General features: G+C 52.4%; 42 protein-coding genes, 2 tRNA genes, 1 pseudogene and 1 riboswitch (2 of these 46 running past the window's edge). Of the genes and pseudogenes, 16 read left to right on the top strand and 29 right to left on the bottom strand.

Going from position 1 to position 57,671, the window contains the following annotated elements; translation table 11 throughout:
• From rpmH to CIK94_RS11925, 3 genes are all read left to right on the top strand, one after another.
• Positions 1-83, top strand: the 3' portion of a protein-coding gene (gene rpmH, locus CIK94_RS11935; protein WP_004351099.1) for a 50S ribosomal protein L34. It extends 73 nt beyond the left edge of the window; only the last 83 of its 156 coding nucleotides appear in the window; its start codon lies off the left edge, out of view; the stop codon is at positions 81-83.
• Positions 84-434: 351 nt separating this feature from the next.
• Positions 435-1,169 carry a hypothetical protein gene (locus CIK94_RS14680; RefSeq protein WP_216821944.1) on the top strand — a complete coding sequence of 245 codons (735 nt, stop codon included), beginning with the start codon at positions 435-437 and terminating at the stop codon, positions 1,167-1,169.
• A gap of 22 nt (positions 1,170-1,191) precedes the next feature.
• Entirely contained in the window at positions 1,192-1,872 is a 681-nt protein-coding gene (locus tag CIK94_RS11925) for a hypothetical protein (protein ID WP_022310353.1), read from the top strand.
• A 300-nt stretch (positions 1,873-2,172) separates the two neighbouring features.
• Here CIK94_RS11925 and CIK94_RS11920 read toward each other — a convergent pair.
• Positions 2,173-2,978 (bottom strand): annotated as a pseudogene (locus CIK94_RS11920) (IS256 family transposase); the annotation flags it as partial.
• Positions 2,979-3,146: 168 nt separating this feature from the next.
• Positions 3,147-3,222 (bottom strand) — tRNA-Pro (locus tag CIK94_RS11915).
• Between the two features lie 135 nt (positions 3,223-3,357).
• Here CIK94_RS11915 and CIK94_RS11910 point away from each other — a divergent pair.
• From CIK94_RS11910 to CIK94_RS11895, 4 genes are all read left to right on the top strand, one after another.
• Positions 3,358-5,553, top strand: a complete 2,196-nt coding sequence (locus CIK94_RS11910; RefSeq protein ID WP_094423147.1) for a DUF4838 domain-containing protein — start codon at positions 3,358-3,360, stop codon at positions 5,551-5,553.
• 101 nt (positions 5,554-5,654) lie between these two features.
• Positions 5,655-6,245 (top strand): RNA polymerase sigma-70 factor, encoded by a 591-nt coding sequence (locus CIK94_RS11905; RefSeq protein ID WP_094423146.1) that lies wholly within the window; start codon positions 5,655-5,657, stop codon positions 6,243-6,245.
• A gap of 28 nt (positions 6,246-6,273) precedes the next feature.
• Entirely contained in the window at positions 6,274-7,365 is a 1,092-nt protein-coding gene (locus tag CIK94_RS11900; RefSeq protein WP_022310358.1) for an SGNH/GDSL hydrolase family protein, read from the top strand.
• Between the two features lie 15 nt (positions 7,366-7,380).
• Positions 7,381-9,027: a beta-N-acetylhexosaminidase gene (locus CIK94_RS11895; protein ID WP_094423145.1), complete on the top strand. Its 1,647-nt coding sequence runs from the start codon at positions 7,381-7,383 to the stop codon at positions 9,025-9,027.
• Between the two features lie 77 nt (positions 9,028-9,104).
• Here CIK94_RS11895 and CIK94_RS11890 read toward each other — a convergent pair.
• Positions 9,105-9,176, bottom strand: a tRNA-Arg gene (locus CIK94_RS11890).
• Between the two features lie 106 nt (positions 9,177-9,282).
• Between CIK94_RS11890 and CIK94_RS11885 the strand changes: the two genes are divergently transcribed.
• Both CIK94_RS11885 and CIK94_RS11880 read left to right on the top strand, forming a co-directional pair.
• Positions 9,283-11,769, top strand: coding sequence for a TonB-dependent receptor domain-containing protein (locus tag CIK94_RS11885; RefSeq protein ID WP_094423144.1), 2,487 nt, complete (start codon positions 9,283-9,285; stop codon positions 11,767-11,769).
• Positions 11,770-11,943: 174 nt separating this feature from the next.
• Positions 11,944-12,717 carry a glycoside hydrolase family 16 protein gene (locus CIK94_RS11880; RefSeq protein ID WP_094423143.1) on the top strand — a complete coding sequence of 258 codons (774 nt, stop codon included), beginning with the start codon at positions 11,944-11,946 and terminating at the stop codon, positions 12,715-12,717.
• Positions 12,718-12,959: 242 nt separating this feature from the next.
• On the opposite strand, the gene CIK94_RS11875 is transcribed toward CIK94_RS11880, so the two are convergent.
• On the bottom strand, positions 12,960-15,704 hold the full coding sequence (locus CIK94_RS11875) for a tetratricopeptide repeat-containing protein (RefSeq protein WP_094423142.1): 2,745 nt from the start codon (positions 15,702-15,704) through the stop codon (positions 12,960-12,962).
• A gap of 499 nt (positions 15,705-16,203) precedes the next feature.
• Positions 16,204-16,305: riboswitch (SAM-I-IV-variant riboswitch) on the top strand.
• Here CIK94_RS11875 and CIK94_RS11870 point away from each other — a divergent pair.
• Positions 16,305-16,994, top strand: coding sequence for an N-formylglutamate amidohydrolase (locus tag CIK94_RS11870; protein WP_158216576.1), 690 nt, complete (start codon positions 16,305-16,307; stop codon positions 16,992-16,994). It overlaps the preceding riboswitch by 1 nt.
• A 71-nt stretch (positions 16,995-17,065) precedes the next feature.
• Here CIK94_RS11870 and CIK94_RS11865 read toward each other — a convergent pair whose 3' ends face one another.
• From CIK94_RS11865 to CIK94_RS11785, 18 genes are all read right to left on the bottom strand, one after another.
• Positions 17,066-19,288: a hypothetical protein gene (locus CIK94_RS11865; protein WP_094423140.1), complete on the bottom strand. Its 2,223-nt coding sequence runs from the start codon at positions 19,286-19,288 to the stop codon at positions 17,066-17,068.
• Positions 19,289-19,423 (bottom strand): hypothetical protein, encoded by a 135-nt coding sequence (locus CIK94_RS14895; protein WP_256387323.1) that lies wholly within the window; start codon positions 19,421-19,423, stop codon positions 19,289-19,291.
• A gap of 279 nt (positions 19,424-19,702) precedes the next feature.
• Positions 19,703-22,495, bottom strand: a complete 2,793-nt coding sequence (locus CIK94_RS11860; RefSeq protein WP_094423139.1) for a hypothetical protein — start codon at positions 22,493-22,495, stop codon at positions 19,703-19,705.
• 7 nt (positions 22,496-22,502) lie between these two features.
• Positions 22,503-23,699: a hypothetical protein gene (locus CIK94_RS11855; protein ID WP_094423138.1), complete on the bottom strand. Its 1,197-nt coding sequence runs from the start codon at positions 23,697-23,699 to the stop codon at positions 22,503-22,505.
• Positions 23,663-24,586: a carboxypeptidase-like regulatory domain-containing protein gene (locus CIK94_RS11850; RefSeq protein ID WP_094423137.1), complete on the bottom strand. Its 924-nt coding sequence runs from the start codon at positions 24,584-24,586 to the stop codon at positions 23,663-23,665. The genes CIK94_RS11855 and CIK94_RS11850 overlap by 37 nt, the downstream gene beginning before the upstream one ends.
• 43 nt (positions 24,587-24,629) lie before the next feature.
• On the bottom strand, positions 24,630-25,172 hold the full coding sequence (locus CIK94_RS11845) for a DUF3575 domain-containing protein (RefSeq protein ID WP_022310368.1): 543 nt from the start codon (positions 25,170-25,172) through the stop codon (positions 24,630-24,632).
• 226 nt (positions 25,173-25,398) lie between these two features.
• On the bottom strand, positions 25,399-26,208 hold the full coding sequence (locus CIK94_RS11840; RefSeq protein ID WP_094387310.1) for an alpha-1,2-fucosyltransferase: 810 nt from the start codon (positions 26,206-26,208) through the stop codon (positions 25,399-25,401).
• 19 nt (positions 26,209-26,227) lie between these two features.
• Positions 26,228-28,288 carry an LTA synthase family protein gene (locus tag CIK94_RS11835; RefSeq protein ID WP_254045972.1) on the bottom strand — a complete coding sequence of 687 codons (2,061 nt, stop codon included), beginning with the start codon at positions 28,286-28,288 and terminating at the stop codon, positions 26,228-26,230.
• Between the two features lie 338 nt (positions 28,289-28,626).
• Positions 28,627-28,719 carry a smalltalk protein gene (locus CIK94_RS14485; protein ID WP_022310371.1) on the bottom strand — a complete coding sequence of 31 codons (93 nt, stop codon included), beginning with the start codon at positions 28,717-28,719 and terminating at the stop codon, positions 28,627-28,629.
• A gap of 109 nt (positions 28,720-28,828) precedes the next feature.
• Positions 28,829-29,260: a hypothetical protein gene (locus CIK94_RS11825; RefSeq protein WP_022310372.1), complete on the bottom strand. Its 432-nt coding sequence runs from the start codon at positions 29,258-29,260 to the stop codon at positions 28,829-28,831.
• A 906-nt stretch (positions 29,261-30,166) separates the two neighbouring features.
• A complete protein-coding gene (tnpA, locus tag CIK94_RS11820) occupies positions 30,167-30,622 on the bottom strand; it encodes an IS200/IS605 family transposase (RefSeq protein WP_022309611.1) in 456 nt (151 codons plus the stop codon).
• A gap of 1,421 nt (positions 30,623-32,043) precedes the next feature.
• A complete protein-coding gene (locus CIK94_RS11815; RefSeq protein WP_094423135.1) occupies positions 32,044-33,006 on the bottom strand; it encodes a hypothetical protein in 963 nt (320 codons plus the stop codon).
• A 28-nt stretch (positions 33,007-33,034) separates the two neighbouring features.
• A complete protein-coding gene (locus CIK94_RS11810; RefSeq protein ID WP_094387255.1) occupies positions 33,035-34,396 on the bottom strand; it encodes a BT_3987 domain-containing protein in 1,362 nt (453 codons plus the stop codon).
• A gap of 35 nt (positions 34,397-34,431) precedes the next feature.
• Positions 34,432-35,580, bottom strand: coding sequence for a DUF1735 and LamG domain-containing protein (locus CIK94_RS11805; RefSeq protein ID WP_094387887.1), 1,149 nt, complete (start codon positions 35,578-35,580; stop codon positions 34,432-34,434).
• A 6-nt stretch (positions 35,581-35,586) separates the two neighbouring features.
• On the bottom strand, positions 35,587-36,627 hold the full coding sequence (locus tag CIK94_RS11800; protein ID WP_094387888.1) for a glycoside hydrolase family 18: 1,041 nt from the start codon (positions 36,625-36,627) through the stop codon (positions 35,587-35,589).
• A gap of 26 nt (positions 36,628-36,653) precedes the next feature.
• A complete protein-coding gene (locus CIK94_RS11795) occupies positions 36,654-38,213 on the bottom strand; it encodes a RagB/SusD family nutrient uptake outer membrane protein (RefSeq protein WP_094387258.1) in 1,560 nt (519 codons plus the stop codon).
• Between the two features lie 8 nt (positions 38,214-38,221).
• Positions 38,222-41,542 carry a SusC/RagA family TonB-linked outer membrane protein gene (locus CIK94_RS11790; protein WP_094423134.1) on the bottom strand — a complete coding sequence of 1,107 codons (3,321 nt, stop codon included), beginning with the start codon at positions 41,540-41,542 and terminating at the stop codon, positions 38,222-38,224.
• Positions 41,543-41,753: 211 nt separating this feature from the next.
• Entirely contained in the window at positions 41,754-42,755 is a 1,002-nt protein-coding gene (locus tag CIK94_RS11785; RefSeq protein ID WP_144008389.1) for a FecR family protein, read from the bottom strand.
• A gap of 1,574 nt (positions 42,756-44,329) precedes the next feature.
• Here CIK94_RS11785 and CIK94_RS11780 point away from each other — a divergent pair.
• The 3 genes from CIK94_RS11780 (at position 44,330) to CIK94_RS11770 (ending at position 46,223) form a co-directional block, all read left to right on the top strand.
• Entirely contained in the window at positions 44,330-45,145 is an 816-nt protein-coding gene (locus CIK94_RS11780) for a KilA-N domain-containing protein (protein ID WP_094423161.1), read from the top strand.
• A gap of 13 nt (positions 45,146-45,158) precedes the next feature.
• Entirely contained in the window at positions 45,159-45,506 is a 348-nt protein-coding gene (locus tag CIK94_RS11775; RefSeq protein WP_094423132.1) for a hypothetical protein, read from the top strand.
• Between the two features lie 207 nt (positions 45,507-45,713).
• Positions 45,714-46,223, top strand: coding sequence for a hypothetical protein (locus CIK94_RS11770; protein WP_094423131.1), 510 nt, complete (start codon positions 45,714-45,716; stop codon positions 46,221-46,223).
• Between the two features lie 1,418 nt (positions 46,224-47,641).
• Here the strand turns inward: CIK94_RS11770 and CIK94_RS11760 are convergent.
• The gene (locus tag CIK94_RS11760) at positions 47,642-48,538 is read right to left on the bottom strand and encodes a helix-hairpin-helix domain-containing protein (RefSeq protein WP_094423130.1); all 897 of its coding nucleotides are present in this window, start codon (positions 48,536-48,538) and stop codon (positions 47,642-47,644) included.
• Between the two features lie 55 nt (positions 48,539-48,593).
• The gene (locus CIK94_RS11755; RefSeq protein ID WP_094423129.1) at positions 48,594-49,952 is read right to left on the bottom strand and encodes a sodium-dependent transporter; all 1,359 of its coding nucleotides are present in this window, start codon (positions 49,950-49,952) and stop codon (positions 48,594-48,596) included.
• A gap of 107 nt (positions 49,953-50,059) precedes the next feature.
• Here CIK94_RS11755 and CIK94_RS11750 point away from each other — a divergent pair, with 107 nt between their 5' ends.
• Positions 50,060-50,473 (top strand): VanZ family protein, encoded by a 414-nt coding sequence (locus CIK94_RS11750; protein ID WP_022310690.1) that lies wholly within the window; start codon positions 50,060-50,062, stop codon positions 50,471-50,473.
• Here CIK94_RS11750 and CIK94_RS11745 read toward each other — a convergent pair.
• The 4 genes from CIK94_RS11745 to CIK94_RS11735 are packed head-to-tail and all read right to left on the bottom strand — an operon-like array spanning position 50,412 to position 54,041.
• On the bottom strand, positions 50,412-50,918 hold the full coding sequence (locus CIK94_RS11745; RefSeq protein WP_094387263.1) for a CYTH domain-containing protein: 507 nt from the start codon (positions 50,916-50,918) through the stop codon (positions 50,412-50,414). The two genes, CIK94_RS11750 and CIK94_RS11745, sit on opposite strands and share 62 nt — an antisense overlap.
• Positions 50,915-51,058 carry a hypothetical protein gene (locus CIK94_RS14580; protein ID WP_022310688.1) on the bottom strand — a complete coding sequence of 48 codons (144 nt, stop codon included), beginning with the start codon at positions 51,056-51,058 and terminating at the stop codon, positions 50,915-50,917. Before CIK94_RS14580 ends, CIK94_RS11745 begins: the two co-directional genes overlap by 4 nt.
• Positions 51,059-51,104: 46 nt before the next feature.
• Positions 51,105-52,229: a peptide chain release factor 2 gene (gene prfB / locus CIK94_RS11740; RefSeq protein ID WP_094387264.1), complete on the bottom strand. Its 1,125-nt coding sequence runs from the start codon at positions 52,227-52,229 to the stop codon at positions 51,105-51,107.
• Complete coding sequence (locus CIK94_RS11735) at positions 52,230-54,041, bottom strand: long-chain fatty acid--CoA ligase (protein ID WP_094423128.1); 1,812 nt, start codon at positions 54,039-54,041, stop codon at positions 52,230-52,232.
• Between the two features lie 817 nt (positions 54,042-54,858).
• Between CIK94_RS11735 and CIK94_RS11730 the strand changes: the two genes are divergently transcribed.
• Both CIK94_RS11730 and CIK94_RS11725 read left to right on the top strand, forming a co-directional pair.
• Positions 54,859-55,179, top strand: coding sequence for a nucleotidyltransferase domain-containing protein (locus CIK94_RS11730; protein ID WP_094387897.1), 321 nt, complete (start codon positions 54,859-54,861; stop codon positions 55,177-55,179).
• A gap of 34 nt (positions 55,180-55,213) precedes the next feature.
• Positions 55,214-56,275 (top strand): M20 family metallo-hydrolase, encoded by a 1,062-nt coding sequence (locus CIK94_RS11725; protein WP_094387266.1) that lies wholly within the window; start codon positions 55,214-55,216, stop codon positions 56,273-56,275.
• Positions 56,276-56,384: 109 nt separating this feature from the next.
• Here CIK94_RS11725 and CIK94_RS11720 read toward each other — a convergent pair whose 3' ends face one another.
• Positions 56,385-57,671, bottom strand: partial view of a peptidoglycan DD-metalloendopeptidase family protein gene (locus tag CIK94_RS11720; RefSeq protein WP_094423127.1) — the 3' portion only. The gene runs 327 nt beyond the window's last position; only the last 1,287 of its 1,614 coding nucleotides appear in the window; its start codon lies beyond the right edge, outside the window; it ends in the stop codon at positions 56,385-56,387.

Genomic DNA, 57,671 nt, shown 5'->3' with positions numbered 1-57,671 from the left:
AGAACGGCCGCCGCGTATTGGCTTCTCGCCGTGCTCATGGTCGCAAAAAGTTAACCGTTTCTGACGAGCACCACGGCAAATAATGTCGTTGACGTTAATCCGAAACAAAAAGGAGCGAAGATTACCACATCTTTGCTCCTTTTTGTTTATACCCCTATCACTCCGGCACACGCATCTCTCGCTGCTCGCATCCTCTCCGCCAGCGCCATCACTCCTACCTCCCCTGCTATCTACCTGACCACCATTACCACGACCACGCAACAAAGGCACGCAAACCCATATCGGACGACACGAGCCACCAGTGATAATCATAAATCTTGTGGAGGTAGTGGGCACACCCCCGAAAGGAAGCGTGCTTTTATTAAAATGGTTAATTCATTTGGTAATCAGAAAGTTTCCTCGTATATTTGTATAATTATCAAGAGGAATTGCTTATGTGCAAATTTGAAGAAATAGAAGGTTGGCGTTTTTCCAATGACAAGACCATCCGAGAGATCAAAAATGCCGTGCATGAGGAGGTATATTTGAGGCGAATATATCTCATCATTAGCATTTTGCTTGCTTATATGGGAACTATTAGCATGCAAGCTCAATCATGCGAGGGACGAGTGTACCTAAAGAATGGTATCCAGCAACTCTATGAAAGTAATGACCGAATAGACTTGCCACGCAAGAAAAAGGATGTTCAAGTTTATAGAAACTTCTTTTCTCGCCAATGCACTAGCGATGTGATACCTTTCGCCAACATTGATTCTGTAGTAGTGTGGAATGCCACCTCCAAGCAAAACGTACGCACACTTGTTCCCTTGGAAAATGTGGGATGGAGCTGGCTATATGTTAACCACCCACGATTACAAGTCTATATTTATGCCTCCCAAGGTTATTCCGTGACGGACATGGGAGGGATGAAAGCTTGGCAAGGTAACACAGTAGCAGCAATGTTTTTCATCCCAAGCAAGACGGCTTGCGACTTCTATATCAGACAGGCTGATGGCAAGCTTATATGTCTGGGAGATACCTATAAGAAATGCGACAAACCCTTTATCCGAGAACTTTGCCACTGTGTAGGACTTTCGCAGGAATGGGAAAAGAAACTCATTGGACTAGGTGAACACAACCGAAGTTCTATGATACAACGAGTGATAGAAGTATTAGATGACAAACAATAAATAACAACTAAAAGGAATCATTATGAAAGCAATGAAGTTTTGGCTGCTCATAGCAGTAATGATGGTAGCGATAGCTGCACACGCTCGCAAGAATGACGACCCAGAAATGCGTCATGTTCGCCTCACTATGATGGATGGCAAACAGATAGAGGGCTACATTCCTAAGAAGTACATGGGGTGGGCGTTAGAATATCAAGTAAGACTTGCCGAGAATCCAGATGGCAAAAAAGCCAAGAAGTACGATGCTGAGAAAATAGCCAAGATGGAATGGCTTGCACTCACAGAGGAACACCCTGAAGGCGAAGTGTGGGAACATTGCCAAACGATAGCACGTAATTCGATTAGGGCTGTAAAAGAGGATCGCCTTATGGAACTCCTTTACCGCGGCAAGAATGCATCTGTCTATCAAGTTCACGTATTTCTGCCTGGCAATGGCATAAACACAGGAAACTCTTGGGCTACTTGGTATGCACTGAAGCCTAATGGACAGAAAAGGGCATTTATTCTTTACAATGCAACGCTTGGCAAAATGGGAAGCCTGGATCGACAATTCAAGGATCAAAAGGAATATGAGGGACTGAAGAATTACATTCTTGAATGGTGGAACAAAGATAAGTCTTTAGCTAGGAAGCAACTGAATGATGGCGTAGCTATCTTTAGCCATATCTATGATGAATGGAAAGCAGCTTCCAGTAAACAATAATCGGGATTAAGAGTCTCCGACTACAAGGTTGTAGAAACATAGTTTTGATTTTACCGCACACCTCACTAAGCAGCACTTAACTAATTATTACACAATAAATTAGGTAGTGTACGATGTTCAATCAACACCGCACCCGTACCCGAGCAATACAAGGAGTCATCGATATCCCAACATTAGGTGCCTTGAACGCGGTAGTGTAAACAGAACTGTGTCACGGCTCTGATTTTTTATTCTTTCCCTCTTATTTGTGTGCAGATTTCATATCTGCACACAAATAAGAGGAGCCTTTCACAGACAAAGTTACATAATCTTGAACCTATCTCCAATTTTTATAGCAAGTTGTTGTGATATCAGTGCCCAATTAGACAGGGGCATAGTCCATTTCCCACTAATGTATCGATAGGCAAGATACACAAGCTTTTCAAGTGCGGTGTCTGACGGGAATATACCCTTGTTCTTCGTTACTTTGCGCACCTGACGATGATAGCCATCAACCGTATTGGTTGTGTAGATAATCTTGCGGATTGCAGGAGTATACTAAAATCTTCCGTAAGACGCTCCCAGTTGTCGCGCCAGGATTTGATAACTATAGGGTACATCTCACCCCATTTTTCATCAACCATGTCAAGCTGTGCCAATGCGGAATCCTTGCTTACGGCACCGTATACGGTCTTGAGATTCTTCAGAAACTCTTTCTGATGCTTGCTTCCTACATACTTGATTGAGTTGCGGATTTGGTGGACTACACATAGCAGAACGGAGGTTTCTGGGAATACACTTTGGATTGCGTAAGGGAATCCCTTAAGACCGTCTACGCAACAAACCAGAATATCACGTACACCACGGTTCTGAAGGTCGGTCATTACATCAAGCCAGAAGTTAGCAACCTCACTCTCAGATATATACATACCAAGAAGATCCTTGTAGCCAGACTTGTTTATACCTAAGATATCGTATATTGCACGAGTGACTGCACGACCCTTATCGTCCTTCACCTTGTAGTGAATGGCATCAAGCCAGCAAATGGCATACACGGGGTCAAGCATACGCGACTTCCATGCTGTTATTTCGGGAAGAACTCGGTCTGTTATAGCACTGATGGTTTCGGGCACGGGAATGGCGGAGAGCAGAAGAGAAGGGAATACTGGTGGCGTGAGGCTGGCGGCTGGCTGAGAGACAGCCGAGGCGGCTCCGAGGCGGCGGAGGCAGATGACGGCAACCAGGCAGAACAAAAAAAGCGGAGGGTCTCTACAGACTCTCCGCCTAACTGGCATTGGTCGGGATGAGGCGACTCGAACGCCCGACCCCTACGTCCCGAACGTAGTGCGCTACCAACTGCGCTACATCCCGAATGCGGATGCAAAGGTAAATGAAAAAACCGACAATCGAGCAAAAAACCATGAAAAAATTGCCTGTGCCACTCAAAATGAGTACCTTTGTAAACCAATACAAAGGTATAGCTATTAACAATCTAAACAACAGACAATGAAAATGTATCGCAGACTGGGTCTGCTGGCGGCACTGGTAATGATGACGTCGGCAGCCTTTGCACAGATGACCATGGTGAGCAAGGGTAAGGCCAAGGCGTATATCGTGCTGGCCGAAGACAACAGTGTTAACCGCGAAGCAGCCGACATGCTGGCGCGGTTTGTCAACAAGATTTCAGGAGCACAGCTGGAGATAGCTCCCGCCCAGGCCAAAGGTGGCGCCATCGTGATAGGCGAAGCCGCAGCCACTCCCGCCGAGGACGGCTTTGAGCTCGTCTGCAAAAACGGCGCGCTGCACATCAAGACCGGTGGCGGCAAGGGTGCCGTCTATGGCGTGGTAACTCTGCTGGAGCGCTATATGGGCGTAAGCTACTATGCCTACAAGGCCTACACGCTCACCCCTTCAGCCAACATCGAGTTGCCCGAAATCGAGATGAGCGACAAGCCCGCCTTCCGTTTCCGCCAGACCCACAGCTACGGCTGCCAGGACCCCGACTTTGAGCGCTGGTTCCGCCTGGAGAACAGTCAGGACGAGTTTGCAGGCAATCTGTGGGTGCATACCTTCAACCGCATCCTCCCCTCGTCGGTCTACGGCGAGAAGCACCCCGAATACTATTCGTTCATCAACGGCAAGCGCCGCCCTGGAAGCCACAGCCAGTGGTGTCTCTCCAATCCTGAGGTCTACGAGCTGGCGGTGCAGAAGATAGACTCTATCTTCAAGGCCAACCCCGGCATGAAGATGATTAGCGTAAGCCAGAACGACGGCAACAACACCCAATGCCACTGCGAGGCCTGCGCCAAGATAGAGGAGTACGAGGGTGCCCCCTCGGGCAATCTTATCCGCTTTGTCAACAAGCTCGCCAAGCGCTTCCCCGACAAGCAGTTCTCTACCCTCGCCTACCTGTACAGCATGCACCCACCCAAGCATGTAAAACCGCTGCCCAACGTCAACATCATGCTCTGCGACATAGACTGCAAGCGCGAGGTGCCTCTGACCGACAACGAGTCGGGCCGCGACTTCATGCGGGCGCTCGAGGGCTGGAGCAAAATCAGCAACAACATCTTCGTATGGGACTACGGCATCAACTTTGACAACATGGTGGCTCCTTTCCCCAACTTCCACATCATCCAGAAGAACATACAGCTCTTCAAGGAGCACCACGCTACCATGATATTCGAGCAAATCAACGGCGGGCGCCAGCGCGGTACCGACTTCGGCGAGATGCGTGCCTACATGATAGCCAAACTCATGTGGGACCCCTATCAGAACGCCGACTCGCTGATGCGCACATTCATGAAGGGATACTATGGCGCAGCTGCACCTTATATATATAAGTACCAGATGATGCTCACCGGAGCGTTGCTGTCATCGTCGACACCGCTGTGGATATACGACTCACCCATATCCCACAAGAACGGTATGCTCAACGACCGTCTGATGAAGGTCTATGCCGAGATTTTCGACCAGGCCGAGGCTGCCGTGGCCGGTGACAGCACCCTACTTGCCCGTGTCCAGACCGCTCGTCTGCCTCTGCGCTACAGCGAGCTGGAGATAACCCGCACCAAGAACGGTCAGGACGCCGAAGCCACCAGCCGCAAGCTCGAGATATTCCGTGAGCAGTGTGCCAAGTACGGCATCACCAGCCTCAACGAGCGCAACAACCGCTACGACGACTACTGCGACCTCTACAAGAAGCGTTTCCTGCCCCACCCAGACACCAACAAGGCTTCCGGCGCCAAGGTGATATGGCACAGCGCTCCCGACAAGGCCTACCAGCCCATCGCCGACAAGGCCCTGACCGACGGACTCTATGGCGGCACTACCTTTGTGGAAAGCTGGGTAGGATGGGAAGGCCGCGACGCCGACTTCGTGCTCGACATGGGCGAGGCCAAGACCTTCAGCACCGTCACCACCGACTTCCTGCAGCAGCTGGGCGCATGGGTATTGCTGCCCAAGAGCATCAGCTACTCGTACTCGATGGACAACAAGACCTTTACCGACATGGGCCGCATCGACTTTGCCGAAGACAAAGACATACAGGTCAAGTTTATCCCCGGCACCGTGGCCGCCGCCCAGCCCGTAACCGCCCGCTATGTGCGCGTCAAGATTGAGACCATCGGCGTATGTCCTCCCTGGCACTACGGAGTGGGCTACCCGGCATGGTTCTTTATCGACGAGGTTGTCGTAGAGTAAAAACTATAGCACCCAACATAAAATAACCGCCGACAGTGGCTGATATACAAAATTATTGTTGTATATTTGCATGCTGCTTCGGCGGTTATTTTGTATACACGATGGACTATTCGGAGAAATTGGTAGTAAACGGTTTGCGCAAAGGAGATACAAAGGCTTTCAAGTATCTCTATGATACCCACTATCAGGTGCTTTGCCACTTTGCCAGCCGCTATCTGCGCGACGACTATCTCGCCGAGTCGGTGGTGGGCGACGTGATGTTCCATCTCTGGGAAAACCACGAGCGCATAGAGGTCGAAGTGTCGCTGCGCAGTTATCTTATCCGCTGCGTGCGCAACAGTTGTCTCGACCATCTGCGCAAGAACCGCGAGAAATACGAAATCGCCACCGAGGCCATCCCCCCTTCTTCAGACAACACCATGGTGACGGGCAACGGCGAACAGCCGCTGGGCCAGCTGCTGGACAAGGAGCTGGCAGAGAAGCTGGACGAAGCCATAGCCGCCCTGCCTCTGGAATGTCGCACGGTGTTTGAGCTGAGCCGCTTTGCCGGCAAGAAGCATGCCGAGATAGCCCTCGAACTGGGCATATCGGTCAACACGGTGAAGTATCACATCAAGCACGCCCTGCAGATGCTCAACGAGCGGCTGGGGCGCTACATCGTGATGGCACTCTCGCTCCTGAGCATACAGTAATCAATCACAACATAAAGCAAGAAACCACATGAAAAGACATGGACTATTATTGTGCCTGCTGGTGCTGATGCTCCAGGCCATGGCACAGAAGACAGACTACACCCGACTCATCACCCAGGGCGTGACCTATACCGGACGCACCCTCGCCCATGCTGACGGCAGCGTCAGCTTCGACTGGATAGGCGTATATGCGCAGACCGACTTCACCGGCGGCACCATCGCCGTAGACATGAGCAGCACCCGTCCCTGCTACTTCAACGTATTCATCGACGGAGAGTGGACCCAGAAGATATTTGCCGACAGTCTGAGCCACCAGCGCATCGTGCTGGCAGAGAAGTTGGGCAAGGGTACCCACCGTCTGCGTCTGCAGCGTGCCTGCGAGGGCAACGGCATCACCACCATCCACGGTTTCTACGGTGCCAAAGGTGCGCGGCTCAAGGCCGTGGAGCGCAAGAGCCGCATGATAGAAATCTTCGGCGACAGCTACACCTGCGGTTACGGCTCTGACTCGCCCACGCAGAACGAGCACTTCAAGATAGAGACCGAGAACGTGGACCACGCCTACGGCTGCCTCATAGCCCGCTACTTCGACACCGACTATGCCATCCAGGCACACTCAGGCCAGGGCATGGTGCGCAACTACGGCGACAAGAAGCAGCGCTCTGACTACAGCATGCTGGACCGCCACACCAAGGTGTATGACAACGACAAAACGGTGGAATATGACTTCAAGGCATACCGCCCCGACATCGTGCTCATCAATCTCGGCACCAACGACTTCTCGCGTGAGGTCACTCCCACTCCCGACCAGTATGTGGGCAACTATGTCAAGATGATCAAGAGTCTGCGCAGCCACTACGGCAACGTGCCCATACTCTGCATCATGCCCCACTCTGCCCGCAAATATCTGCAGGCTTGCTTCCCCATCCTGCGCGAGCGCTGCTATGACGACAAGCAGGTCTACTTTGCCGAACCCATGCTCGAGGTGCTGCGCGACGGACGCGACTATGGCGCCGACGGCCACCCCAACTACCAGGGCCATCGCAAGATAGCCATGAAGCTGATACCGCAGATAAGCCGTATCATGGACTGGAAGATGGAAGACAAAATCGTAAAATAACCAAACTACAGTATAATGAGAAAAGTAATGATGACACTGGCCTTGGCGCTGGGCCTCACTGCCGCAGCCGCCAATGCCGACTATAGGGTAGTACCGCTGCCAAGAGAGATTGCCGCAGCCAAGGGCGACGCGTACAGGCTGAACGGCGTGACCCGTATAGTGTATCAGGGCGACGCCGACATGGCGCGCAACGCCACATTCCTGGCAGAGTATATCGCTGAGAAGACAGGAATGAAACTCACCACCGCCGTGGCCGACAAGAAAAACCAGCGCGGCAACATCGTGCTGCGCACCGACGCCAAGATGAAGGAGGCCGAAGGCTACCACATCGAGGTATCAGCCCGTGGCATCACCATCAGCGGCGCCACAGTCCAGGGCGTCTTCTACGGCATACAGACCCTGCGCAAGAGTCTGCCCGTGCTCACCCAGGCCGAAGAGGTGACTCTGCCCGCCGTGGTCATCAACGACGCACCCCGCTTCGCCTATCGCGGCATGCACCTCGACTGCTCGCGCCACTTCTTCTCTGCCGACTTTGTCAAGCAGTATATCGACATGCTGGCGCTGCACAACATGAACCGCTTCCACTGGCATCTCACCGAAGACCAGGGATGGAACATCGAAATCAAGAAGTATCCCCGTCTGACCGAGGTGGGCGCATGGCGCAGCGGTACCACCATGGGCCGCAACTCCGATGTAGACGACCACGTGCGCTATGGTGGCTTCTATACCCAGGAGCAGGTGCGCGACATCGTAAAGTATGCTGCCGACCGCTATATCACCATCATCCCCGAGATAGACATGCCCGGCCACATGCTGGCAGCACTTGCCGCCTATCCCGAACTGGGCTGCACCGGCGGTCCCTATGAGGTGGGCCACTACTGGGGCGTGTACCGCGACATCCTCTGTGGCGGCAATCCCAAGACCTATCAGTTTATCAAGGACGTGCTCGACGAGGTGTGCGACCTCTTCCCCTCCGAGTACATACACATCGGCGGCGACGAGGCTCCCAAGATGCGTTGGGAGAAATGTCCCAAGTGCCAGCAGATGATAAGCGACAAGGGTATCGTGGCTGGCAACAAGCAGAGCAAGGAAGACCGTCTGCAGGGATATTTCGCTACCGAAGTGCAGAAATATCTGGCTGCTAAAGGCCGCAAGATCATAGGTTGGGACGAGCTGTTGGAGTGCAACGTAGACCAGTCGGCCACCATCATGTCCTGGCGCGGAGCCGAACCCGGCGCCCAGGCAGCCGCTCTGGGTCACGACGTCATCATGACGCCCAACAGCCACGCCTACTTCGACTACTACCAGACCTCCAACAACCACAACGAGCCTCTGCTCATCGGCGGCGACCTGCCTATAGAGAAGACCTACAGTTTTGAGCCCATACCCGAAGGCACTCCGGCAGAAGCCGGCAAGCACATCCTGGGCGTGCAGGCCAACCTCTGGACCGAGTACATCGTGTCCGAACCTCTGGCTGAGTATCAGGTGCTGCCCAGAATGGGTGCGCTGAGCGAGGTGCAGTGGATGGAGCCCGCACAGAAGGACTTCAAGAACTTTGTGAAGCGTGTGGAGTGTCTGCGCGCCATCTATGAACTCAAGGGCTACACCTATGCCAAGCATCTCTGGCCCGAAGAGCACCTCAAGGGTTCGCGTGAGTTGTAGCCCCACAGCCCGGAAGGAATAAAACAAGAAGAGGATGAACCCCTCCATCATGAAGGTTCATCCTCTTTCATGTGTAGTAGTCCCGCCGAGAATCGAACTCGGATCAAAGGTTTAGGAAACCTCCGTTCTATCCATTTAACTACGGGACCAACGCAACTGCAAAGGTAAGCATATTAATCAAAATATAAGAAAAAATATCGATTTTTCTTTTGGCGCGTTAAACCATTGGTACGCCAAATGCATCAAATAGATTGTATGAAACGACTATACATATTATTATTGTTCGCCCTCGCCACGATGACCATCATGGCGCAGGGAGTGATGAAGGGCCGCATACTGGACAAGGCCCACAGCACCCCACTCGAATTTGTCAACATTCTGGTGGTAGCCCAGAGCGACACTACCAAAATCATCGGCAGCGCCATATCCGACGCCGACGGCAAGTTTGCCGTGCGCAACCTGAAGGAAGGCAAGTACGTGGCACAGCTGTCATACCTGGGCTACAAGTCGATAAGACGCACATTTGCCATCACGGCTGCCGCGCCCACCGTGTCGTATGCCGTGCTCTACATGGCTGAAGACGCCCACATGCTCAAGGAAGTAAAGGTGACGGGGCAGCGCGCCACGATGAAACTGGAGGTAGACCGCAAGTCGTTTGACGTGAGCCAGCTGGTATCCAATTCGGGCCAGGCTGCCTCAGACGTGCTGGACAACATCCCCTCGGTCGAAGTAGACAACGACGGCAACATCTCACTGCGCGGCAACGAGAGCGTAGAGGTGTGGATAAACGGCAAGGCCAGCGGTCTGACCAGCGACAACCGCGCGCAGATATTGCAGCAGTTGCCCGCAGAGAGCATCGAGCGCATAGAAATCATCGACAACCCCTCGGCCAAATTCTCGGCTGAAGGTTCGGCGGGTATCATCAACATCGTGCTGAAGAAAGACCGCAAGGCAGGCTACTACGGTTCGGTAGAGGCGGGTGCCGACACCCGCGGCGGCGCTACGACGAGCTTCAACATCAATATGAACAGCGGCAAGCTGGACGCTTATCTCAACGTGGGCTACCGCCACCGCAAGAACCGCGGACACAGCCAGAGCGAGCAGTATTTCCCCCAGACCTCGCAGTATCAGCGCTATGCCGCCGACAACGACCGCATGGGCAACGGCATCTTCTCGCGGGCTGGCATCACGTGGCACGCCACCAAGAAAGACGACATCTCTCTGAGTGGTATGATTATGGACGGACGCCACAAGAACTGGTCGCTCACGCCCTACCAGTATGGCACTACAGGCAGCAGTACCCCCGACCGCATCATGACCCGACGCACATCGGGCATAGGCAATATGGATATGCTCTACGGAGAGTTCAACTACCGCCACAACTTCACCGACAAGCACTATCTGGACTTTGTGGTGGGACTGAGCAAGTGGAAGAGCGATGATGACAATGTGTATCAGGACTCTACCGACTATATCACAGGCGATATGCCTACCGTGTATAACTACCAGTATCGCCCCATGCACATCAACAACCGCCGCTGGACGGTGAAGCTCGACTATGAGAACCCCATCAGCGAGCACGCCAAGATACAGGCGGGATATGAGGGCAACTTCTCTGAAGAGAACACGCCGCAGGAGTCGTGGGCCGACCAGAGCTGGAACGGACTCAACGCCAGCGAAGACCGCTCCTTCTACAACCGCTTCATCTACGACATGGACCTGCACGCCGTATACCTCACCGCCCAATACCAGCTTGGCAAGCTGGGCGTGATGGGTGGTCTGCGCGGCGAATACTGGCACGTGAACACAGAGAGCTATACCTGGGAGCAGGAGCGCGACCCGTCGAAGCGCGACAAGGCCTTTGACAAGGACTACTTCCAGCTCTTCCCCAGTATCTTCATGAGCTATCAGCTGACAGACAACGACCAGTTGCAGCTCAACTACACGCGTCGTCTGCGCCGTCCTTGGGGCGGACAGCTCAACTCGTTCCGCGACACGCGCGACGCCACCTCTATCTCGTTTGGTAACCCCGAACTTACGCCTGAGTTCTCCAACTCGTTCTCGTTCAACTATCTGCGCACCTGGACCGAGCACTCGTTGCTGGTAAGCGCCTACTACCGTCCGACGACCGACGTGATGCAGCGCGTCAACTGGCACGACGCCGCCACAGGCATCATGTACCAGACCACCAAGAACGTGGCTAAGAGCCAGAGCGAGGGTATCGAGGCGACACTGAAGAACAAGCTGTTCCGCATACTGGACCTCACCACCAACATCAACGCCTACTACTACAAGCTCAACGGATTCAGCTACGTGATAGACGACCAGACCATCACCGGCGAGGGCAATTCCAGCTTCACATGGAACGCGCGCATGCAGGCAAGCCTCATCCTGCCCTACGACATCTCGGTACAGCTCGGCGGACGCTATCGTTCGCGCCAGGTCATCACCCAGGGCTACCGCAAGGGCAACTACAATGTAGACTTCGGAGTGCGCAAGAACTTCATGAACCGCAAGTTTACCGTGTCGCTCAACTGTCGCGATGTGTTCAACACACGCAAGTGGGAGACATTCACATCGAGCGAGTCATTCACCCGCCATCAGATTAACAAGTGGGGCGGTCGCAAGGTCAACCTCACGGTGACCTACAACTTCGGCAACACCAAGAAGAAGCCGCAGCGCCAGCAGGGTATGGACGGCATGAATCCCTCTGAACAGTATTCGGGCGGGGAGGAAATGTAACAAGACACATTCTTTTATAAATAAGCGTTAATTAGGTTAGAAAGGGCTTGACTCCAGGCGTGGAGCTCCAGGCCCTTTCATTGTTGTGGGCCATCGGGGAACAGATAAATGGCGGCAAAAGGCGGTAGAAGAATTAAATGTTATACCTTTGTAGCTGTCTAAACAAAACCTATTATGAAGATTACTACAACCATCGCCGCACTGCTGTTATGCACTGCCGCACTCGCATCAACGCCACACAAGTACCGGCTCGTATGGCAAGACCATTTTGACGGTATCACCTATGACAACCTCTCGTGGTCGAAGATTCCACGTGGCAATGCCGACTGGAAACGCCACATGTCGGACGCCGACTCGCTCTACGCCGTGCACGACGGCAGACTGGTGCTGCGTGGCGCCGTCAACACCCATCGCGACGCCGACACAGCCCGCTATGTCACCGGCGGACTCTACACCAAGCACAAGCGTACCATCAGGCACGGCAAGGTAGAAGTACGCGCAAAGTTTGGCAGCGCACAGGGAGCATGGCCCGCAATATGGATGCTGCCCGATGCTGAGATAAAATGGCCCGAGGGCGGAGAGATAGACATCATGGAGCATCTCAACCACGACACCATCGCCTATCAGACCATACACACATACTACACCCACGTGCTCAAGAAAGACCAGAATCCGCCCCACGGCTCGACGCTGCCCATAGACCGCGACGGCTTCAACACCTATGCGGTGGAGATACTGCCCGACTCCATCATCCTGTCTATCAATGGCAAGACATCGCTGGTCTACCCCAGGATAGAGACCACCGACAAGGGCCAGTTCCCATTCGGTACGCCCTATTACCTGCTCATAGACATGCAGATAGAGGGCTCGTGGGTAGGCAAGGCCGACCCCAAGCAGCTGCCCGTGGAAATGGAGGTAGACTGGGTGAAGTTCTACGAGTTGGAGTGAGGTGCCCCGACCGACTGATTGAACAGAGAGCGGCAGTATCGTTGCCGTCAGCAACTGCAACGCGAAGATACAAACAGCCCGAAGACCGGCAAGACCGGACTTCGGGCTTTGGCTTTGGCTATCCTTGGTGACTGCCGCAGGCTATATACCATTTGCGCCACCCTATACAGCGTGACGCAAAACGGACAATAGCCTCTTAATGGCTTGCAGACACTTGTTTCCAGAGTAGTGATGCCTCGTGGCTATTCTATGCCTAAGCGTTCACGTATAGCTGCTGCAGCGTTAGCCATCTCTTCGCTTTCCGCAAATCGATGGGTATGTTTGTACAAAATAGCCAAGTAGCTATACGATTTTGCCAAATCCGACCCATATAACTGTGGATTATCCTCTGCCAAGCGTTCACGTATAGCCAATGCCGACTTGTGCATCTCTTCGCTTTCTTGGAGCCGCTGGGTACCGCTATACAGGATAGCCAAGTTGTTATATGAATCAGCCAAGTCCGGCTCGTATGCCAGCGGATTCGCCTTTGCCAAGCGTTCACATATAGCCAATGCAGACTTGTACGTCTCTTCGCTTTCCTGGAACCGTTGGGTATCGCTATACAGGATACCCAAGTTGTAATATGAAGCAGCCAAGTCCGGCTCGTATGCCTGCGGATTTGCCTTTGCCAAGCGTTCACGTATAGCTATTGCCGACTTGTGCATCTCTTCGCTTTCTTGGAACCACTGGGTATTTTTGTAAAGAATTGCCAAGTTGTTATATGAATCAGCCAAGGCTGGCTCGTATGCCTGCGGATTTGCCTTTGCCAAGCGTTCACGTATAGCCAAGGCAGACTTGTACATCGCTTCGCTTTCCTGAAACCGTTGGGTATCGCTATATAGATTAGCCAAGTTGTAATATGAATCAGCCAAGTCCAGCTCGTATGCCTGCGGATTCGCCTTTGCCAAGCGTTCATATATAGCCAAGGCAGACTTGTACATCGCTTCGCTTTCCTGGAAACGCTGGGTAGCATAATATAAATTACCAAAGTTGTTATATGAAACAGCCAAGTCCGGCTCGTATGCCTGCGGATTTGCCTTTGCCAAGCGTTCACGTATAGCCAATGCCGATTTGTACATCGCTTCGCTTTCCTGAAACCGCTGGGTATCGCCATATAGATAACCCAAGTTGTAATATGAATCAGCCAAGTCCGGCTCGTATGCCTGCGGATTTGCCTTTGCCAAGCGTTCATATATAGCCAATGCCGATTTGTGCATAGATTCGCTTTCCTGGAACCGCTGGGTAGCATGATATAAATTACCCAAGTTGTAATATGAACCAGCCAAGGCTGGCTCGTATGCCTGCGGATTTGCCTTTGTTAAGCGTTCACGTATAGCTATTGCCAACTTGTACATCTCTTCGCTTTCTTGGAACCGCTGGGTATTTTTGTAAAGAATTGCCAAGTTGTTATATGATTGTGCCAAGTCCGGCTCGTATGCCTGCGGATTTGCCTTTGCCAAGCGTTCACGTATAGCCAATGCCAACTTGTACATCTCTTCGCTTTCCTGGAACCGCTGGGTATCTTTGTAAAGAGCTGCCAAGTTGTTATATGAACGAGCCAGGTCCGGCTCGTATGCCTGCGGATTTGCCTTTGCCAAGCGTTCATATATCGCCAATGCCGACTTGTACATCGCTTCGCTTTCCTGGAGCCGCTGGGTATCACTATATAGAATTGCCAAGTTGTTATATGAACCAGCCAAGTCCGGCTCATACATCTCGGGGTGCTCGCGACACAACTCTGCTCTGATAGACACACTCTCTTCGATATATGCTTCGCACTTGGTGAATTGGTTATTATCAGACAAGAAACAATAATATTCATTCAACTGGTAAGCAAGCTCTGCCTGCGACAAATGGTTTCGCGTCAGCTCGACAGCCCGCTCGTAGGCATTGCAGGCGAGTGAAAATCTATCGGCATTGTCAAAGTCCAGCATCAAGGCTTTGGCTCGCAGGATGTATTCTTCGACCTGTGCTTGGATGGTCTGTATACCTTTTTCTATCAGATCATTGCCGCTCTGCACCAGTTGACGGCCTCGGGCTATCTCCAGTTCTGCCTGCTTGGCTTCAGAAACCATGTCTTCCTCGTTGAGGACATTGATGACACCCTTGATGTTGCCCTGCTCAAACATCTCGATGGCAAGACGCTTGCGTTCGCTCATGGGGCTATTGCTGCTGATTGACTTGTTTACCTGGAAGGCCATGTCAAGCAACTGCTTCTCCATATTGATGATTTGCTCATGACATTTCTGTCGGTCTATGACCTTTTCTCTGAGCAGGTCGTGGGTGTCGTCTATCCCCAATGCGCGCAGTTGGGTGATGTCCTTGTCGAGCTGGGCATATTTCTCCTTCAGATTGCAGTATTCGGGATTGGCTGCCGCAAAAGGCAGATTGGTATAGTCGGCTATCTTGATGCCCTGCAGCGTGACATTACCCTCTTCCACCTTCAACTGGCTGCTGTCGCCTGCAGACAGCCCCATGTCAGGTATGAGTCGCTCAAGTTGCATGACAAAATGGAGATTCATGCTGTCATCACAGGCATAGTTGCACCAATAATGGCCAATGCTCTTGAAGAGTTGGTCCTTGAACGCCTTGAGTTCGTCAGTCTCGACCTCGCCCTCTACAAGAGCGCGTATATAAACGAAGGTCTTGGGATGACTGTGATTGGTTCTGTATTCATCCAGAGCTTGTTCAAACTCCTCGATGGTATACTGTCCAGCCTCTTTATGGAACATACAGATGCACATATCGCAGGAGCGTACGGTCTTATTGTAGACATCCTGCGTCCTTTCACCTGTGCAATAAGCGGGGAAGTCCTCCCATCTGCGGCATTTGATGCGGATACCCCGTGGCTCGTATATGTCGTCAAGTTTGGCTATCAAAGCCTGGAAACTATTGCGGTCGTAATTCAACTCATTGCTCGAGGCAAGAAAAACGGTAATAGTCTTCATGTATCAATTCCTGTTTAGTCGATGTAAATATAGGTGGTAGACGATTATGATGTCGGCGGAAACCACCGTAAGGCATATATGCTTACTGTCAGCAGCCTACGGTCGGCAAACGCCGACGACAAAGATAGTGATATTTTCTATATTGCGGCTGAAATCGGCAAAGAAATTGACACGCACATGACAAATTTCTTCAGAACGGGCCATTCTGGACGCAAATGGCGACGTGAAATAGCCGATTAAAAGGCTGAAACCATGGTTGCAGATATGTATTCACATAATTCACGATTTGATTATCAGAAATAGACGCATCAGGAGCAGGTATGTGTATGCCTCAGAAATATGCGTTGTACGATAATGAGTTTATGGGAAAACGATGCAGGTGCGAAATGCCCGCAGACAGCTGGGCAATGGATTGCTCACGATACGAAAGCAAGCAGTTTCAACAAATTCTTCGATTTATTTGCTGTGCAATGGATATTAATTTGTATCTTTGCAACAGATATAGCATCTGCAGAGTTACCCTTTGGGTACGCCAACCGAGCTGTCAGCCACGGTGGTCCAGTTTGGATGCGAATTGTAGAACAATTAAAACTGACAAAGATGTACGAACACATTGTACTGAATGAGCCGCACGCCTCTATGGAGGGTCTGTATGACGCGGAAAAGAGTTTCTGGAATCTCGATGCCGATTTCCTGAACAATGTAGTAATCAAGTGGACCGACTGGCATACGGACTATCTCTTCCACGGATTGCAGGATAGCCGCATTACGACGGTGCGCTTTCCCTACTCCCGATTTATCGTTGACGCTGAGAGACTCTGGAACGACCCCATGAAAAGCATCGGGCAAGGTATCGTCTACAAAGAGTTTGAAGATTATAGGCGTGACATACCCTCTGACCTGGAACAGCATCTCCTGAATCTGTGGCACTGGCATCAAGACCGCCTCAGACAGGCGCTGCAAGAAGGCGCGCTGCTTCTCGATTGTCATTCATTCCCTGATGACTTGAGCGATGTAGACATCTGTATCGGCTACAACGAAGACTGGTCGAAGCCATCTCATGAAGTTATAGATATGGCTGTCAACCATTTTATGGACAAGGGGTACAAGGTGGGCGTAAACTACCCATACAGCAACTCGGAGACTCCCGATTGCGACTTCGGCTATCACTCACTGATGCTGGAGGTAAACAAGAAAACGTATCTCAAACCCGGTTCCATCCTCCTGCAAGATGATGGCCTGAGAGATGACATTACTGCCTTCCAGCGACAATTGCTGATGGGCAGTTGACAAAAGAACAGCCGCCTCTGTCATTGTGACAAAGGCGGCTATATCTTTAGTGAGTATTGGCGGAGACGCGGTTACATCAGGATGCTCTTCAACACGCCCAACCCTTTCTTCAAGCCACCGCTCTTCTTCTGAGATTTGGTGCTGGCGTTCTTCGCCTTTTGTTTGGTGTTAGAGAAGCTGGAGCCGCGCCAGCGTACGGGGTGCAGATACTTAGATTCGAAATAGAGGTGCTGACCAGTATATTTGTCTTTCACCTCGGTAGAGCCGTTGTAGCCCTTCATGCGATATACCCACACTCGCTCGTAGAAACCTAATGTAGAATTGGTGACACCGGTGTTGTGGGGCATCGTGGAGAGGGCATCGTGACTCGAATAGGTGGTAATATAAGCTACATTGTCGCTATCCGACACCGTCTGCGCCCAACCAGTATGCTGCGCCAGGGTGGCACGTTCGGCAGTAGCCAGCGCCAGCTCGATGGAGCAAGGAGCGTTGGGCGCCAGGGTGGTCTTGGTCACTGGGTCGACAAGCTCCAGCGCCTCCATAAACGCCATGGGCTCCTTGGCCCACTCCTTGAGCTGAGGGCTGTCGGTATAGGCAGTGAGGTTGGAGTTGTAGTCGGTATAGGTATACTTGGAGTTCTGCTCAATATAGCGCATGGCACGATAGATGAGTGTTGCCATCTCCTGACGTGTCATGGGAGCCGACATATCGGGAGTGCCATCGGCGATGTCGGCAAAGAGGTTCAACTTGCCTTCATCGGCGTTCTTCTCGGTCATCTCCTTGATGAGCCTCAGGGCTATCGATGCCACCTGCTGGCGGGTGGCGGTTACGGTATAGTCGTTGCCCAAGAGTTGCTCGTCAATGAGGTTGTCGCAGAGGGCACGGTTGACCTCGTCCTCTGCCCATACGCTCTTCTTCACGGTGCTGCGGACGAGCAGCGTGAACATATCGGGCTGAGGGGTAGTAGCCAGTTTGGCATTGTCTTCGCGCATATTCAGCTGGGCCTCCATGTGCTTACGGAACAGGGGCAGCGTGCCTCCAAAGCCTGCTGCACGACGATGCTTCTCGGTAAGATGGCGCTGCTCATAGTTGGACGACATGCCGCACCATATACAGCTCTGCCAGTAGATATGCTCGCCAGCGGCATTGGTGCCCACATAGGCTTGGTCGGTGGCAAGGTTGGCCTTGAAGTAATGGACGCCAGGAATGTAAGTCTTTTCGTCTTCTGGCTTAAGGAACATGAAGGTGTGATGGGGATTACGCTCGCACTGGCCGCAGATGCTGCAGGAATAATACACCTTAGGGGCTTGCGTACAGGTGTAATACTGCATGCGACGGTCGGCGGTGAATAACCTCGACACAAAGTTGTGCTTGGTGCATGGATTCTTGGTAGCCTTGAGTCCGGCCTTCTGGGCGTCGGCCACATTGCCCGTATAGGTTCTCACGGTGTAGGGCGGAAACTTGGCATGCTTCGCCATGAGCGCTTTTACAGCTTCGCCCTGCTTGGCAGGCACACACAGCGTGGCATCGCCCGCAAGAAACATGGTGCTGTGGCTTTGGTAATAATAGCTATCGGGCCAAATAGGGTTCTTCATACCCTCGTTGAGGACGCGCATAAACGTCACGGCATTGACTTTGTCGCTGAGCCACACCTCCTTGAGATTGTAATAACCAGACTGATACAGGCTCAGTGCACTGGCGAACTCCTTGTAGACAGCCTCGTCGCCAGTGTCTACAATAACCTTGGTAAGGAAGACACGGTTGGGGCCCTCAAACTCAGGCAGAGGGTCGTGGGTCTCGGTAATGGTGACCACATCGTGGGGATGGAAGGAGCCACAGCAGGCGTCGGCCGTCGCTGTGGAATAAATGTTATGGCTGGCACGACTTTTCTTCTTGTTGGCGATGTAATCTCCAAACAGGTTTTCCTTCTCCAGGTTGCCGCCTTTGCCGCCAGGCACGGTGAACACAACGCTGAAACTGGGGTAATAAGGGCCACTGATATTCACGCGGGCGGGGGCGCCGTTGACGGTAATCTTAATCATGGTGTCGTCTACATAATAGTCGCCGTCGCGCATCTGGTACTTGAGGGTGTAAGGGCCCTTGGTGTCGAGCATCACCTTGATTGATGCCCTGTAGGAGTAGCCGGCCTTAAACTTGGGGTGGGAAGGGTCTTTGGTGTCAAACTCGCCTTCCCAAATAATGTTCATGATTGAGGCGATGCCCTGCTGGACCAGGTCGCCATAAGAGGTCTTGGCGGCGGTGAGTTTGAGTTCTTCGCCCTCCTGCAAAGTCATTCAGGCTTGGGGCACCGGGATGGTGAGGTCGAGAGAGGTTATCACCTTGTTGCCGGCAGCCTTCATGGTCGAAGGAAGCAGCGAAAGCACAGCGATGAGTAGGGTCAGGAAGTGTTTCATGTTCGCTTTGTACATTTGGTTAGAAAATCAGTTAATGTGCAACACTATGGTTAATGATATCTTTAGGATGATTGAGTAACTACCTGTAATCGGGAGTCAGTGTCCAGTCGAAGAAGCCTCTTATGCCTGTGTTGCGTAGACAAACAAGAGCATTTCTACCACTGACGCAGCAAATTTACGAATTAATTCCGACAAAACAACTCCTTCGGGGAAATAATTTTCATCGATATAAACACAAACTCCGCAATACACACGATGATGTATTGCGGAGTCTATATTGGGGATAATAATCTATCAGAAGCTAATCTTGGTGCCGAGGCTCAACTTGGCCATCGCCTCGACGGGATAGGAGTTGTGGGAGCGCTCGATGGTCTTGCCGAAGGCTGCCACCGATGGTTCGAGATATATCTCAACCTGTGGGGCGACACGCACACCAGCCTGGACGGCTGCCTGGAGACCGGGGGCGTAGGTGGGACCATGACCCGAACGGGTGGCGACATTCATCGAAGCACCGAGGAGGGTGGTAAGCTGGAACACATCGTTCTCGGTCGACTCGCCAGTGATGGCGCTCTTGACGTTGAGCATATATCCAGCCTGCAGAGAGTGGATGCTCTGGTTGTGCTCGCCACGGCGCTGGGCGGTGAGGTTGCTCAGGCGCACATAGGCACCATTGGTCTGGTCGAGCCAGCGACCATAACCCAAGTCGGCATTGAAGGTGAACTTGTTGCGGTAAGGACTCACCTCGCGGAACGAGCCCGAATAGGTACCGACACCCAGTCCGGCCATCACGACATTGCTATGGGCGGGAGCGCCGTGGTTGTCGCGTTTGCTCTGATGCCGGTTCATGCTGTAGTCGAGACCCAGCAGCAGCTGAGGCATCACGCGCTGACTCTGGCTGTTCCATCGGCTGGACATCTGGTAAGACAACTGGGGCTCGACAACCACTCTCACGGCGTCGGAGACGCGCAGCGACATCTGTGTACCCACATGCACATCAGGAGCGAAGCAGGTACGTCCATCGCCGAAATCAACTCCAGCATTGGCTCCCACAAATCCATTGAAACTGAGCACACGGTCGGGGTCGTAGCCATAGGTCTGGGCAGTGAAGTCGGTCATCCAGTCGAGTCCGAAACCCACCTGACCCTGTCGGCTATTGTGGATGGCGCGCTGGATGTAGCCCTGGAGATTGGCACGCCATGCCGAGGTATTGGAATACCAGTGGGTATAGCTCAGTCGGCCGATGGGGCTGTAGGCACGGGCGGTGCGCAGGTCGCCGAGATGATTGGTCACGCCGCCAGCTATCATGATAGAGGTGCGGCGGTTGTCGCCATCAGCCTTCTTGTAGCTGTCGGGCATATCGAGATTGAACTGCACGCCAGCCTGGATGCCGGCGATGAGGTCGAGTTTGGCAAAGCTGAGTGTACTGGGCAGGAGGTTGTCGCCATAGCCCTGCAGACGAGGCTCGATGAAGAAACCCATCAAGCGGTTGGGACGCCAGGTGGCGCGGAGCGAAGCATTGAGACCCATGAAGAGACTGGTCTTGCCCTCACGACGAAGGACATTGGCACCCAAGCCGCCGACGACATCAAACTTGCGGTCGGCACGATAGCCATAGAGCGCATTGGTGAGGTTGAGCAGATAGTCGGCTCCCGCAGAGACATGCTTGTAACGGTTGCGGTCGTTGACATCGTACTGGGTCTGAGCCAGCTGACCCCACAGACGCATACCATGGAGCGGACTGAACCACTTGCCCACAGCCACATAGAGCGACGGACGGAGATAATCGCCGGGATGCTTGAGGGAAGAGGCCATGACGGGGAGATTGAGTCCGATACCAGTCTCGACAAACATATGGTCGTGCCAGGCTTGTTGAGTGAAGGTGTCATCGTCGCGCAGCGCACGGCGGTCGTGATAAGTATAGACGAGACCGGCAAGCACTGAGCCCATCACATCGCGCTGATTGAAGGAGTTGGCATAGGGTGCGTAGCTGTTGCCATAGAAATCTACACGGGGCTCAACGACAAAGTCGATATCGCGACTCAACCGGACATTGGCCTGCAAACCACCGCCATAGCCGAAAGCATGACCATGGATACCAGGATAGACCGAAGTGTAGTTGTAGCTCACACCAGCAAGGGCGTTGACCCAGAACCTGCGGTCGGGATTGTAGCCACCGAAGGCGTTGTGCATATTGAGCATATAGTCAAGTCCGGCGCCGATGGCCTTGACCTTGTTATGGTATTTCTGGTCGAAGTAGCTGCCGTTGACATTGAGGCGCAGACCATTGGTGTGGCCAAACCACTTGCCAAGAGTACCGGCAAGACGCAGACCGCCATAGTCGCTCCAGTTGCTGGGGTCTGAGCTGAGCAGCGCAGTAGGACCGCCCATCACACCGATGAAGATATTGTCAGCCCAGCCCACATGTCCCTTGTCTTCGGTATAACTGAGGCGATGCTGGGACAGACGATAGCCCAAACCAGCCGAAAGCGAAGCCACGGGGCGGTAGCCATGCCAGGTTGCACCCTGAGCCACGTCGTCGTCCATAATCGCGACGCGGGGCTCTATATATAAATAGGTAAAGGGAGAGAGGGCTGCCTGACCGCGCAGACCGATATGGACATCGAGTCCGCGGGCGCTGACACCCTCTTGGCGTGAATAGTGGTAACCCAGTCCGGCGATGCCATAGAGCTCAAAGGTGCGGGGCTGGTAGTCGTTGCCATACTGCGACAGGGCGGTGAGGTTGAGCAGATAGTCCAGTCCACCTCCCACATACTTGGTTCTGAAGCCATCGGGCTTGAATATACCGCCATCGAAATGGAGGCGCATTCCATGCTCGGGGGTAAACCAGTCGCCGATATTCAGTTCGCCCAAGCCATTGGTGGTGATACCACCGGGACCCATGGCACTTATGCCCAAACCGGCATCGACAAACAGATGGTCGAAGAGTGTCTTGTCCTTATACGTTTTGCTTACGCGGGGACGCTGCAGCATATGGTCGAGTGCGCTTCCGGGCACCTGACCTGCGGCCGTCAGGGCGACGGCACACAGCGCGAGCCACAGCATGTTGATTCTCTTTATCTTGTTCATAGTGGTATTATTGCTCGTTTGGTTGGTTCTTCTTATCTAACAGCAGGTCGTTCACATCGCCATCGACATGGGCTATCTTCTCCAGCGAGGGATCCATCTCCAGTGCCTTCTTCAGTGCCTTATACGCATCAACGGGGTCATCGAGACGGTTCAGGCAGATGGCGCGTAGATAGTGGGTCAGTGCTTCGTCCTCGGGCAGAGTCTTGCTGAGTTCCGAAGCCTCCTTGTTGCGCTTCATGGCAAGCAGCATGATGAGCTCGTTGCGCTTGCCAGTCTGGGCCACGGTGTTGAAGTTGTCTTCATAGCGGCCGTTGAGCACAGCGTTGACGGCGAGGAGCAGATGCGACTGTTCGTTGTCGGCCACGAAGTCAGCCACCGAGTCAGCCTGACTGTAGAGTCCGGCGTTGAGCAGAGCTATCATCTGGTTGGTATTGACCACCTGTGGCGCACTGCGTCCCACAAAGCGGCGCAGGATGTCGGGGTCAGAGGCCTGACGGTTGATGAGCAGGGCTTCAAGGTCGTTGGCGGCAGCCATAAACGAGGGATACATCTCGAGCGACTGGCGCAGTATCTTCTCGCGCTTGTTGCGGTCGGTCTCATTGCGGTAGAGCTTGAAAAACTCGAAACGCGACAGCTGCTTGTAGTCTTTCTCGTACAGCTCGGCTATCTCCTCGAGAGTGAGCTGACGGAAGATAGAGTAGTTCATCACGTAACCTACCTTACGCAACTGGGGCAGATACTTGCCTTCAAGCAGACGGCCGAAGAAGGGCAGCTTGCGGATGGCGCGACCTTGCTGGTCGATGTTACCATAGCGCTTGACGATCTGCTCTACCTGGGCAGCCTCGTCATAGAGACTGTCGGCGCGCATCAGCTTGACCACATCGCTCCAGGGGGCCACGGCAGCCTTGGACTTGAACTGCATATCGCGGCGCAGTTCCTCGGGAACCAGCTGGCGCAGATAGTTGACCGCAAAGTCCATACGACGCTGGGCGAGGGTGAGGTTATAGTTGTAGCGGCCGTCGGGCGACGATGTACCTTCCATAGAGAGGGCTTGCAGCGTGGCGTCCTTGGTGCCGGCTATCTGCTGTATCTGCTGGCGCATCTTCTCCACCTCTGCCGCGTTCTGCGAGTCATTGGTGTCAAAGACGCTCTTGCCGATGGGGAATCTCAGATTGACCTCGCCACGGCTGTCACGCAGCTGCATCTCGGCTTGGGGATGTAGGCAGAGTCGTTCATCTCTCCGGCGGCAAACGAATAGTCAAGCCAGCGCAGGGGGTTCACCGTGCCACGGGCTATGATGGTGGTGTCGCGGTAGAGTATGCGGTTATAGTTCTCGATAGCCATATAGACATCGCAGGAGAACTCGTCCTTGACATGCTCCACATAGATGGAGTCCGAATAGCCTATGATGTCATTGGTGCGGTTCTTCTCTCTCATCGCCTTGCTCTTCACGGTGACATGGCGTGCCAGAGGGTCGCCGGCTACACTGTCGTTCATATTGAAGCCATACATGCGGTCTTGGGTGGTGTTATATCCCTTGGCGTCATAGACCAGCGGACGCATCAGCTTCAGCTCACCGCGGGTAACGTCGTTGAGGATGGGCTGCACCACGAGTCGTGTGTCGTGCGAGAACATCTCGCGAGGCACTCTCACGCGGGTTCTCACGTGGAAGTAGTTGCCCTTCACCTCGATATCGGTGGGCTCGGGGGTTATCTTGTCCTTGATGATCTTGGCAGCCACGACTACCTCACCCAGGGAGATGTTCTCTTCTTCCATCTCGACTTCCATAAACTTCTGGTTCTTCACCTTGACCTTCACGCTCTTGGCACCTACCATACTGAACTTGAGAGTAGTGCCCAGGTGTACGTTGAAGGCGAAACGGCCGTCTACATCGGTGGCGGCATAGGCGCGCTTCACATGGGCATCGGTGATATTGACGCCTATCAGGGGTTCCTTGTCCGACTTCGATACCACCCTACCGGTGATACGTATCGTCTCTTGTGCTGAGGCCACCGTCACGAGGGCCAACGACAGAACGAGTGCAGACAACCAACGCTGCGCCAGCGTCCGCAAACTTGTAGTACGAGTCATAATTGTTATGAAATGTCTGTTGTTGATAATGGGGATGTTATCCTTACTTCAGAATGTATACAAAGGAGACGCCTGCCTTGAGCGGCGCAGCCATCCAGCGGGTATTATTCGCTTTTTCAGGCTCGGCCTGACCCTTCTCCACATTATAATATTTCTCCTTGCGATGCAGGAATCCGGCACCGGCGGTGAGTTCGAGACTCCAACGCTTGCCCAACACAAAGCTGTAGCCGTAGGTGAGACCCACGCCTAATGCGTCACCGTCATGATGACACTGCTTGTGGGTCAGGTCATAGTCGGCAGCCACTCCCATCAGACCGATGAAATGGCCAGCTTGCGGACGGGCACTCAGCCAATAGCGCATTTCGGGCGTGAAGGCATAGCCCTTGACCTTGTAGTCCTTGATGTTCATAAAACTGGTCATCGCCTCCATGTTGAGGGTGAGATGACGATTCATTCTGAACTCCATTCCTATATTCGGAGTCTCGGCAGCCCAGTACAGGGCATTGGTCTTGAGATTGATGCGTTGGGCACTGACGCTTAGTGTCAGGCAAACGGCCAAGACAAGCAACGTGATTACTCTCTTCATCCTAAACTAATAGTTTTCTCCTATAGATAATTGACGTTATGACAACCATAGGATGTCTTTCTGCGTCAATGGTTTAATTATCCGTGCAAAAATACTGCTTTTTCGTCTAATTTCATCTACAAAGAGGGCATTATGGTCATCCGTAAGACAATCTTTAACTAAAATCGCCCGCCTGCCGTCTGTTTCCGTGATTTTCCATGCCCGATTTGCGATCGCCTTCTTGATCTCAGATGATGTGCCTGAACAGGTTATCAAAGACATCAAACTCCACATCGTCGCCCTCACCCAGCGGAGCCATCATCCAGCACAGCGGGGTGTCGTGATACATCGACGCGGTGAGCGAGAAGGTGCTCGGAGCGCCTATGAGATAGTGGCAACGCGACAGCAGACACAGGTCTTCGCCGGGATTGCCATCGGGGAACGATACGTCCATACCCTCGAGCTCGCGGCAGAACTTGTCGCGGTCGAGCGTGGGGTCGTTGCCGCAGATGAAGACGCGCACCCTACCCTTCTGCTGTTCGGCAAACCGCTTGATGTAGTTGATATACACGTCATCACCGAAGTAGTAGCGTCCGCCTTGCCAGGTGCGGTAGTCGCCACGGCGTATGTGTACACCCAGCATTACATCGCCCTCACGGGTGTTGGCAAGCAGGTGGTCTACATGATATTCTATGGCGCTGTCAAAGGCAAAGAGCTGCTTGATTTCCCGCTTGTACTTGAGGAAGAGGTCGTAGTATCTCACCTCCCAACCCTCTACCATCAGCCAGTGGCACGAGTCCATCAGGCGTTGGGCTTCGGGATTGTCGCCCACATGGCCAAAGGTGGCCACAGGCAGCAGACCGATTTTGGCAGCCAGCTTAGCCAGCACATATACCACGAAGTTGTGGTAACGGGTGTGGCAGATGTGGAAGTAGGGATACTTGTAGGCAAACCGCATCGACACCGAACGACGCCGATGCTCTCGTGCCCAGGCATATACGTGGCCATACTGCAGGATATTGTTGCACATACGGCCCTTGTCTCTTACAAATAACATTATCTTCTGTTTGATGGGGTTAGGGAGTGAGTCTGTCACCTATCATGCGGTCCATATACGATTGGATGATGGCTTTACACTCGCGCTCCATCTTGTCTTGCACAGCCACATGACCCACCTCGTTGTTACGCATCAGGTAGTCTTCCAGGCGATACATGCCTATCACGCGCTGACCGTCAAACTGCATCACATAGCCATACTTGCAGTACTGGTACACGCCGTTGAGATAGTTGATGGCCCAAGTCTCGTTGGCGGGCGTATGGAAGAGGTCGCAGCCAAATCCCACATAGGGCTCGTCATAACCCAGATACCCCAGGATGGTAGGCATGATGTCTATCTGCTGGGCTATGGCGTCGCGCATACCGGGCTTGATGTCGCCCGAGGGGTCATAGATGATGATGGGCGAGCAGAAACCGCCGATATCCGAAGAGAACTCGGCGTGGTCGCTCAGATTGGTGTGGTCCGAGGTGATTACAAAGATGGTATTCTTGAACCAGGGCTGCTTGCGCGACGTGTCAAAGAAGCGGCGAAGCGCATTGTCGGTATAGCGTATGCACTTGTGTATCACGATGCCTTCCTCGGGATATTTCTCCTTATACTTGTCGGGTATCTGATAGGGGTGATGGCTCGACGCAGTGAAGAGGGCGGTGACAAAGGGCTCGCTGAACTCGCTCATCTTGGTCGAATAATACTGCATGAACGGCTCGTCCCAGATAGCCCAGTAGCCGTCAAAGTCGTTGTCGCCACCGTAGCGCTTGTCTTGGTTGAAATCCTCTCGGCCGAAGTAGCCCTTGAATCCGGTGGCATTGCTGAAACCGTTGAAGCCCATACTTCCGGTGCGGGCGCCATGGAAGAAGGCCGAATAGTAACCCTTCTTGCCCAAATAGCCGGCAAGACCGCTCAGATGGTTGAGCGACTGGGGCGTGAGGATGAAGGGCTTGATAAACATAGGTACGCTTGAGAGTATCGAGGGCATGCCGTCGATGCTCTTGCGACCGTTGCAGTAGGAGTAGCGGAAGGTGGCACTGTGCTGCACCAGCGAGTCTACAAAGGGGGTATAGCCCTTATAACCATCGCCGAGGGCGGTACGCGCCAGCGAACCGATATACTCTCGCCCGAAACTCTCTATGATAATCACCACCACGTTCTTGCGCTTGGCCATACCCTTGTGGTCGGGCAGATGCAGGGGCGAGTAGATGGCGTCGAGCTCTCGCTTGTCACCGTAATAGCCTGGGTCGGTGAAGACTGCCTTGCCATAGGTGCGGATGATGGAGAACGGGGTGTTCAGCACCAGCGCCACCTCGGTGGGACGATAGGTGTACTCGTTGGCATTGCCCAGCGCCACCGGACGTATGTCGCGATGACGCCAGCCGCCGATGGGGGCGGTGATAAGCAGCGCCAGAGTCAGCGCCAGACTTACCCTGCCCACTGTCTTCATGCTCTTGCGCCATGCCACATAGGCGATATAGGCGGTATAGATAGCCAGAATATAGTTGTACCAGTGGTTGAGCAGACCGCCTCTGATACCGCTCACGCAGAGCACGGCGGCAAAGACGAAGGTCACCGTCATCACCAGATAATACCTTATCTTATTGGTCTGCCTCCGGTCTATTCGCGGAGTACTGTACAGCCTCCACAGACCATAGATCATCAGTCCGCCCAGCACCACGAGATACCAGTGGTGCAGCAGTTCGACACCGAGTATCGAGCCGATGTTGTCTTCGCCCTTAAACTCAGCAAACACGCTGGTAGAGGTACGGCGCAGGGTGTAGCGGAAATACACCGAGTCGGCGAGGTTTACGATGATGGCCAGGCCGTTGACCACCACAAACACCCAACGGCATACGCGCTGGTAGACGGCAGTCTCCTTCCAGTGCAGTGGCAGCATGAGCAGCAGGATATACAGGGCGTTGGTGTACATGATACCGGGAGTATCAAAGACCACACCACCCCAGAGCAGGCGGGGCAGATGGCCTTCACTCACACTCTGGGCAAAGTAACTGTAATTCTCCAGGAGATATTCTACACGCGCTATGCTATAGGCGAGATACACCAGGAGGATGTTCAACGATAGGGCCATAAATGGCGCAAATACCGAACGCTCCAAATGGAGTGATTTCAATCGTGACAACATATATTATAATAGGTATAAATGATACAATATGCAAAATTACACCAAAAGGATGTAATTAGCGTCATCATCCCCAACTTTTTTTCTTCCCCTACGGTCTATAGCTATCTACGCTTATCGGTCGTCAGATTTCAGTTCATGTCGGGGTTGGTTTTGTTTGCGACTCATTTCGGTCTGACGACCGATGGGCAGTTTGTTCTGGCGTTCCGCAAAGCCCGGCACCTCTGTGGTTGAGGTGCCGGGGCAGGAGCTGGCTCGCTCTCTATAGGCTGAGCCTTACGCTATCTCTACAGACAAGATGCGACGCCGAGCGTAGTGGCAAGTGCGGTGAGCATCGAGAGGATTATCTGTATAATGGTCTTCCATTTTTCCTGTTTCATAGTGATTGTCCTTTCTTTAGTGATTAGTGGTTAAGTGATGATGTGTGTCTTGACGATGTCCCCACCGCCCTGCCCACTGTCTGGGCAGGGCTCGAGGGGATTACACCTTCTATTTACCGTCGTTTGCAGTGGTCTTAGCGACAGGCTTGTAGTAGGTAGCCTCCATGATGTTGGCCACGCGCATCAACTGTGCCTTGGTGAACTCGCCGGTGGGACGCGCACGCAACTTGAAGGTAGCGATGTTCGTGTGGGCGTCAAACTCCTTGGCAGTGGGAGCGGGCTTGCTCACGATGCCTATCGAGAAGATGGCGAGGTCGTCTATCTTGACCGCCTGCCCTCTGAGGATAAGCTCATGTACGCAGGTAATCATGTCGGTTATCACAGCCCACATAGTACCCTTGGAGTAGGCGGTTCCGTGCTTGGCCATGTGTGCCACAAGCTGGCGGGTGGTGATGATGTCGCTCTTGGCGATACGGGCATACCAGCATCCCTTGAACTGGGAATTGGAGCGGGTGTCCTTATACAATTTGTACTTCAACATAATGATTTGTTTTTGTTAGTTTGACATTGTGTGTTTGTTCTCTTGTTGTCATCGTCTCCGGAACGTTTGACAATGCAAAGGTAGTCACATTCATCGCCGTTACCAAAAAAGCAGACGCCGTAACCCGCAAAATTCTGTTAACAGCCACCGCCATTCGTGCCAACAAAAGTTAAGGCGGTCATCACTGTGACCACCGAGACCTCGCGCGCGTATATATATAATAAGGTGTAGGATGACTCGAAGCCTCTCTGGAGCCCCTCCGAAGCCCCTCTCCAACTCTCCCCAAGGGGAGAGAGCGCCACACAACCGCCTCAAACACAGTAGAAAGGGACTCCCTCCCCTTGGGGAGGGCATGGGGAGGGGCTTCAAGCTGCAGCAACTCTGACGGAGTTGCGTTTCCCCAGCCCAGGGTTGCGGGCGAAGCACGCTACCCTGGGTAAGCACCCCCACTAACCTTGCTACTCTGTAAGAGTTGCGATTAGCCGTAGGCGTTACCCGAAGCAGGATAATGGGTAGGAATGGGGAGGTGATTATTATCAGATTGAGTATAACGCCTTCGGCTAACCGCAACACTTACAGCGTTGCTACCCTTATTATACATATACCCAGGGTAGAGGCGCTGCACGCCTCAACCCTGGGCTATGAAATCGCAACTCCTTCAGAGTTGCCGGGGGTGCGTACCATCCCTCTATGTACTAACTACATATCTCCATTAGCTACGTGCCATATACCGTATACCAATTACATTTTCCCATTGGCCACGTGCCATACACCGTATACTACTCACATAATGCCTTGGCCACGTGCCATATACACCACATAACCTCAAACGAGTGCGGGGATTACCATTTGCTGTCGCCTCATTAACTGATGAAGGCGTTTAATCTACATCGGCATCCGCCAAACCTAATCTTGCAGGACATAGTCGCGGTTGTACTCGATATTGTATTTCTCTAATAGCAGGCGGTATTCATCCTCAAAATTGACCTTCGCATGATGGGCGGCTTGGTTGCTGATATATTTTGTGGCATTGTCAACACCCGATTGGCCTATGGAGAAAACGGCGTAGCCATTCTGCCAAGCGAAATGATTGTAGCTGGAGTGTAGCTTTTTCAGATACATACTACTGCTACGCTTTATCTCCTTAACCATTTGGGATATGGTTACCTCGCGCGACAGCACAAAAAGGGCATGTACGTGGTCACCGGTACCACCCACGATGATGGTGGAACATCCAAGTTTGTTGATGGCTGTGCCAATATAGGCATGCAGATGTTGGGTATCCTCCTCGGATATTCTCGGGCTCGTCGATTTGACATGGAAGACGAGATGGATATATATTTTACTCAGTGATTGTGACATAGATAAAGATGATGATGTGCAAATATAGCCTTTATTTCAATTTGCGCGAAATGATGCGCCGTTTTTTTATAGTAAATCATGATAATTATGATAGCCGTACCGATTTCACCACCAATCCATGTATTTATTGTGAATAGGTATAGTGAAAAAGGGGCATGCCCCAGCAAGCAGAAGCAGCATGGGGAATTATTGTAGGCAGGAAACCGCAAGCAGAAACAACGTGGGGAATTATTGTAGGCAATCCTCAAGCAGCAGCAACTCTGACAGAGTTGCGATTTCACAGCCCAGGGTTGCGGGCGAAGACCGCTACCCTGGGTAAGCGCCCCCACTAACCTTGCTACTCTGTAAGAGTTGCGATTAGCCGTAGGCGTTATTCTCAATCTTATGGTTTTCCAACTACCAGCAGCAGCAACTCTGACAGAGTTGCCAAGGGTGCGCACCATCCACTATGGACTAACCAAACCATCATCGGGCGCATACCATCTGCCACAATCCCCTACCAAGAGCCGCGGAGGGCTTCCTCAAGCAGCAGCAACTCTGACAGAGTTGCGATTTCACAGCCCAGGGTTGCGGGCGAAGCACGCTACCCTGGGTAAGCTCCCCCACTAACCTTGCTACTCTGTAAGAGTTGCGATTAACCGTGGGCGTTATTCTCAATCTTATGGTTTTCCAACTGCCAAGCAGCAGCAACTCTGACAGAGTTGCCAAGGGTGCGCAACATCCACTATGGACTAACCAAAATCCATCATCGGATGCATACCATCTGCCACAATCCCCCTACCAAGAGCCGCGGAGGCCTCAAGCAGCAGCAACTCTGACAGAGTTGCGATTTCACAGCCCAGGGTTGCGGGCGAAGACCGCTACCCTGGGTAAGCTCCCCCCACTAACTTTGCTACTCTGTAAGAGTTGCGATTAGCCGCAGGCGTTAGTACACAACTGGATTGTATTGCGGGCAAAGTCCTGCCGGAGTAACGCCTGCGGCTAAGCGCAACACTTACAGCGTTGCTACCTTTTTTTATTTGTACCCAGGGTAGGGGCGCTGCGCACCTCAACCCTGGGCTGAGGAAACGCAACTCTGACAGAGTTGCCAAGGGTGCGCACCATCCACTATGGACTAACCAAACCATCATCGGGCGCATACCATCTGCCACAATCCCCTACCAAGAGCCGCGGAGGGCTTCCTCAAGCAGCAGCAACTCTGACAGAGTTGCGATTAGCCGCAGGCATTAGTACACAACAGGAATTGCAGATTACCAGCGGGAGCTGACATTTGAAGGCTGGGATGGCGATTCTCTTTCCCCCATCCCCATAAACAGCGAATGGGTCAGACTTCACAGCCTGACCCACTCAAAACTAAATAAATCTAACTTAATAGAAAATTTGGTTACCCAAATGCAATCTTATATTGTTTAATATTCTACTTAAAGCGCTATGCAGAAGTAACCTGTATTGAGGTAATCATCCTTGACGCAAGAGCAGATACCCCAGACACGAGAACCGTCGTTCTTGATGATTTCAACATCAACATCGAAGCTCTTCTTATAGTTCATATTGTAAACAAAGGTACCAGTACCCTTCTTGCCTACAGTGGCATCACCAGTCCAAGTACAAGTCATATAGTACCAGTTATAGTAATCCCACTTAGCCTGCATCTTGCCATCACCGAGATCTTTCACGGTATAGTCACCCCACTGGTAACCATCCTGTCCATTCCAGTTGACTACATTCTTGGTAATAGCCAGAATAGCAGCCTTTTCATCTTCAGTGAAAGGAATTGTAGTAGTTTCAACCTTCACTTTGATAGTCTTCTGCAGACCCATAAGGTCGGTAACTACGCAAGTTGTCTCACCAGCATTGATACCCTGGAATGTGATAGAAGTCTCTGTCTTGGCTATTACACGAGCGATTGTCTTGTCAGCAACATCAATCTTGTAAGAGCCGTTACCCTCAAGTACGTTAAGAGTAGCCTTGCCATCAGTGTGACCGAGCTTCATGCCGATGAAGAGCTCTTCCTTGTCGAAGTTGAGATTCATGTACATAGATTTCACGATAACACGCTTGTAGTTGCCCTCGGCGTCAGAGATTATGACACCGGTAAGACCCATCTTCTGAGAGTTGAGGGTTACAGTTGTTCCTTCGAGAGTAGCTGTAACCACGTCCTCGTTCTCACAGATTACCTTGTAGTCGCCACCACCTTCAAGGATGTTGAAAGAGACAGTCTCACCAATACCGACCTTCACAGTATCCATGTCACACTTGAGTTCGGTCTTGGTGGCAGGCTTCTGTTGCTCAGTATTGCCGTTATTGTCATCATCGTCGCAAGACGCCATACCGAAGGTAAGGGCCATTGCCATCATGATGGTATAAATATATTTTGCTTTCATTGTTGTAATAATAAGTTTGTTTTATACATTACCAGTCTTTAGCATAGCTGCCAGTCTGAACGGTCTCCTCTCCATAGAAAGGAATGGTGATGTTGTTGAAACGATATACATAACCATTATTGGGGTTGAGCGAGAAAATCATGGTACCACCGTAACCATCTGTTACAATCTGACGGGCACGGTTCTCAGAGATGATGCTACCACGAGCAAACTCAGAAGAAGCCTGAATCATACCGCTCTTGGGCAGACCGGGGTAATCACTTTCGAGGTCATAATAGCGGCCGTAATCTTGGATAGCCTGAGTTACAAACTCACCAGGCTGCATACCATCAACAGGGCCACAAGAAGAAGTTCCGCTATAAACGTAAGCCTGAATCAGAGCATTAGGCATAGCCTTGCGAACCTCGTAGCAGAGACGAGAGAAGTTGTTGTAAGTAGTGAAGCCAGGATAGTCGCCACGGTTACAGTACTCATCATCGAAGAAAACACCATCGAGTTCATAAGCCTCGAGTTTAGCCTTCAGCTCACGGGCAAACTTGCGGGCGGCCTCGTCACCAAGGCGTGTACAGCAAGCACGGTCGTGGTTACACAGGATACCCAGGATAACCTTTATACCCTTCTGCTGCAGAGGTACGAGATACTTCTGACGGTTGTCGAGCAGATGCTGCACGTTCTCGTTGTTGTAGTTGTACACCTCACCGGTCTCAGCGTTGTAGTTGATGTTACCAGAGAAGAGGATAACCTGGTCGATAACCAGCTTACCAGACTCCTTCAGAGTATAGCAGAGGTTGTGCAGGGGGTTAGCGTCGTTAACCTCCATACAGCTTACGACAATCTGGTTCTTGTTCGCCTTATGACAGTTGGGCATACGGGTGATGTCCTTTACGAGGAAGATAAACTCGCCCTTCTCTACAGAAGCCTCGGCGAGTGAGTTGCCCTTAACAGCCAATGGGATGGCGTAAGTACCGAGGTCCTCAAGAGCGGCGTCGGTCTTGTAGCCTACCTTAACGGCAGAAGACTTGGCCTGGCCGGCAGCTACCACAGCAGTACCCTCGATAGTTACGAGAGCCTCGGGCATTGCCTTGTAGTCGGTACCATTAGCCATGTTATACTTGTTGAGCGCAGCAGCGTCGTAAACTACAGTGAACTCAGCATCCTTGGTCTGAACCTGAGTCAGGTTGACAAAGAACTCAGTAGTACCCTGCTCGTTGAACAGCAGCGAGTCAGCATTGGTCATACCAAACTGGTCAGAGAGGAACACGAGGCTCTTCTGAGAAGGAGCGAAGGGCTCCTCACCAATCTGCTGTACATTGATAGCATCCTCACATGAAGCCATAGCTCCAGCGGCGAGGATAGCCAATGCAAATGTCTTTATTTTATTGATATTCATAATTTTCTTTATTGTTCTTGTTGATTGAATGTGGATTATTTCTCGGGCAGAGATACATTTCTCCAAGAGAGAGCGCCAGCGGCTACGGCGTCGTTGCCATGACCGGTAGCGTCTACTACTCTGTAAGCGCTTGTGTTGTCATCCATCTTCCAGTAACCTACGAGGCCGGGAGTCTGGGGGTCAACATTGTAGATGTGAGAAGCAATCTCTTCCTGAGTACGAACTACGTTCCATACGCGAACCTCAGACATATCACCCTCAAACCAGCGGTTGTCATCGTAAGACTTACCGATAAGGAAGTCACGGTCAGAACCGTTGCCCTGGATGTCGATAGCGGTCATGCTCATAGTGCCTTCACTCTGCAGTCTGCCGTTGATGTAAATCTTGTACTCGCGAGTAGCACAGTCTACAGTGAGGGCTACGTGCTGCCACATATTGGTCTGCAGACCCTTGTTAGAGTCGGCATCGGGGAAGTTGCCACGATCGGTAGCAATCTGAATCTGGTTGTCGGGGAAACCGGCATCACCGATACGCATCAGGAAGCGACCCTCAATACCCATTACGGTAGAGATTAGTTTGCCGAACTCGCGGGGATAGAGCAGAGCCTCCATAGTAATCTGGCTCATATTGGCTACCTGGCTCTTGTCGGCCCACTGCACGGTGAGGTAGTTGCGGCTCATGTTGGTAACCACGTTGATGAGGGCACCTGCACGGAATACGAAGTAGTACTTGGAAGCAGAGCTTACAAGGTCGATGTCAGCAGTCTGAACCTCTACAGGGAGTACATAGATGAGCTCACGGTCGAGATTACCCAGGTTGGTGAACTCAAATGTAGCATCGGTACTCTTTACACTACCTGCGTCTACAGTCACCTTGTTGTTGACTACATTGTAGCACTCTTCGGGCAGGATTACTGCATTGGCACCATAGCACTTGTTATAAGTGCTTACCAAAGAGGGAGCTACATTGAAGGTAGCGTTAATGGTCTTCTCGGCGGGACGGGGCATGGTGATGCTGAGTGTCTTAACCACATCACCGGCATCGCCCTTGATGATAGTCTCCGCTCTCATTTCCTGAGAATTGATTGATGCCTTGTTGCCGAAGTTCTCTTCGTCGTTGTCCTGACAAGAAGCCAGAGCAAACACAGCCAGCATCATCGGAATATATTTGAAAATCTTCTTCATTGCTGTTTAGTTTTTAGCATTAGGATTAATGATAGAAATGGCTGAACGCACATTGGGATAAGTGAACGATGAGTGATAGTAATCATTGCTCATACCCTGGATGGCGATACCGGCAGGAACGAAGCCCTGATACTCGGCGGCAGCCCACTTGGCGGCACCCTTGATGGCAACTTCCTTGCCCCAGTAACCGGTCTTGGTGTCTGTGGGGTCGAGTGAAGGTGCGTTGACGAGGGCTACAAAGCGGTCAGTAGGCACACCCTCTTCGAGGGCCTTCAGAGCCAGGTAAGTAAGGGCAGAGGCTGTAACCTCGCTCTGTGCGGGCAGAATGAGATACTTGGCCTTGTCAAATACCTCCTTGGTGAGGATGTTCTGAGGCTTACCCATCAGGAGGAGCTCCTTGTTGGCGTGACGCTCAGCCCAGTCGTTGGCGATACCGATGAATACGTTCTGCTGAGCGATGAACTCTGCCTTCTCGGCTTCAGTCATGAAGGTGGTAATCTTACCGTTGAAGGCCATGATTACACCGTCATAGTTGTACTTCTCTACGAGAGCGAGCTTGGCGCTTACAGTATCAACGAGGTAACTGTTGAAAGCGGGGAATACCTTTGTGGGGTCTTCGTTTGCAGCGTCAAAGTCCTTCTTCTCTTCGTCATACTGTACCTTGATGTTCTCGTAGTTGATTTCGAATACCACCTTGGTACCCTTCTTCTCGCGTATTTCGTTCATCTCGGCGAGCTCGAAAGCAGCCAGGTTGTCGGGGTTGGTCAGCACGATGTAGTCCAAGCTGTCTGGTACAGAGTGGATGTGCTTGCCCTGAGAGTTGGGAGCCTTGTCGCTATTGTCAAACCATCCCATAGCCACCTTATGAGAACCCTTCTTGTAGTTTCTCAGGTGGGACAGATAGTCCTGATAAAGGCCGGGGTTCTGGTTGTCTACACCCGGATTGTTGATGTCAATAGACTCTACATCGGTGTCGCAGCTTGCCACGAAGGCTGTTGCGGCGATGCATGCCATTGATAATCTGATATATTTTAAGATACTTTTCATAATTGTCTATATTATCTTTGAATGTTTTACTTTGCCCACCACAGGTCAGTAGCCATATTGTCGGCACCACCGAGGAGACCTACAGCGTTAACATAGTTTTCGGCGTTGTTGAGACGCTCCTCCTGAGGATAAGCCAGACGACGGGCACCACGGGCTGAGTTTACTACGCCAGCACTGTTGTTGACAACAACGGGCATCAGCATAGGATAGCCGGTACGACGATACTCTGCCCAAGCCTCCTGACCGAGGGGGAAGTTGGCAAGCCACTTCTGGGTGATGATGCGCTCGAGGCTCTTCTCGAAGTCACCGTCTTCCCACTTGATGGTAATCTGTGAGGTAGCACCAGAGTAGGTGTTGAGCCCAGCGGGGTCCTTGTAAGAAGCGGGCATGCTGGTGTTGTCAGCCAGATAAGCGTCGGCACCATTGGCACCCCACTGTGCAAATGACAGCTTTACACCCTGCTCGTAGAATTCCTTGGCAGTACCGCCCATGTTCCAGTTGCGCAGAGCACCCTCAGCCTTGAGGAAAGCTACTTCGGCAGCGTTCATCCACATGAGCTTGCTGTCGGTGGCTACGATATAGTTACTGTATGCGTGAGCGATAGAACCGCCAGGGATGGCGATACCGCTACGGATACCAAAGTAGCCGTTGTCAACGAGACCGCCGAAAGTGGTCTTGGTGAACATCTTCTCACGACGGGGATCGTTGTAACCATTCATATAGGTTGTGATATCAGCGCTTACGCGAGAGTCACCACCATTGTATTCGTACATGATAATCTCGAAGGGGTTGGTAGAAACGAGAGTCAACTCGGCGTTGTCGTCGTTAGAGGTCATGGTACCTACCTCGTGGTTTACAGCCTCCTCAGCCATCTGCTGAGCCTTGGCGGGAGCCACCTTAGAGATACGCATAGCCATACGCAGCTTGAGAGAGTTGGCATACTTGATCCACTTGGTCACATTACCACCATACACACGGTCAGCCTTGTCGCTGAAGTCGGCAGTACGGTTCTGGGTCAGCACGTCGATAGCCGCGTTGAGCTGCTCAAACATCAGGTTGTACACCTGCTCCTGAGAGTCATAGGCAGCGGTAATCTGACCGTCCTTACCTACCTGAGAGTAAGGGATAGGACCGTAGCAGTCGGTAACGCGCTGGATACCTGACACCTTGATGATAGAAGCTACGGCGTTGGGGATAGGATCGTCGGTAGCACGGGCTACTTCGCCACAGTAGATGAAGAGCTTGGGGATGACATCCTTGAACATTACACGGCTCCATCCGTTCTCAGGGCTGAACTGACCGAAGTTCTTGCCAGCGAAACCTGCGTTGGAGTCAGCAATGTAACCACCGTAAGAACCACCCATCAGACACTCGGTGAACTGGTTGGTGTTGACATCGGTAGGAATTACCCAGCCTTCGAGGTTCAGCATGGCTGAACGCATAGCATAGGCGTCGCGCTGGGTTTCGTCTTTGGTGACGCCGTTGGGGTTGCGGTTGAAGCTCTCGTAGTCGTTAGTACAGCTGGAGAAGCTCAGGCAGAGACCTGCAGCAACCGCGCTCATTATGATATTTTTAATCTGTCTCATAGTTACTCTTAGAATTTGAGTTTGATGTTGAAACCAAGGTTGCGTGTGCTTGGTGTCATGAATTTGTCAATACCCTGATAGTAGTTACCGGTGGTAGCTGTGGTCTCAGGATCGAAAGGTGCCTTGCAGTAAAGCATCAGCAGGTTGCGACCAACGAGAGAGAGGCTCAGGTCACCGATACCGAAGAATACGTTCTTCTTGAAGGTATAACCAAGGCTTGCCTCCTGCAGACGAATGTTGGTAGCGCTGTAGGTATAGTACTGGGGAATACCGTCGGCAGCACCGATAGTGGTGTACCATGTCTCAGGATTCACGCGGTCTTCACCGTTTACGAGTACATAACCCAGGTCGCGGGCGTCGGCAGTGTTCTTAGACACACCGTAAGCGTCGAGGGCAGCCTGTGTAGCTGAGTAAACGATACCGCCAAAGCGTGCAGCAAACATGAAACCGAAGTTGATGCCCTTGTAGCTGAAGTCGTTGCGCCAAGCCATGTTACACTTGGGGAATACGGAACCCAGCTTGATGTCACCTACGTTGGTGTCCTTGTACACCTTACCGTTCTCGTCAACATATACACGGCCTTCGCTGTCGCGTACTACGTCGGTGAGAGAGTAGAGGTCACCCAGCGTACCACCTTCCTTGAGCAGGAAGTGAGCAGAACCCATACCGTTGAGGTCCAGACGGTCCTTGTTGATGATGGCGCCGGTCTCAGGGTGAACGTAGTTCTTTACGAGCTCGTTGATCTTGTTCTTGTTGGCAGAGAATGTGTAGTTAGAAGACCACTTGAAGTTGCCCCAGCTGTTGTCATAGCCCAGAGCCAACTCGATACCGTTATTGCTTACGCTACCGGTCTGGATGTACATGGTGCTATAACCAGAAGATACTGATATGTCGGGGTTGAAGGTCTGGTTGTAAGTCTTGGTCCAGTAGAGTGTCAGGTCAAGGCTGAAGTGCTTGAACAGACGGGTCTGCAAACCGAACTCCCAAGAGTCTGTGGTCTCAGGCTTCAGGTTGTACATAGGATAAATGGTCTGGCTCTTCCACTGACGGTTGGCCTCATCCCACTCATATACAGGGTTGGCGTACCAACGTGGGAAAGGAATACCTACAGAAGCGAATGAACCGCGAACCTTCAAGAAGTCAATCTGCTTGGGCAACTGGAATGTCTGTGATACAATCCATGATGCACCGATAGAGGGATAGAAGAATGAAGACTTGTTAGACTTGGGACCAGCGAGCATAGAGGGCCAGTCGTTACGGCCGGTAAGAGTCAGGTAGTACTGACTGTTCCATCCGATTTCAGCGCTCATGAAGACAGACTTGGTCTGGTCGTGGTAGCCACCGGGCTGACGCTTCTCGCGGTTGGGGTCAATCTGGTACTCGTTGAATACGTTAGGAATGAGGTTGTCATTGATAGGACCATCGATACCAGTAACACCCTGCTTAACATCAGAGATGATTGCACCGAGGTTGGCATTGACAGAGAGTCGGTCCTGGAAGAAACGCTTGTCAAAAGTCATCATTACGTCGCCGTAAGTCTGCTTGTCATCGGTCTTCACGAGAGCGTACTGACCATTCTCACCAGCGAGAGTCTTGTTGGTAGAAGCATAGTACTTCTTCTCGAAGGTATTGGTGGCGTTGTCTACGCGGATACGTGCAGCAAGGCTCAGATAGTCGGTGAGCTTATAGCTGGCGCCGAGGTTGAGCATATAGCGATACTTGCGGTTGGTACGTACGTTGCGGTAGTTGATCCAGTAGGGGTTCTGACCTACGAACTCACTTGCGAGGTCGTTCCAGTTCTGAACGTAGAGGTTACGCTGTGTATCCCAACGCTCAAACATCTTGAGGTCATCGATAGAGTTGCCGCGGGGGTAGAGGTATGCGGTTACCAGTGGGTTACCATATACACCCTGGTTGGTCATGTTGCGGTCATCCTGGATAATGTAGCTTGCACCGGCGTCAACAGTCAGCTTGTCGTTGAGCATCTTGGCTGTGTTGCGGATGGTGAAGTTGTAACGGTTGTACTCGTTGTTGGGGATTACACCACCTGAGTTGAGGGCACTGGCAGAAACATAGGTCTGGTTCTTCTCAGTACCGGTAGAGAGGGTGAAAGCCTCGGTAGTAACGACACCTGTCTTGAAGTAGTTGTCTACAGGGTCATAGCCACGATAGTTGGTCTCGTTGAGCTTGGCACCCCAGCTGTAAGACTCACCACCAGCGTCGCGCAGTGTGCTGCCTGTACCGTAAGCGTTCTGGAAGTCGGGAGTACGGAAAACTGAAGAGAACTCAGTGGTCTGGCTTACAGTGACCTCGGTCTTGCCTTCCTTACCCTTCTTGGTGGTGATAACGATGGCACCGTTAGAAGCGCGGTTACCGTAAAGAGCGGCAGCGGCAGCACCGGTAAGCACTGACATAGACTCGATATCCTCGGGGTTGATGTCGGCGATAGCCTCGGTAGTACCGTTAGAACCGAAACCAGAGTCACCGTCGGAGCCGAGGTTGAACATTGGAATACCGTCAATCACATAGAGCACGTTGCTTGACTGCTCGATTGAACGTGTACCACGCATCACAACCTTAGAGGCACTACCTGCACCGGCAGAGCTGGCGTTGATGTTTACACCGGCAACCTTACCGTTGAGGGAGTTGATGAAGTTGGCATCCTTGTTGGTGAGGAGGTCTTCACCGCTCACCTGCTGTACGTTGTAGCTCAGAGCCTTCTCAGCACGCTTGATACCGAGGGCGGTAACCACAACTTCGTTGAGCTCCTTGGTACCTGAAGACATAGACACGCTGTACTTGTCCTTGCCAGTTACCTTGAGAGTCTGGTCGGCATAGCCGATGTAGGTAATCTCGAGCTCTGCGCCTTCGGTGGTGTTGAGCACGAAGTTACCGTCTACATCAGAGATTACGGCATTCTGAGTGCCCTTCTCCTTGATGGTGGCACCGATAATGGGCTCACCGTTCTCGTCGGTGATAGTACCGGTTACCTTTTTCTTGGGATTGTTGGCCTTGGCGGTAGCCACGGTCTTACCCTGCTTCTTTGAAACGACGATGTTCTTACCCTTAATCTCGTAAGAAACACTCTGGCCACGGAGGATCTGCTCCACAGCCTGCTTGACATCCTTCGCGTTAACGCTGACTACCTTGGCGGTATTCACGTCAGCTGACTCAAACACGAACGAATATCCACTCTTTTGTCTCAATTCTGTCATTGCCTTCTCTACAGTGACTCCCTTGAGCTGCATCTGCAAGCTCTGTGCGAGGGCACCGAGGTTCATGCACAACAGAAACGCGCCTACCAAGAGGCCTTTTTTTCTGATATTCATTACTGTACTAAATTAGATAATTATATTTATTAACTCTTATTCGTAGGTTATTGTTTACGTTGGTGGGGCTTGTTCCCTGGCCGCCATCAGGGTGAGCCCAGGCACAGTCTTTATGACCGTGGGGCTCGTGATAAGGTTCTTTTCTGTTTTGTTTTTGTTGGGTGTCTGAGGTTAAAGTTGTAAAAGTAAGTTATAAAGTCGGGGAGTGCCCTTAGTATATTATGTAAGTCTTTCCTTGCAGTTTGTATCTGATGCGCCCGGTAGCAGAGAGGGCGTCGAGAATCTGAGTGAGCGTCTGCTCGTCGCGGTTAAAGGTAGCATAGAAGTTGAGAGTGGCGAGCTGCCTGTCGGCAATCACGATGCGCTGGTGGTAACTGCGAGAGAGCGTAAGGGCTATCTCGCGCAGGGTGGTGTCATGAAACATCAGTACTCCCTGGGTCCACTGGCGTGACGCTTGGGCGACGGAAGACTGGATGGTCATGTTCTTGGAGCCTTTCTCAAAGACGGCACACTCGTTGGGTTGCAACTGGTATTCACGGTTGGCAGAGTCGGCATGGCTGCCTAAGGCTACGCGACCTTCGACGAGAGTGACCATAGCATTAGGGTCGTCGGGGTAGTCGCGGAAGTCAAACTTGGTACCGAGCACGCGCAGCTTGAGAGCGCTGGAGTTGACATGGAAGGGGAGTTTCTCGTTATGGGCAACTTCGAAGTAGCCTTCACCCACGAGCTTCACATTGCGTTCGCGAACACCGAAACCCTGAGAGTAGGTGATGCGTGAGCCGGCATTGAGCCAAACCTGTGTGCCATCGGGGAGGGTCATACGGGTTGTGGAACCTAAGGGGGCTTCGACGCTGATGTCGGCGAAGCGAGACTCTACCATATCCTGTCCCTTTATATAAAAGAGGTAGGAGAAGACACCCACGGTGACAAGAAGGATGGCAGCGTAGCGCATCATATACATCACGCGGCGATGGCGACGCTGACGCTGATGAGCATGCACGCACTCCATAAACTTTTTGTAGGCAAGCACTTTGTCATATTTAGCCAGCTGCTCCATATTGGGAATGGACATCCACATAGTGTGAAGCTGTCTGAACAGGCGGGAGTTGGCTTCGTTGGCATCGCGCCACAACAGGAGTTCAGCGACCTCCTCAGTACTGAGGTTGTCACTGAAATAGCCTACCATCAAGTCGTAAAAATGTTCGTCTTGCACGTCGTTGTCGATTTGATATACATCAATAAGACGAAAAATATCTTAAATGGGGTAGTCAAAAATGCGATTTTTTTCAAAAAAAATCAATTTTCCACCATTTTCACCGATATTTTTAGCCAAAATTAGCACTTTGGGGATGAGAGAGGGGCTATTTACACAAGGAATAAGGACCAGGCAGATGATGCTGACACTTTATTACTTCATGTTTACCACTACACCTTATTATATATATAGACTTACTGCTCCATAAAAAATAAATACAAAAAGCCTCGGCGTCTTCTGAAGGCTCCGCCTTTGTGGCGATAGACGCAGCCGTCAGCCGGAAAACAATTTTCCTTCGTGCCGCCAACGCCATCACCACCGTCATGCACAGCATGACATCAGAAGACGCCAAGGAACAAAAAGCGGCCTGCGGCCGTAAAAAAAGTCCAGCTTACGCCGGTAAAAAAACAATATCTGGGAGGAGGCCCCTCGACTGCTCCCAAAAGCCCCTCTCTAACTCTCCCCAAGGGGAGAGAAAGCCAAAGCACCCCAGATTAACGCATTAAGATAGAACTCCTTTCCCTAAGGCAAGGCTGGGATGTTGCCCGTATTAAACCTGTTCCACTTGGTGAAGGTTGGAATGCCCCCCTATTAAACTCAATCCACTTGAAGAAGGTTGAAATGGTTGACGCTGAGCTCCTTCCCCTTGGGGAAGATTGGGATGGGGCTTATCCTTGGCAACTCTGTAGGAGTTGCGATTCCCCAGCCCAGGGTTGCGGGCGAAGAACGCTACCCTGGGTATCAACCAAACTAATCATAGCTACTCTGTAAGAGTTGCGATTAGCCGAAGGCGTTACTCGCAGTTGATATTTTGCCCTATCACAAAAGGATAATTAACCGAACCACCACCGATTAACGCATTGGAATAGAGCTCCTTCAACGCGGAGAAAGTTGGGATAGGACTCGTGTTTGGGATGGCCACAAGCAGCGGCAACTCTGTAGGAGTTGCGATTCCCCAGCCCAGGGTTGCGGGCGAAGCACGCTACCCTGGGTATCAACCAATCTAATCATAGCTACTCTGTAAGAGTTGCGATTAGCCGTAGGCGTTACTCGCGGCAGGAAATGCGCATGCTATTAGTGCGAATTGTTACCCACAGCAAGCCATTTATTGTTTATCCATTAAATTGCAAATGTCGCTGCCTCCATTTATATACGCGCCATGGAATGAGATGGCGCAAATAATGTATTCATTTTTTGTTCCGGCGAACAGCCGGGCTTTTTTTACCGCCAACGGCGGCTTTTTGATTTTGTTCCTTTTCAGCCTGCCATCGGGCAGGCGCGGCGGTGGGTGGTGGCAGATATCCGAGAGCCCGCTCTCGGGAATATCCGCAACCACACGCAGACGCATAGGGCGAAGCCCTGAAAAGGAACAAAACTTTTTGTATCATCTCCACACCCTCATTATATATATAGGACATACAATACGAAAGAACGGTTTTGGATTAAAAATAAAGAAAAAATCAAGAGAATGCGATGTATATCAGCGAAAATGTATAACTTTGCGTATTGGCATATACGCCATATCTGAAACGATGTCTAAAATTATCGTTCAAAATACACCTATCACAGTTCTCTCGTTAGAGGAACAGGATTATATCTCCCTCACAGATATGGCAACTGCCAAAGAGGGCGACAACCGTTCTGCCGATATAATCAAGAACTGGTTGCGAAACCGCTACACTATTGAATTTCTTGGTACTTGGGAGATGATTCATAATCCTGATTTCAAAGTGGTCGAATTTGACCACTTTAGAATGAGTGCAGGTTTGCCGTCCTTTGTGTTGAGTGCTTCTGAATGGATAGAGCGCACAAACGCAATCGGAATAATAGTAAAGAAAGGTCGCTATGGAGGTACCTATGCTCATAAGGATATAGCTTTTGAATTTGGTTCGGCAATAAGTGTGACGTTCAAACTTTATCTTATCGAGGAATTTCAGCGGCTCAAAACGGAGGAACAGCGGTTATTAGGTTGGTCGGCGAAACGTGAGTTATCGAAAATCAACTACCGCATACATACCGATGCCATAAAGCAGAACCTTATCCCTGCCGAGGTTACTCCGGCACAGGCAAGCATCATCTACGCCAATGAGGGCGATGTGCTGAATGTGGCAATGTTCGGTGTTACGGCAAAACAATGGAGCGAGGCAAATCCCGACCCCAAAGGAAACATACGCGACTACGCCACAATCAACGAACTTATCTGTCTGTCAAATATGGAAAACCTTAATGCGGTTTTCATCGAACAAGGCATGACTCAGAGCGAGCGGCTTGTGAAGCTGAACCAAATAGCCATTCATCAGATGAGCGTACTGGAAAGCGGCGACAATGATAGAAAATTGCTAAAATAAAAATGCAAACATTATGAAAAACTTCTTATTGGTTTTGTGCATGGAATTTTTGCCAATGCATATAATGGCTAATACACAAGATACAATTATTGGCCGACCGTTGAAGTCTTTTGACCTTTCAGCATTCTGCTCTTACAACAGTTTTCATCCGAGCGAATATCTGACAGATAACAATTGGGATATTCTTTGTGCCTTTGTTCAGTCTGGTTCTGCCGCCAAATTGGACTCACTTGGTATTCCTTACAACAGAAGTCAACTTAGATTGCTTGAAGTTGGCGATTTGTTGATGTGCAATAACGAGCATTATACTACAAAAATACACATTTTCGGGAAAAGTGAGACACAACAAATCCGCCGATAGTCAAAAGATTTTGCCGACAGCATTTTCCCGAAAATCGAGCCCAAAATCAGACGGCTGGTGGGTGCTTTTGATGAGGCCAGATATTCTCAACAGACCTATAGTCTTATATTTTCGTATCTGCTGGATAATTACATTTGGGAGGACGAGTTCCTGTCATCGCCACGTAGCTGCGAAAATCATGGCACATGGTCGGGAGCCTATTGGGCTATGTTTGAAAGCCGCAACCATGATAAAATCGGGACTAATGGCTACGGTCCGGTAAAACAGAACTGGACCGATAATCTGGGCTATTGGATGAGTATGCCCAAGATTATGACATTTGCACGTGAAGTGGCGGCTAATGGCGGCAAGCGTATCGTAAAACAAGAAGTCATTGATGCCGTCGCAGGCTGGGGTCTCACCGACGATAATAGCAATATCCTTATTCCTGTGATATACCGGAACAACAATGACAAAATCGATCTCCTTTGCCGGGATATAACAACAGATTTAAGTCATGCTGTCAAGAAGCATTGCATATCATGGGGTAAGGCTCACAATATTGCTTCACAACAGTTGAGTCAGGTGATATTTTATCACGAAGTGATGTGGGATTTGCTTGACATTCTTGAATCAAAGGGTATTATCTCAATGCCGGCAATCCTGAAAGGCGAAGAAGTCGGCAAAGAGCACTTTGGTGACATCTGTTTCATAGTCTTAGATTCCGCTGCTGAGTGAATTTCAACTAAGCGAGGGAGGATTGCAAATGTCACTGCCTCTAATTATATACGCGCCATGGAATGAGATGGCGCAAATAATGTATTCATTTTTTGTTCCGGCGAACAGCCGGGCTTTTTTTACCGCCAACGGCGGCTTTTTGATTTTGTTCCTTTTCAGCCTGCCATCGGGCAGGCGCGGCGGTGGGTGGTGGCGGATATCCGAGAGCCCGCTCTCGGGAATATCTGCCACCACACGCAGACGCATAGGGCGAAGCCCTGAAAAGGAGCAAAACTTTTTGTATCATCTCCGCAACCTATTAATTACTCGCAGATGAAATTATATCCAATATCCTGGGGACAAAAACCTACTACAGGTAACGCCTTAGGCTAAGCGCAACACCTACAGAGTTGCTATACCTTATTATATATGTACCCAGGGTAGAGGCGCTGCGCCCCTCAACCCTAGGCTATGAAATCGCAACTCTGTCAGAGTTGCCGAGGGTGCGTACTTCCTGCTTTCAACAAAAGGGAATGAACGACAGCAGCCCCTCTCTAACTCTCCCCAAGGGGAGAGAAAGCCAAAGCACCCCAGGTTAACGCATTAAGATAGAACTCCTTTCCCTAAGGAAAGGCTGGGATGTGGCCCGTATTAAACTTGTTCCACTTGGTGAAGGATGGAATGCCCCCCTATTAAACCCAAACCCCTCGAAGAAGGTTGAAATGGTTGACGCTGAGCTCCTTCCCCTTGGGGAAGGTCGGGATGGGGCTTATCCTTGGCAACTCTGTAGGAGTTGCGATTCCCCAGCCCAGGGTTGCGGGCGAAGCACGCTACCCTGGGTATCAACCCCACCAATCATAGCTACTCTGTAAGAGTTGCGATTAGCCTTAGGCGTTACTCGCAGTTGATATTTTGCTCTTTCACAAAAGGGATAATTAACCAACCCGCCACGGGCAAACACGTTGGGATAGAACTCCTTCCCCTTGGGGAAGGCTGGGATGGGGCTTTCCCCCACCGAAGCCAACGGGGGAAAATGAAAGTGCGGCCCTGACTGTGGAGCCGCACATCATCAAACATTTCAAAGAGATATTATTAGCAGATTAGTCAATTCAAAAATATGTTGTCAAAATTCAAGTGGTCACCAAGGGCAACGATAGCACCTACCATGGCTGCGAAACGAATGCCGAGAGCCAACAGAATGACGAGATGTCTGACACGGGCTGCACACGAGTAGCAATGCGGCGGCACGAAGAGACGGTCATAGTGGATGCAAGTTGCTTATGTTTATCACTTTGATATCCATAGGCAAAAATAAGATATTTGCCACAAAGCGGGTGTAACCTTGCGTAACTTTTGTGTCGCTTTCCTAACATTTAGGTGTCGCTTTGGTGGGAAAGAGACTACTGATGGGAAGAAAAAAGATGGCTGGTAGCGTGAGATTAGAAGCGCACGTAAGGACGGAGACGCTCGATGTCGTCAGCGGTGAACGCAGAGAGCAGACGCAGCTGGTCGAGGCTGGCGAGGGGACCCTTCAGCCGACGATAGTCGCAGATGGCGCGCGCCTGGAGATAGTTGATGTAAGGATGGCGCTTGAGTTGGGAGAGCGAGAGACGGTTGACATCGAGGCGCTGGATGTCGCCGGCATCGACGGTGAAGAAAGGAAGAGCCTCCTCGGGGAAGTCGTCAATCTCGAGCAACTGACGGGCATGGGCATAGCCACCCAGACGCTGGCGGTAAGCGACAATGCGGCGGGCGTAGTAGGCACCGATGCCAGGCACACGGCGCAGGAGCGTGGTATCGGCAAGGTTGAGGGCGATGCGCTCGGAGTTGCGCAATTTGACAGGATAGCGCAGGCTGTCGGAAGAGGCTTTGGGCCGCTCGTCATGGACGGCATAGACCTCCGATGCCGGCAGATAGTCTGCCGAGATGCGTATATAAGGCTCGAGCTCGCGATACTGCTTGGCGGTGAGACCGTAGAGGCGCGCGAAGTCGGACGGACGGCGGAAGACTCCACCCTTGGCACGGTAGTGATAGATGTTGCGCACCTGATAGGGCTGCAGACCAAGGCTGAGCAGCTGGGTGCTGTCGGCGGTATTGGGGTCGAAGGGGGCATAGACCACCTGGCGCGAGGGCGTGGCATAGGTGTAAGCACGCCGAGAGTCTGTGCCCACGGCGCTACGCTTGCTGCGGATGCTGTCGGCAGCGGCGATGGGAGTGGTGTCGGCACTGGGCCACAAGAGATGATAGCCTATCACCCCGAAAGCAAGGACTGCCAACAGGAAGAGGACAACCACGCGGTCGCTCTTGCAGAGGTAATAGGGGCGGGACAACTTCATCGCTATATATAATATAATAAGGTGTAAGGTGGTTTATCTTCGGCAGCCCGGGGCATCAGAAGACGCCGAGCTGATGGAGGAAGACGGCGAGGATGGCTGTGGGACAGACATAGCGCACAAAGAACAGGTAGACGCCGAAGACCCTGCACGACACGGTGCCCCAGTTGGTAAACTCGTCGCGCACCAGCTTGCGCGGCACTGCCCACCCGATAAACAGGCAGGTGAGGAAGCCACCCACGGGGAGGAATATCTGACCCGTCACAAAGTCGAACCAGTCGAAGAGAGTGCGCCCGCCGAAGCTCAGCCATGGTATATCGCTGAACGAGAGCGAACAGAAGATGCCGATAAACAGGCTGCCAGCGGTGACGAAGGTGGCAGCCGTGCGGCGCGTGATATGCAGTTCCTCGATGAGGAAGGCTGTGCTCACCTCGTGGAGCGACATGAGCGACGTGATGGCTGCCAGCGACAGGAGGGCGTAGAAGAACACCGACACGAGCATGCCCACTAAGGGCACGGCGGCAAACGCCTGGTTGAACACGTTGGGCAGGGTGACAAAGACGAGCGAGGGGCCGCTGCCGGGGTTCACTCCCACGGAGAAGGCGGCAGGGAATATCATCAGTCCAGCCAGCACCGCTATCAGCGTATCGAGCAGTGACACCTGCAGGGCCGACTTCAACAGATTGGTCTGACGCTTGAAGTAAGAGGCATAGGTGCAGATGCAGCCCATGGCGATGCTGAGCGAGTAGAACGACTGACCGAGGGCGCCGAGGAAGGCGTCGCTGTCGAGTTTGGTGAAGTCGGGCTTGAAGAGGAACTCCATGCCGCGCTCGCCACCGGGCAGGAGGCACGATGCCACGACGATGACAAGGAGCAGGATGAAGAGCGTGGGCATGAGCATCTTGGAGGTACGCTCAATACCGCTGCGCACACCGTTGACAATCACCAGACAGGTGATGACAAGGATGGCGAGCGTCCAGATGACGGGGCGCCAGGGGTCGGAGGAGAACTCGGCAAAATAGCGGTTTACGAAGTCGGCATTGCCGGTGAGCTCGCCGAAGAACGAGGCATAGACATACTGCAGGCACCAGCCAGACACCACGGCATAGTAGCCCATGATGAGAAAACCGGTGGCGACACCCAAGAGACCCACATACTTCCAGGCGCTGCCGCCGGAGAGCAGGGAGTAGGCGCGGTAGGTGTTGGACGCACCGTGACGGCCGATGATAAACTCGGAGAGCATACAGGGGATGCCCAGCATAAGCACACAACAGATATAGACCAGAATGAAGGCTGCGCCGCCATTCTCGCCCGTCATATAGGGAAATCGCCACACATTGCCCAGTCCGACGGCACCGCCGGCGGTGGCAAGTATCATTCCCAGTTCGGTTCCGAAATTACCTCTTTTTTCCATCATTTTCCCTCAAATAACTACTATTTTTATGTCGTACGTACTAATAATCGTCGTGATTGATACAAAAGTAATGAATTTTATTTACTTTTGTCAGCAAATCGAAGAGAAAAATGAAAAGTATATGGAAATTGTGTCGAGACTATCCCTTCTCGACACTGTGTATCATCGTGATATGGATACTGTGTATCATCCCCATTCCCGAGACGCCGCTGTCTGAGGTAAGCATGATAGACAAGTGGACGCATCTGGTGATGTATGGCGGACTGTGTGCCATGATATGGACAGACCGCGCCCGGCTGCGCCTCACCTCCGACCGCCGGGGGATGGTGGTCTACGCCCTGCTGCTGCCCATCGTGATGGGCGGGGTGATAGAGCTGGTCCAGGCCTACTGCACCGGCGGCACGCGCAGCGGGGAGTGGCTGGACTTGGCTGCCGACAGCCTGGGCGTGCTCATCGGCCAACCTATCGGTATGCTTCTGGCAGCGTGTCACGCCAGGTGGCGTAAGGGGCGCGCAGAAGATTAGAGTTGTAGAAACGGCGGTCGCCGGTAACCTCGACAGCGATGAAATCGGGCTTTTCGAAGGGTTCGTCCACCGAAGCCAACTCTATCTCTGCCATAACAAGCCCGGCATTGTCGCCGAAAAACTCGTCCACCTCCCACACGTGGCGGCCATCGGCGCTGCGCACGAGATAACGGTTCTTGTCGATGACTCCACCCCGGCACAGACGCAGGAGGTGGCTCGCCTCGTCGAGGGTTATCTCCTTCTCAAACTCATAACGGCTGAGTCCGCCGTCCTGCGAACGGCTCTTGATGGTGAGGTAGGCATGGTCGTCGCGTACGCGGACACGCACCGTGGCACCCTCGGCAGGGATATAGCCTTGCTGGATGTGGGTACAAGAAAAGGCAACACGCTTGTACGCATCGCCTTTCCTGACCAGAAACTTACGTTCTATTTCTACACCGCTCATTGCATCAATACCATAGCGTAACCTATCACGGCAAGAGTCAATACTACCATGGTTACTATCAACCACTTCATCACGTTCTTGCCTTCCTTCTCCTGCATGGCTGCCTTCTTGGCGCGGCGCATCTTACTTTTTTCGCTCATAGTTGTTATGTTTTTAGGTTAATATATCGATGTTTCTTTTAGGGGTTCAATCTTCGTCGTCGGTGACAGGGAACTCCATGAGATAAGCCTTGATGAAGTCGTCGATTTTGCCGTCCATCACACCGTCGACATCGCCAGTCTGGTAGTTGGTGCGGTGGTCCTTGACGCGACGGTCATCGAAGACATAGCTGCGTATCTGGCTTCCCCACTCTATCTTTTTCTTGCCGGCTTCAATCTTGGCCTTGGCCTCGAGACGCTTCTTCATGGCGCGGTCATAGAGCTGCGACTTGAGCAGACGCAGGGCGTTCTCGCGGTTCTTGGGTTGGTCGCGCGTCTCGGTATTCTCGATGAGAATTTCTTCTTTCTCGCCGGTGTCGGGGTCTTCATACTGATAGCGGAGGCGCACTCCCGACTCTACCTTGTTCACGTTCTGACCTCCGGCACCACTGGAGCGGAAGGTATCCCAAGAGAGGCGGGCGGGCTCGACCACCACCTCGATGGTATCGTCGACGAGGGGCGAGACGAAGACGCTGGCAAAACTGGTCATACGCTTGCCCTGGGCATTGAAAGGCGATACGCGCACGAGGCGATGCACGCCGTTCTCGCTCTTCAGGTAGCCATAGGCATACTCACCGCCTTCTATCTCCATAGTGACGCTCTTGATGCCGGCTTCATCGCCTTCCTGCAGGTCTGCCACACGCACTTTGTAGCCGTGTGACTCTGCCCAACGCATATACATACGCATAAGCATCGACGCCCAGTCCTGGCTCTCGGTACCGCCAGCGCCCGAATTGATTTTCATGACGCAGTCCATCGGGTCTTCCTTCTGTCTCAGCATGTTCTTGAGTTCAAGTTCCTCGATGGCTTTGATGGCTTTGGCGTAGTCGGCGTCGACTTCGTCCTCGGTCACCATATCGTCGTGATAGAAATCGAAGGCCAGCTGCAACTCGTCGGCATATTCGCGTGCCGCCTTGTAGTCCTTGAGCCAACGCTCAATGCCCTTGACCTTCTTCATCTGTTCCTGTGCGCGCTTGGGGTCTTCCCAGAAGTCAGGCGCCTGTGTGCGGAGCTGTTCTTCTTCAAACTCCACCTTCTTTTGGTCGATGTTCAGGTAGCGCGCCAACGCATCGGTGCGCTCCAGAACGTCTTTCAACTGATCACTTGTTATCATTTATTCTTCGTACATCTTGTCTATCGTCTCCTTGTAGTTCTTGTAGACGACAGCTCGTTTCAATTTGAGGGTGCTGGTCAGCTCTCCATTCTCCATGGTGAAGCCATGGGGCAGGAGGGTAAACCGCTTGATTTTCTCGTAGTGGGCCAGCGTCTGCTGGAGGGTGTCGATGCGCTCGGTCATCATGTCGTGGATGCGCTTGTCGGCACAGAGCTCTTCGCGCGAGCCAAACTCGATGTGGTTGTCACGGGCGTAGGCTTCGAGCAGACGGAAGTCGGGCACGATGAGGGCGGCGACAAACTTGCGCTGGTCGGCGATGATGGCAACCTGGTCTACATACTTGTCGACGAGTAGCATGGACTCTATCATCTGGGGCGCGATATACTTGCCGTTGGATGTCTTGAAGAGGTCCTTGATGCGCTCCTTGAGGAAGAGCTCGCCCTGGTCGTTGATGTAGCCGGCGTCACCCGTACGGAAGAAACCGTCGGCAGTGAAGGCTTCGGCGTTGACCTGGTCGCACTTGTAATAACCCGGCGTGATGGTCGGGCCCTTGAGCAGCACCTCGTCGTTGTCGCCAATCTTGACCTCGATGCCAGAGAGCGGACGACCCACCGAACCGATGGTGAACGGTTTGCCCTTGTGGTCGCAAGAGACAGTGGCAAGGCTTTCGGTGAGACCGTAGCCCACGACCATGTTGATACCGATGGAATGGACAAATTCTTCGACTTGGGGCGACACAGCGGCGCCGGCGGTGGGGAAGATATTGGGGTGGTCGAGACCCAACTGCTTGCGCACGAGGGCAAGCACGGTGCGGTCATAAATCTTGTATTCGGCAGCGAGGGCAAGCGACGGCCGACGGCCGCGGGCCAGACAGTCTACATTGTACTTGTGACCCACATGGAGGGCACGGTGGAAAAGACGCTGCTGCAGGGCGCCAGCATTGTCCATACGGTCTTTGACAGCGATGTAGACCTTCTCCCAGAAGCGCGGAACCGATGACATACACGTGGGGTGGGTCTCGCGCATAGCCTGCTGTATCTGCTGGGGATAGGTGTTGATAATCAACTGGGCGCCAACCGACAGGCAGAGGTAAGCCCAACCTCTCTCGAAGATGTGGGTGAAGGGCAGGAAGTCGATGACGCGGTCGTTTTCAGAGACATCAACAAACTCATAGTTGGCGTGAAGAGCCGCATGATACTGCCCGTAGGTGAGCATCACGCCCTTGCTCTCGCCGGTGGTACCACTGGTGTAGAGGATGTTGCAGAGGTCGGTGTAGTTGGCTTCCTTCCAGCGCGTCTCAAGTTCAGACTGGCGGGGCAGCCCCTTGCCCAACTTGATGAAATCGCTGAAGTAAAGGGCATTGGAGTCGTGGGTATCGATATTCACGCCGTCATCATAGACGATGATGCGCTCGAGCGTGGGGCAGAGGTGGAAGATGCGCAACGCCTTGTCATACTGGTCCTGCTCGCCTACGAAGAGGAAGCGCACCTTGGCATCGTTGAGCACATAGAGTATCTGCTGCTCGCTATTGGTGGCGTAGAAAGGCACGGTAACGGCGCGCACGCCATAGGCACCGAAGTCGGTGTAGAGGTACTGCACACAGTTCTGTGAGAAAACGCCTATATTTTCCTGAGGTTTCACGCCGAGATTAAGCAGCGCGTTACTTACCTCCTTTACACGAAGAGAGAAATGCTGCCAAGATACTGAGCGCCATTTCTTTTCTCCAAATCTCTGAAAAGTAAGTGCCGTTCGCTCTCCGTACTTCTTGGCAAGGTCGTGAATGATCACCGAAAGATGACTATTGATTTGCATAAGCAATAATATTTAGTTTATGCAAAGGTAGTGCAAACCGAGCGAAATACAAAATAAATCTATTTATTTTTATTTCCGAGGTGAAGCCTACCTTCACGCCCTTAGGCGTAAAGGAGTGCAAACCGAAGACAATACAAAGAAAAAACGTAGGTTTTTTCATTTTGGATTGTTGAGGTGCAGCCTACCTTATCCAAAGGTAGTGCAAACCGAGCGAAATACAAAATAAATCTATTTATTTTTATTTCCGAGGTGAAGCCTATCTTGACGGCTTCGCCGTAAAGGTAGTGCAAACCGAAGAGATTACAAAATAAATTCATTTATTTTTAATCTTGAGGTGCAGCCTACCTTCACGCCTTTAGGCGTAAAGTAGTGCAAACCGAAGACAATACAAAGAAAAAACATGAGTTTTTTCGATTTCTACGGAAGAGCCGTCGTTATGTTTAAGTTGATGCAGATGCCAAACAAAAACAATTCAAGTCACGAAATGACGATTGCAAACCGCGATTTTATCATTTCAGACTTTGAGCCCATTATTTCAAGCCACGAATTATAGATGAATAGGCACTCGGACAAGTTGGCGCCACGCCCCACCCCATTTCCGAAGCCCTCGCACACACTCCCGGGCACCACGATGAAGGCAGCGCGACCCACAGCCCATCGCAGATATATGTGCCGAAAAGCAAAAAAACATGAGTTACAGCACCAATATCAATGATTTTTTGCTTAACTTTGCCCGGGATGGACGGTGTCTCGGCATTTGAAGCAAGTTTCATGATGCAGAGTTGCACCATCTACACCCACGAAACACGCCAAGATTATGAAAGCAGACGAATTGATAATTGACAAAATCAAGGATATCGCCCGCAGCACTGTCCCCGACGGCAGCGAAGCGATACTGTATGGCTCGCGGGCTCGTGGCGATGCCCGCAGCGACTCCGACTGGGACATCCTTATCCTGTTGAACAAGGACACGCTCACCCAGAACGACTACGACAACGTGAGTTATCCCTTCGTCATGCTGGGCTGCAACCTCGGCGCCGAAATCAACCCCATCCTCTACACCAAGAAGGAATGGGAAACCTACCAGTTCTCCCCTTTCTACGAGAATGTGAATAGAGACGGAATTATCCTTGCATAATTCGGTCGTTTCTACCAACAAACGCACAATTACGATGACCACAAAAGAATATACTGATGACGCGGTGGCGCTGCTCATGCGCCTGATAGCCACTCCGTCTGTGAGCCGCGACGAGGGCGGAGCGGCAGATGTCATGGAGGCGGAACTGCGGAGATGCGGAATTGAATATACGCGCGAGGGCAACAACCTCTGGACCACTGACCCGCAGTATGACGAGCGGCGCACCACCCTGCTGCTCAACGCCCATATCGACACCGTCAAGCCCGTGGAGAGCTGGACGCGCAACCCCTACTCCCCCACGCTCGAGGGTGACACGCTCTACGGTCTGGGCAGCAATGACTGCGGCGGAGGACTCACTGCGCTGCTGCAAGTGTATCGCGCGCTCAAAGACAGACCACGCCCATACAATCTGATATACCTCGCCTCGGCAGAGGAGGAGGTCTCGGGCGTCGACGGCATACGCCGCGTGCTGCCTCTGCTACCCAGGATAGATGTGGCGATAGTGGGCGAGCCCACCGCCATGCAGCCCGCCATAGCCGAGAAGGGACTGATGGTGCTCGACATCACCGCCCACGGCCGCAGCGGACACGCCGCGCGCAACGAGGGCGTGAACGCCATCTACAAGGCGATGGACGACCTGCTGTGGATGCGCGACTACAGATTTGAGCGCGACAGCAGTCTCTTGGGGCCCACCACGATGAAGGTGACGGTGATAAACGCGGGCACCCAGCACAACGTGATACCCGACGAGTGCCGCATGGTGGTCGACATACGTACCAACGAGCATTATACCAACCGCGAGGTGTATGACATCGTGAGCCGCCACGTCAAGAGCGATGTCAAGGCGCGCTCCTTCCACCTCTGCTCGTCGCATATCGATGCCCAGCATCCATTGGTAAGACGGTGTCTGTCATTGGGAATGACGCCCTTTGGCTCGCCCACGCTGAGCGACCAGGCGCTCATGACATGGCCCTCGTTCAAGTTGGGCCCCGGCGACTCCGCCCGCTCCCACTCTGCCGACGAATACATACGCATAAGCGAAATCTCCCACGCCATCGACACCTATCTCTCGCTGCTCGAGGGTTGGGAAGGTTAAGTCACAAACCCCCGCCACGACCGTGGCGACAGCCACAAACGCAAAGAGCGCGCCCATGTGAACCTCTCACACGGGCGCGCTCTTTGCGATAGATATATAGATAGCGGCGCTAACGGCCGAGCCATGTTTCAGGGTTGAGTTTGGTCGTTCCGCGACGCAGCTGGAACTGGAGGATATGGTCGGGGCCTACATTGCCGAGCGCCTGACGCGTAGAGACTTTCTGTCCCTTGCTCACGCTCACCGAACTCAGGTTGCAATAGACGGAGATGTAGGCTCCATGGCGCACCATGACAAACATGCTGCCCTCCCAACCGAAGACGGCACTCACCTCGCCATCGTAGACGCTGCGGGCTACGGCTCCGGGGCGGCCCAGGATGTTGATGCCCTTGTTGTCGAGCGTCACGCCCTTGAGGCCTTCGACGGCGTACTGGCCGAAGTGGCTCACCACCTTGTAGCTGCCGGTGATAGGCATAGGCAGGCGACCCTTGTTGGCCTCAAAGCCACCACTCATCATGCGGTCTACCGACGACATCGACTCGGCATTGCTCACCTCGCGCTTGGCGGCAGCTATCTCCTTGCGGCTGCGGGCTTCGTCGGCACGCGCCTTGCGTTCGGCAGCCTCGCGATTGGCTGTGGCTTCGCGCATAGCTTGTCGGGCGCGCTCTTCAGCCTCACCCTTTCCGCGTCGGGCTTCAGCCTCGGCACGCAACTGCTGTTCGCGCTTGCGTGCCTCTTCGATGCGGCGCTGGTTTTCAAGTGCTTCAGCCTCGGCGGCAGCCTTTCGGCGAGCCAGCTCTTCGGCTTTGCGCTTGGCGGCAGCGGCAGCGGCAGCCTTGCGCTTGGCCTCTGCCTCGGCGCGGGCTTTCGCCTTGGCCACCTCGATAGCCACGAGACGGTCAATCTGCGCGTTGAGCACCTGGTTTTTCTTCTTCTGCTCGTCTATGATAGACTGTATGGTCTTCTGCTGGCGCTGCAGTCCTTTCACGATATTCTGCTGCTCGCTCTGCTTGCCCTCGAGCTCGGTGCGGGCTTGCACATCGCGACTGAGGAGCTGGTGCTTGTGTCCGCGGGCGTCCTCCAGCTGCTTATGCTTTTCGTTGACCTGCTGCTGCTTGACCTTGAGCATATCACCCTGCACCTTCTGGTACGCGGCGTATTCCTTGACAAAGCGCATACGACGATACATCTGCGCGAAACTCTGTGCCGAGAAGACAAACATCATCTTGTCCTGCACGCTGCGATGTCTTGCCATGTAGCGTATCGACTTGATATATCGCTGGCGACGGTCATCGAGCTGGCTCTGGAGGGTGGCGAGCTGCGACTTGAGGATGCTGATGTTGTCGTCGAGGGCTGTGATGTCCTTCTGGATGCCGTCTATAGACTTCTGCTTCTCCCC

The organism is Prevotella sp. P4-51, from assembly GCF_002251455.1.
Classification (GTDB): Bacteria; Bacteroidota; Bacteroidia; order Bacteroidales; family Bacteroidaceae; genus Prevotella.
The sequence above is the reverse complement of the archived record's forward strand: the minus strand, read 5'-3'. Positions and strand labels throughout refer to the sequence as shown.

Bases quoted from the DNA above. Each gene is read 5' to 3' on its own strand.
- CIK94_RS11790 (WP_094423134.1), bottom strand. From the start codon at position 41,542: ATGAATATCAGAAAAAAAGGCCTCTTGGTAGGCGCGTTTCTGTTGTGC.
- CIK94_RS11865 (WP_094423140.1), bottom strand. From the start codon at position 19,288: ATGACTTTGCAGGAGGGCGAAGAACTCAAACTCACCGCCGCCAAGACC.
- CIK94_RS11755 (WP_094423129.1), bottom strand. From the start codon at position 49,952: ATGATGGAAAAAAGAGGTAATTTCGGAACCGAACTGGGAATGATACTT.
- CIK94_RS11860 (WP_094423139.1), bottom strand. From the start codon at position 22,495: ATGAACAAGATAAAGAGAATCAACATGCTGTGGCTCGCGCTGTGTGCC.
- CIK94_RS11780 (WP_094423161.1), top strand. From the start codon at position 44,330: ATGTCTAAAATTATCGTTCAAAATACACCTATCACAGTTCTCTCGTTA.
- prfB (WP_094387264.1), bottom strand. From the start codon at position 52,229: ATGATAACAAGTGATCAGTTGAAAGACGTTCTGGAGCGCACCGATGCG.
- CIK94_RS11825 (WP_022310372.1), bottom strand. From the start codon at position 29,260: ATGTTGAAGTACAAATTGTATAAGGACACCCGCTCCAATTCCCAGTTC.
- CIK94_RS11805 (WP_094387887.1), bottom strand. From the start codon at position 35,580: ATGAAGAAGATTTTCAAATATATTCCGATGATGCTGGCTGTGTTTGCT.
- CIK94_RS11735 (WP_094423128.1), bottom strand. From the start codon at position 54,041: ATGCAAATCAATAGTCATCTTTCGGTGATCATTCACGACCTTGCCAAG.
- CIK94_RS11900 (WP_022310358.1), top strand. From the start codon at position 6,274: ATGAAAAGACATGGACTATTATTGTGCCTGCTGGTGCTGATGCTCCAG.
- CIK94_RS14485 (WP_022310371.1), bottom strand. From the start codon at position 28,719: ATGAAACAGGAAAAATGGAAGACCATTATACAGATAATCCTCTCGATG.
- CIK94_RS11875 (WP_094423142.1), bottom strand. From the start codon at position 15,704: ATGAAGACTATTACCGTTTTTCTTGCCTCGAGCAATGAGTTGAATTAC.
- CIK94_RS11745 (WP_094387263.1), bottom strand. From the start codon at position 50,918: ATGAGCGGTGTAGAAATAGAACGTAAGTTTCTGGTCAGGAAAGGCGAT.
- CIK94_RS11835 (WP_254045972.1), bottom strand. From the start codon at position 28,288: ATGGCCCTATCGTTGAACATCCTCCTGGTGTATCTCGCCTATAGCATA.
- CIK94_RS14895 (WP_256387323.1), bottom strand. From the start codon at position 19,423: ATGTACAAAGCGAACATGAAACACTTCCTGACCCTACTCATCGCTGTG.
- CIK94_RS11880 (WP_094423143.1), top strand. From the start codon at position 11,944: ATGAAGATTACTACAACCATCGCCGCACTGCTGTTATGCACTGCCGCA.
- CIK94_RS11750 (WP_022310690.1), top strand. From the start codon at position 50,060: ATGAAAAGTATATGGAAATTGTGTCGAGACTATCCCTTCTCGACACTG.
- CIK94_RS11895 (WP_094423145.1), top strand. From the start codon at position 7,381: ATGAGAAAAGTAATGATGACACTGGCCTTGGCGCTGGGCCTCACTGCC.
- CIK94_RS11845 (WP_022310368.1), bottom strand. From the start codon at position 25,172: ATGAAGAGAGTAATCACGTTGCTTGTCTTGGCCGTTTGCCTGACACTA.
- CIK94_RS11870 (WP_158216576.1), top strand. From the start codon at position 16,305: ATGTACGAACACATTGTACTGAATGAGCCGCACGCCTCTATGGAGGGT.
- CIK94_RS14580 (WP_022310688.1), bottom strand. From the start codon at position 51,058: ATGAGCGAAAAAAGTAAGATGCGCCGCGCCAAGAAGGCAGCCATGCAG.
- CIK94_RS14680 (WP_216821944.1), top strand. From the start codon at position 435: ATGTGCAAATTTGAAGAAATAGAAGGTTGGCGTTTTTCCAATGACAAG.
- CIK94_RS11775 (WP_094423132.1), top strand. From the start codon at position 45,159: ATGAAAAACTTCTTATTGGTTTTGTGCATGGAATTTTTGCCAATGCAT.
- tnpA (WP_022309611.1), bottom strand. From the start codon at position 30,622: ATGTCACAATCACTGAGTAAAATATATATCCATCTCGTCTTCCATGTC.
- CIK94_RS11840 (WP_094387310.1), bottom strand. From the start codon at position 26,208: ATGTTATTTGTAAGAGACAAGGGCCGTATGTGCAACAATATCCTGCAG.
- CIK94_RS11760 (WP_094423130.1), bottom strand. From the start codon at position 48,538: ATGAAGTTGTCCCGCCCCTATTACCTCTGCAAGAGCGACCGCGTGGTT.
- CIK94_RS11925 (WP_022310353.1), top strand. From the start codon at position 1,192: ATGAAAGCAATGAAGTTTTGGCTGCTCATAGCAGTAATGATGGTAGCG.
- CIK94_RS11800 (WP_094387888.1), bottom strand. From the start codon at position 36,627: ATGAAAAGTATCTTAAAATATATCAGATTATCAATGGCATGCATCGCC.
- CIK94_RS11725 (WP_094387266.1), top strand. From the start codon at position 55,214: ATGACCACAAAAGAATATACTGATGACGCGGTGGCGCTGCTCATGCGC.
- CIK94_RS11855 (WP_094423138.1), bottom strand. From the start codon at position 23,699: ATGCAGCTGCGTGACAGCCGTGGCGAGGTCAATCTGAGATTCCCCATC.
- CIK94_RS11905 (WP_094423146.1), top strand. From the start codon at position 5,655: ATGGACTATTCGGAGAAATTGGTAGTAAACGGTTTGCGCAAAGGAGAT.
- CIK94_RS11885 (WP_094423144.1), top strand. From the start codon at position 9,283: ATGAAACGACTATACATATTATTATTGTTCGCCCTCGCCACGATGACC.
- CIK94_RS11770 (WP_094423131.1), top strand. From the start codon at position 45,714: ATGTTTGAAAGCCGCAACCATGATAAAATCGGGACTAATGGCTACGGT.
- CIK94_RS11815 (WP_094423135.1), bottom strand. From the start codon at position 33,006: ATGAAAGCAAAATATATTTATACCATCATGATGGCAATGGCCCTTACC.
- CIK94_RS11730 (WP_094387897.1), top strand. From the start codon at position 54,859: ATGAAAGCAGACGAATTGATAATTGACAAAATCAAGGATATCGCCCGC.
- CIK94_RS11795 (WP_094387258.1), bottom strand. From the start codon at position 38,213: ATGAGACAGATTAAAAATATCATAATGAGCGCGGTTGCTGCAGGTCTC.
- CIK94_RS11810 (WP_094387255.1), bottom strand. From the start codon at position 34,396: ATGAATATCAATAAAATAAAGACATTTGCATTGGCTATCCTCGCCGCT.
- CIK94_RS11910 (WP_094423147.1), top strand. From the start codon at position 3,358: ATGAAAATGTATCGCAGACTGGGTCTGCTGGCGGCACTGGTAATGATG.
- CIK94_RS11850 (WP_094423137.1), bottom strand. From the start codon at position 24,586: ATGACTCGTACTACAAGTTTGCGGACGCTGGCGCAGCGTTGGTTGTCT.